This window comes from Phormidium tenue FACHB-1050 (assembly GCF_014696925.1).
GTDB lineage: Bacteria > Cyanobacteriota > Cyanobacteriia > Pseudanabaenales > Pseudanabaenaceae > Pseudanabaena.
Genome location: NZ_JACJQY010000026.1, coordinates 1 through 57,671, shown reverse-complemented (window position 1 = coordinate 57,671; position 57,671 = coordinate 1). Strand labels below are relative to the sequence as shown.

The 57,671-nt window shown below is 43.1% G+C and carries 47 protein-coding genes (1 of these 47 running past the window's edge); 21 read left to right on the top strand and 26 right to left on the bottom strand.

Translation table 11 applies throughout. The features are described 5' to 3' along the window. A protein-coding gene (locus H6G05_RS15655; RefSeq protein WP_190579148.1) for a UbiH/UbiF/VisC/COQ6 family ubiquinone biosynthesis hydroxylase crosses the window boundary here: on the bottom strand, positions 1–774 show its 5' portion. The gene continues 462 nt to the left of window position 1, outside the view; the window shows 774 of its 1,236 coding nt (coding positions 1–774); it begins with the start codon at positions 772–774; its stop codon lies off the left edge, out of view. Between the two features lie 494 nt (positions 775–1,268). Here H6G05_RS15655 and ppc point away from each other — a divergent pair, with 494 nt between their 5' ends. From ppc to H6G05_RS15640, 3 genes are all read left to right on the top strand, one after another. After that, positions 1,269–4,196, top strand: a complete 2,928-nt coding sequence (gene ppc / locus H6G05_RS15650) for a phosphoenolpyruvate carboxylase (protein ID WP_190579146.1) — start codon at positions 1,269–1,271, stop codon at positions 4,194–4,196. Between the two features lie 113 nt (positions 4,197–4,309). Further along, positions 4,310–5,356: a Gfo/Idh/MocA family protein gene (locus H6G05_RS15645; RefSeq protein WP_190579144.1), complete on the top strand. Its 1,047-nt coding sequence runs from the start codon at positions 4,310–4,312 to the stop codon at positions 5,354–5,356. Between the two features lie 593 nt (positions 5,357–5,949). Beyond that, complete coding sequence (locus tag H6G05_RS15640) at positions 5,950–6,450, top strand: outer membrane beta-barrel protein (RefSeq protein ID WP_190579143.1); 501 nt, start codon at positions 5,950–5,952, stop codon at positions 6,448–6,450. 71 nt (positions 6,451–6,521) lie between these two features. Here H6G05_RS15640 and H6G05_RS15635 read toward each other — a convergent pair whose 3' ends face one another. Continuing rightward, positions 6,522–6,872: a DUF6464 family protein gene (locus H6G05_RS15635; RefSeq protein ID WP_190579141.1), complete on the bottom strand. Its 351-nt coding sequence runs from the start codon at positions 6,870–6,872 to the stop codon at positions 6,522–6,524. A gap of 222 nt (positions 6,873–7,094) precedes the next feature. On the opposite strand from H6G05_RS15635, the gene H6G05_RS15630 reads away from it, so the two are divergent. Beyond that, positions 7,095–8,084: a peptidoglycan recognition protein family protein gene (locus H6G05_RS15630; RefSeq protein WP_190579139.1), complete on the top strand. Its 990-nt coding sequence runs from the start codon at positions 7,095–7,097 to the stop codon at positions 8,082–8,084. A gap of 261 nt (positions 8,085–8,345) precedes the next feature. On the opposite strand, the gene H6G05_RS15625 is transcribed toward H6G05_RS15630, so the two are convergent. Both H6G05_RS15625 and ileS read right to left on the bottom strand, forming a co-directional pair. Continuing rightward, positions 8,346–9,764: an ATP-binding protein gene (locus tag H6G05_RS15625; RefSeq protein ID WP_190579137.1), complete on the bottom strand. Its 1,419-nt coding sequence runs from the start codon at positions 9,762–9,764 to the stop codon at positions 8,346–8,348. A gap of 9 nt (positions 9,765–9,773) precedes the next feature. Next, positions 9,774–12,650: an isoleucine--tRNA ligase gene (ileS, locus tag H6G05_RS15620; protein ID WP_190579136.1), complete on the bottom strand. Its 2,877-nt coding sequence runs from the start codon at positions 12,648–12,650 to the stop codon at positions 9,774–9,776. Positions 12,651–12,738: 88 nt separating this feature from the next. On the opposite strand from ileS, the gene H6G05_RS15615 reads away from it, so the two are divergent. Next, positions 12,739–12,888, top strand: coding sequence for a hypothetical protein (locus H6G05_RS15615; protein WP_190579135.1), 150 nt, complete (start codon positions 12,739–12,741; stop codon positions 12,886–12,888). Here the strand turns inward: H6G05_RS15615 and H6G05_RS15610 are convergent. The 3 genes from H6G05_RS15610 to H6G05_RS15600 all read right to left on the bottom strand — a co-directional run bounded on the left by H6G05_RS15610 (position 12,880) and on the right by H6G05_RS15600 (position 16,285). Further along, a complete protein-coding gene (locus H6G05_RS15610) occupies positions 12,880–13,362 on the bottom strand; it encodes a hypothetical protein (protein ID WP_190579134.1) in 483 nt (160 codons plus the stop codon). The two genes, H6G05_RS15615 and H6G05_RS15610, sit on opposite strands and share 9 nt — an antisense overlap. Before the next feature lie 18 nt (positions 13,363–13,380). Beyond that, complete coding sequence (locus H6G05_RS15605) at positions 13,381–13,638, bottom strand: hypothetical protein (protein ID WP_094535063.1); 258 nt, start codon at positions 13,636–13,638, stop codon at positions 13,381–13,383. Positions 13,639–14,005: 367 nt separating this feature from the next. Continuing rightward, the gene (locus H6G05_RS15600; protein WP_190579133.1) at positions 14,006–16,285 is read right to left on the bottom strand and encodes an NACHT domain-containing protein; all 2,280 of its coding nucleotides are present in this window, start codon (positions 16,283–16,285) and stop codon (positions 14,006–14,008) included. Positions 16,286–16,558: 273 nt separating this feature from the next. Between H6G05_RS15600 and H6G05_RS15595 the strand changes: the two genes are divergently transcribed. Next, a complete protein-coding gene (locus tag H6G05_RS15595) occupies positions 16,559–16,777 on the top strand; it encodes a hypothetical protein (RefSeq protein ID WP_190579132.1) in 219 nt (72 codons plus the stop codon). Between the two features lie 116 nt (positions 16,778–16,893). Here H6G05_RS15595 and H6G05_RS15590 read toward each other — a convergent pair whose 3' ends face one another. Further along, complete coding sequence (locus H6G05_RS15590; protein WP_190579131.1) at positions 16,894–17,496, bottom strand: superoxide dismutase; 603 nt, start codon at positions 17,494–17,496, stop codon at positions 16,894–16,896. A gap of 345 nt (positions 17,497–17,841) precedes the next feature. Here H6G05_RS15590 and msrB point away from each other — a divergent pair, with 345 nt between their 5' ends. Then, complete coding sequence (gene msrB / locus H6G05_RS15585; RefSeq protein ID WP_190579130.1) at positions 17,842–18,384, top strand: peptide-methionine (R)-S-oxide reductase MsrB; 543 nt, start codon at positions 17,842–17,844, stop codon at positions 18,382–18,384. Between the two features lie 93 nt (positions 18,385–18,477). On the opposite strand, the gene H6G05_RS15580 is transcribed toward msrB, so the two are convergent. Beyond that, a complete protein-coding gene (locus H6G05_RS15580; protein WP_190579129.1) occupies positions 18,478–20,505 on the bottom strand; it encodes a DUF3769 domain-containing protein in 2,028 nt (675 codons plus the stop codon). Positions 20,506–20,707: 202 nt separating this feature from the next. Next, complete coding sequence (dnaN, locus tag H6G05_RS15575) at positions 20,708–21,862, bottom strand: DNA polymerase III subunit beta (RefSeq protein WP_190579128.1); 1,155 nt, start codon at positions 21,860–21,862, stop codon at positions 20,708–20,710. A 1,002-nt stretch (positions 21,863–22,864) separates the two neighbouring features. On the opposite strand from dnaN, the gene psb32 reads away from it, so the two are divergent. Continuing rightward, positions 22,865–23,569: a photosystem II repair protein Psb32 gene (gene psb32, locus H6G05_RS15570; protein ID WP_322096376.1), complete on the top strand. Its 705-nt coding sequence runs from the start codon at positions 22,865–22,867 to the stop codon at positions 23,567–23,569. 47 nt (positions 23,570–23,616) lie between these two features. Here psb32 and H6G05_RS15565 read toward each other — a convergent pair whose 3' ends face one another. After that, on the bottom strand, positions 23,617–26,127 hold the full coding sequence (locus H6G05_RS15565) for a hypothetical protein (protein ID WP_190579127.1): 2,511 nt from the start codon (positions 26,125–26,127) through the stop codon (positions 23,617–23,619). Between the two features lie 203 nt (positions 26,128–26,330). Next, complete coding sequence (locus tag H6G05_RS15560) at positions 26,331–26,822, bottom strand: DUF4079 domain-containing protein (RefSeq protein WP_190579125.1); 492 nt, start codon at positions 26,820–26,822, stop codon at positions 26,331–26,333. A gap of 389 nt (positions 26,823–27,211) precedes the next feature. Here H6G05_RS15560 and H6G05_RS25865 point away from each other — a divergent pair, with 389 nt between their 5' ends. The 3 genes from H6G05_RS25865 (at position 27,212) to H6G05_RS15545 (ending at position 35,160) form a co-directional block, all read left to right on the top strand. Then, the gene (locus H6G05_RS25865) at positions 27,212–32,215 is read left to right on the top strand and encodes a WD40 domain-containing protein (protein ID WP_190579123.1); all 5,004 of its coding nucleotides are present in this window, start codon (positions 27,212–27,214) and stop codon (positions 32,213–32,215) included. A 345-nt stretch (positions 32,216–32,560) separates the two neighbouring features. Further along, a complete protein-coding gene (locus H6G05_RS15550; protein WP_190579121.1) occupies positions 32,561–34,171 on the top strand; it encodes a flavin-containing monooxygenase in 1,611 nt (536 codons plus the stop codon). A 179-nt stretch (positions 34,172–34,350) separates the two neighbouring features. Next, on the top strand, positions 34,351–35,160 hold the full coding sequence (locus H6G05_RS15545) for a prohibitin family protein (protein ID WP_190579119.1): 810 nt from the start codon (positions 34,351–34,353) through the stop codon (positions 35,158–35,160). Positions 35,161–35,294: 134 nt separating this feature from the next. On the opposite strand, the gene pyrE is transcribed toward H6G05_RS15545, so the two are convergent. Next, positions 35,295–35,855 carry an orotate phosphoribosyltransferase gene (gene pyrE, locus H6G05_RS15540; protein ID WP_190579117.1) on the bottom strand — a complete coding sequence of 187 codons (561 nt, stop codon included), beginning with the start codon at positions 35,853–35,855 and terminating at the stop codon, positions 35,295–35,297. Between the two features lie 245 nt (positions 35,856–36,100). On the opposite strand from pyrE, the gene H6G05_RS15535 reads away from it, so the two are divergent. Next, entirely contained in the window at positions 36,101–36,607 is a 507-nt protein-coding gene (locus H6G05_RS15535) for a hypothetical protein (protein ID WP_190579115.1), read from the top strand. Between the two features lie 112 nt (positions 36,608–36,719). On the opposite strand, the gene H6G05_RS15530 is transcribed toward H6G05_RS15535, so the two are convergent. The 7 genes from H6G05_RS15530 to H6G05_RS15500 all read right to left on the bottom strand — a co-directional run bounded on the left by H6G05_RS15530 (position 36,720) and on the right by H6G05_RS15500 (position 42,063). After that, entirely contained in the window at positions 36,720–36,950 is a 231-nt protein-coding gene (locus H6G05_RS15530; protein WP_190579113.1) for a phycobilisome linker polypeptide, read from the bottom strand. A 176-nt stretch (positions 36,951–37,126) separates the two neighbouring features. After that, entirely contained in the window at positions 37,127–37,993 is an 867-nt protein-coding gene (locus tag H6G05_RS15525; protein ID WP_190579179.1) for a phycobilisome rod-core linker polypeptide, read from the bottom strand. 178 nt (positions 37,994–38,171) lie between these two features. Next, positions 38,172–38,990 carry a phycobilisome linker polypeptide gene (locus H6G05_RS15520; protein ID WP_190579111.1) on the bottom strand — a complete coding sequence of 273 codons (819 nt, stop codon included), beginning with the start codon at positions 38,988–38,990 and terminating at the stop codon, positions 38,172–38,174. 238 nt (positions 38,991–39,228) lie between these two features. Next, a complete protein-coding gene (gene cpcA, locus H6G05_RS15515) occupies positions 39,229–39,717 on the bottom strand; it encodes a phycocyanin subunit alpha (RefSeq protein ID WP_094534526.1) in 489 nt (162 codons plus the stop codon). Positions 39,718–39,816: 99 nt separating this feature from the next. Then, a complete protein-coding gene (locus tag H6G05_RS15510) occupies positions 39,817–40,335 on the bottom strand; it encodes a phycocyanin subunit beta (protein WP_190579109.1) in 519 nt (172 codons plus the stop codon). A gap of 797 nt (positions 40,336–41,132) precedes the next feature. Next, a complete protein-coding gene (locus H6G05_RS15505; RefSeq protein ID WP_190579107.1) occupies positions 41,133–41,642 on the bottom strand; it encodes a YncE family protein in 510 nt (169 codons plus the stop codon). 10 nt (positions 41,643–41,652) lie between these two features. Next, positions 41,653–42,063: a choice-of-anchor I domain-containing protein gene (locus H6G05_RS15500; protein WP_190579105.1), complete on the bottom strand. Its 411-nt coding sequence runs from the start codon at positions 42,061–42,063 to the stop codon at positions 41,653–41,655. A 183-nt stretch (positions 42,064–42,246) separates the two neighbouring features. Here H6G05_RS15500 and H6G05_RS15495 point away from each other — a divergent pair, with 183 nt between their 5' ends. From H6G05_RS15495 to H6G05_RS15470, 6 genes are all read left to right on the top strand, one after another. Continuing rightward, complete coding sequence (locus H6G05_RS15495; protein WP_190579103.1) at positions 42,247–43,599, top strand: efflux RND transporter periplasmic adaptor subunit; 1,353 nt, start codon at positions 42,247–42,249, stop codon at positions 43,597–43,599. Beyond that, entirely contained in the window at positions 43,599–44,804 is a 1,206-nt protein-coding gene (locus H6G05_RS15490) for an ABC transporter permease (protein ID WP_190579101.1), read from the top strand. Before H6G05_RS15495 ends, H6G05_RS15490 begins: the two co-directional genes overlap by 1 nt. A 1-nt stretch (position 44,805) precedes the next feature. Then, on the top strand, positions 44,806–45,519 hold the full coding sequence (locus H6G05_RS15485; protein WP_277874764.1) for an ABC transporter ATP-binding protein: 714 nt from the start codon (positions 44,806–44,808) through the stop codon (positions 45,517–45,519). Between the two features lie 15 nt (positions 45,520–45,534). Then, positions 45,535–46,299 (top strand): CPBP family intramembrane glutamic endopeptidase, encoded by a 765-nt coding sequence (locus tag H6G05_RS15480; protein WP_190579100.1) that lies wholly within the window; start codon positions 45,535–45,537, stop codon positions 46,297–46,299. After that, positions 46,296–47,477 carry a sensor histidine kinase gene (locus H6G05_RS15475; RefSeq protein ID WP_190579098.1) on the top strand — a complete coding sequence of 394 codons (1,182 nt, stop codon included), beginning with the start codon at positions 46,296–46,298 and terminating at the stop codon, positions 47,475–47,477. Before H6G05_RS15480 ends, H6G05_RS15475 begins: the two co-directional genes overlap by 4 nt. 120 nt (positions 47,478–47,597) lie before the next feature. Further along, the gene (locus H6G05_RS15470) at positions 47,598–48,251 is read left to right on the top strand and encodes a response regulator transcription factor (protein ID WP_190579096.1); all 654 of its coding nucleotides are present in this window, start codon (positions 47,598–47,600) and stop codon (positions 48,249–48,251) included. Between the two features lie 240 nt (positions 48,252–48,491). On the opposite strand, the gene H6G05_RS15465 is transcribed toward H6G05_RS15470, so the two are convergent. From H6G05_RS15465 to H6G05_RS15445, 5 genes are all read right to left on the bottom strand, one after another. After that, positions 48,492–49,232: a phycocyanobilin:ferredoxin oxidoreductase gene (locus H6G05_RS15465; RefSeq protein WP_190579094.1), complete on the bottom strand. Its 741-nt coding sequence runs from the start codon at positions 49,230–49,232 to the stop codon at positions 48,492–48,494. 143 nt (positions 49,233–49,375) lie between these two features. Continuing rightward, a complete protein-coding gene (locus H6G05_RS15460; RefSeq protein WP_190579092.1) occupies positions 49,376–50,917 on the bottom strand; it encodes a response regulator in 1,542 nt (513 codons plus the stop codon). Between the two features lie 4 nt (positions 50,918–50,921). Continuing rightward, positions 50,922–51,296 carry a response regulator gene (locus H6G05_RS15455; RefSeq protein ID WP_190579090.1) on the bottom strand — a complete coding sequence of 125 codons (375 nt, stop codon included), beginning with the start codon at positions 51,294–51,296 and terminating at the stop codon, positions 50,922–50,924. Between the two features lie 136 nt (positions 51,297–51,432). Beyond that, on the bottom strand, positions 51,433–53,643 hold the full coding sequence (locus tag H6G05_RS15450; protein ID WP_190579088.1) for a caspase family protein: 2,211 nt from the start codon (positions 53,641–53,643) through the stop codon (positions 51,433–51,435). Positions 53,644–53,794: 151 nt separating this feature from the next. Next, complete coding sequence (locus H6G05_RS15445; RefSeq protein ID WP_190579086.1) at positions 53,795–54,466, bottom strand: Uma2 family endonuclease; 672 nt, start codon at positions 54,464–54,466, stop codon at positions 53,795–53,797. Between the two features lie 186 nt (positions 54,467–54,652). Between H6G05_RS15445 and hemW the strand changes: the two genes are divergently transcribed. Further along, positions 54,653–55,885 carry a radical SAM family heme chaperone HemW gene (hemW, locus tag H6G05_RS15440; protein WP_242025556.1) on the top strand — a complete coding sequence of 411 codons (1,233 nt, stop codon included), beginning with the start codon at positions 54,653–54,655 and terminating at the stop codon, positions 55,883–55,885. Between the two features lie 168 nt (positions 55,886–56,053). Here hemW and H6G05_RS15435 read toward each other — a convergent pair whose 3' ends face one another. Further along, positions 56,054–57,163 (bottom strand): S-(hydroxymethyl)glutathione dehydrogenase/class III alcohol dehydrogenase, encoded by a 1,110-nt coding sequence (locus tag H6G05_RS15435; RefSeq protein WP_190579084.1) that lies wholly within the window; start codon positions 57,161–57,163, stop codon positions 56,054–56,056. Here H6G05_RS15435 and H6G05_RS15430 point away from each other — a divergent pair. Both H6G05_RS15430 and H6G05_RS15425 read left to right on the top strand, forming a co-directional pair. Next, a complete protein-coding gene (locus tag H6G05_RS15430) occupies positions 57,162–57,311 on the top strand; it encodes a hypothetical protein (RefSeq protein ID WP_190579082.1) in 150 nt (49 codons plus the stop codon). The two genes, H6G05_RS15435 and H6G05_RS15430, sit on opposite strands and share 2 nt — an antisense overlap. Then, positions 57,292–57,555 carry a Txe/YoeB family addiction module toxin gene (locus H6G05_RS15425; protein ID WP_190579080.1) on the top strand — a complete coding sequence of 88 codons (264 nt, stop codon included), beginning with the start codon at positions 57,292–57,294 and terminating at the stop codon, positions 57,553–57,555. The genes H6G05_RS15430 and H6G05_RS15425 overlap by 20 nt, the downstream gene beginning before the upstream one ends. Positions 57,556–57,671 lie beyond the last annotated feature (116 nt).

The following is a 57,671-nucleotide window of genomic DNA, read 5'->3' as shown; positions in this document are numbered from 1 at the left end:
CAGGAATGTCGAGTCATCAAGAGCTAGCAAATGGGGTGTTTCCTCAGCAGTGGCAGTCCAAACGATGCAGGAGCGATCGCTACCTAAAGGCAAAATTGCAAAGGGTCCACTGGGCTGAAATCTTTCATGGGCAAAATTGTGATGAGGCTGTTCTGACTGAATCGTAGTGACGATGCAGGTTTGCTCGTAGGGGCGTTGATCGATCGCAATATTGGCTAATTGCCGCACTAGCGATCGCCCACCATCAGCACCCACTAATAATTTGGTTTCGAGATATTGCTCACCAATATCTGAGCTTATTTTTACGCGCATGACATCGCGATCGCTGCCAGATTTAGCATCTAAAAGTTCAATATCTAGAATTTTGGCAGGACAAATTAATTCGAGATTGCTACATTCCCGCGCAAATTCCCAGAGCGAAGCCAAAGTTACCGAATTTTCGACTATATAACCCAAGGCTTCTTGCCCCATATCTTCGCGCCGCAACTGCACCTGATAGGGCAAATCACCCTCGGAGACTTGGATCCTATGCATTGGGGTTACGCCCCTGCTTTGCATTCCGCCCCACACACCGATGTTTCGCCAAATTTGGCTGGAGCCATAGGCGATCGCACTGGCGCGACCATCGGCAGTAAATTCTCCGCGTAAAAAATTACCGTTAGCTTCAATAATTCCAACTTTGAGTGGGCGATCGGCAGGGTAATTTTTATCACCCAGCGCACAGGCTAAACTCGCGCCCACCATTCCCGCACCCACAATCAACACATCAAACATTGGTTAAGCTTTTTAAAATTATTTTTACTATATTTCTCATTATCGTCATTTTGTAAAGAAATATTGCAAAAACAAATATATTTTTAACGTTATAGGTGTCGCCATTCTTATTGGGACATAAAACCCAAATAGTGTGAGGCGGCGCGAAGCGCCGCCTCACACTATTTGGGTTTTGATTTGTCCTGATACAGGTGGCTATAGCTATAGTTTGCGTGAAGCACCCTAAATTATTCTCAAGCCTACCTCTATACCTTAATGAATATTAAGCAAAAGTCATGCAGATTACTAGCAAAAACCGCTACAACTAACAAACTGGTGGGCTGGTATGGTATAGAAAACAATAGAGATTTTACGCTTGATTCCTACATAAGATTTCAAACTCTGTAACTACAAGTGTTTAACACAACAATCGCTAACTGCTAGTTGAGCGACAGAAGAGTAGGTCTTAAGGTAGGAAGATTTTGGACTAAAAAGAAAATTTTGGAGAAAGTTGGATGAGTTCCCCAGCAGCACTGTCAGCATCATTGGTACAGATAGTCAATATAGAGAGCGATCTGCGTGCCGCTAATTCTCGTTTGCGATATCGTCTAAAGCTGGTTGAGGATCTGTGGGAATCAGTCCTATTAAGAGAAAGCGGTCAAGAGTTAGTCGATCTATTGCGCCAACTGCGAGCCATGTGTTCTCCAGAAGGACAAGCTCCTGAGTATCCTGCTCAAGAAGTTTTAAAGGTTGTCGAAAGCCTTGACTTGCATGAGGCAACTACCGCCGCCCGCGCCTTTGCTTTATTTTTTCAGTTGATCAATATTGTGGAGCAAGACCACGAACAGGAACAAACCAGCATATATAGGGTTAGCCCGATTAATAGCGAAACTGAATATCCTGTGGGTACATTTCGTTGGCTCTTTCCTGAACTGAAGAAACTAAATGTGCCACCACGACAAATCCAAAAGATTTTAGATAATCTGGATATTCGCTTGGTATTTACGGCTCACCCCACCGAAATTGTGCGGCATACAATTCGCGAGAAGCAACGCACGATCGCCAAAATGCTCAAGGAGTTAGATCGACTGATCGGCTTTAAGGGGGATGAATTAGCGCCACAGGCGATCGCCTTAAACTGGGAATCCGCCTCACTCCAAGAGCAAATTGCCGAAGAGATTCGCCTCTGGTGGCGCACCGATGAGCTAAACCAAATCAAGCCCACGGTTTTAGATGAAGCTGACTATACACTGCACTATTTTGAAGAGGTCTTATTTGATGCGATCCCCGTACTTTACGATCGCATTGCATCGGCAGTTTCCAGCACTTTCCCCAAATTAAAGCTACCTCGCTACGATTTTTGTAAGTTTGGCTCGTGGGTAGGTAGCGATCGCGATGGCAACCCCTATGTCACCCCCGAAGTCACATGGCAAACCGCCTGCTACCAACGCAATCTCGTCTTAAATAAATACATTAAGTCCGTTGATCGCCTCAGTCGGTTACTGTCACTATCCCAAAGTCTCAGTGATGTTTCTCAAGACTTGCTAGATTCTCTCGGTGATGACCAAATCCATTTGCCAGAGGTTTATGAGAAATATTCGATCAAATTCCGCCAAGAGCCTTATCGCCTCAAATTAGCCTATGTCAAAAAGAGGCTCGAACGTACCCGCGATCGCAACCAAAAACTGCGCCATAGTGGTTGGCAAGCCTCAGAAATGGAGTTATCCACACAGGGGCAAGAACATCAGCTTTATACCCATGTTTCCGAATTCCTTGCCGAGCTAAAGCTCATCCAAGCGAGTTTAATCGAAACTAGGCTCAACCCTAAGCCCCTCGAAAACCTGATTCGCCAAGTTGATGTCTATGGATTTCATTTAGCCCACCTAGATATTCGGCAAGAAAGTACTCAACATAGCAATACGATCGCCGAAATTGCCGAATCACTTCAGCTTTTGGATAAACCCTATGACGACCTTAGTGAACCAGAGAAGGTGCAATGGCTGACACAAGAGCTAAAAACTCGTCGTCCGATGATTCCTGCCAAGCTAAACTTCAGTGCGAAAACCAACGAAATTATTGAGACATTTCGGATGGTGGCTAAAGTTCAACAGGAATTTTCCGTCGATATTTGCAATAACTACGTGATTAGCATGAACCGTAGTGTCAGCGATATTCTGGAAGTATTGTTACTGGCAAAAGAGGCGGGACTTTACGATCCAGCTACGGGTAAAGGTTCGCTTAGCATCGCACCTTTATTTGAGACGGTAGAGGACTTGCAAAGCGCCCCTCCGATCATGTCCGAATTATTTGAGTTACCTCTTTATCGCGCTTATCTAGAAAGCCACGCTCATCTCCAAGAGGTGATGTTGGGTTATTCCGATAGCAATAAAGATTCTGGCTTTTTAAGCAGTAATTGGGAAATTTACAAAGCGCAGCGTGCTTTACAAGACGTTTGCCAAAAATATCAAGTCGATCTCCGCATGTTTCACGGACGTGGCGGCTCGGTTGGTCGTGGTGGTGGTCCAACCTATGAGGCGATTTTGGCGCAACCAGGACGCAGCATTGAGGGACGGATCAAGATTACTGAGCAGGGGGAAGTACTTGCATCCAAATATTCGTTACCCGAAATTGCGCTTTACAATTTAGAGACGATCGCTACGGCAGTAATTCAAGCGGCTTTATTACCTAGCAGTACCGATACGCTCGACTGCTGGCTAGATACGATGGAGGGAATTTCCGTGCGATCGCGCCAAGTGTATCGCCAGTTAATTTACGAGCAACCCAATCTAGTCGAATTTTTTCATCAAGTCACACCGATCGAAGAAATCAGTCAGTTACAAATTAGTTCGCGTCCCGCTAGACGGGCAGGCAAACGCGATCTTGCTAGTCTTCGAGCAATTCCTTGGGTATTTAGTTGGACACAGAGCCGATTTTTATTGCCATCTTGGTATGGTATTGGTGCAGCCCTTGAGGAATTTCTCCAACAAAATCCTGAGGGTCATCTATCACTGTTGCAATATTTTTATAGCAAATGGCCCTTCTTTAAAACTGCGATCTCCCGTGTGGAGATGACTCTCGCCAAAACGGATTTGCAAATCGCACATCACTATATGCGGGAGCTAACCAGAGAAGGCTTTGAAGAAGCTTTTGTGGATGTATTTGCTGAAATTCTTGCCGAGTATCAGCGTACTCGCACAGTAATCCAAGCGATCACTGGTCAAAAACAAATGCTGGATAGCGATCGCGACTTACAGCGCTCAGTACAGCTGCGAAATGGCTCAATTGTGCCGCTCGGTTTTATCCAAGCATCTTTGCTCAAGCGTCTGCGTCAACATCGTCCTGATACTGTCGATCTGCGATCGCGCTATTCTAAAAATGAATTGTTGCGTGGTGCATTACTCACGATCAATGGCATTGCCGCAGGGATGAGAAATACAGGCTAACCATAGAAAGCACCCTAGCCTAGGGGTGCTTTCTATTTAGAACGCAAAGCGTTATACATCCATGTTACGATTTTGGACAAACTGAGCGTGTTTACTGAGCGTGTGTGAGGAGTATGAGCCCCAATCGTAATTTCCACGATCCCATAAGGGTTGGTGTTATAGGTATCGGTAATATGGGGCAGCATCATGCAAGGGTGCTCAGCTTACTCAAAGATGCAGAGCTTGTTGGAGTTTCTGACGTAAGTATAGAGCGTGGACGAGATACTGCTAGCAAGCATCGTGTGCTTTTCTTTGAAGATTACCGAGATCTTTTACCTCTGGTTGATGCCGTCTGTATCGCAGTTCCCACAAGGTTACATTATGATGTCGGCACAACTTGTCTCAAAGCAGGCGTTCATGTCCTGATCGAAAAGCCGATCGCTGCCACCATTGAAGAAGCCGAATCCCTAGTTAAGACTGCCACTGAACAAAATCGCATTCTCCAAGTTGGACATATCGAACGTTTTAATCCTGCGTTTCAAGAGCTGAGCAAAGTTTTAAAACATGAGACAATTTTGGCGATCGAAGCCGATCGCATGAGTCCCTATTCACAAAGAGCAAATGATGTATCGGTCGTATTTGATCTGATGATCCACGATATCGACATTATTTTAGAGTTAGTTCCTTCAACAATTGTGCGTGTTTCGGCTCATGGTAATCGAGTTTCTCCTGAGTCTGAGTACCTTGACTATGTAACTGCCACAATTGGTTTTGAAAATGGTGTGATTGCCACGCTTACTTCTAGCAAGGTGACACACCGCAAAAAACGCAAAATTACTGCTCATTGCACTAACTCGCTCACCGAATCTGATTTCCTAAACAACGAAATTTTGATTTATCGTCAAACTACAGCTAACTGGACAACTGATTATGGTCAAGTCCTTTATCGTCAAGATGGCTTTATCGAAAAAGTTTATACCAGCAATATTGAGCCACTACACGCGGAACTAGAACATTTTGTTGCCTGTGTGCGCGATCAAGCTCAGCCCTCCGTTGGCGGCGATCAAGCTTTAAAGACTTTGCGTCTGGCTAGTTTAATTGAGCAAACGGCTCTCGATGGTCAAGTTTGGCGTAGTTGTGATTTGCAACTACGTGAAATAGCTACTGCTGCAACCTGTTAAAAGTGTAGAGGCAATTCATGAATTGCCTCTACACTTTTATAGCTATAGCCACCTGTATCAGGACATCAAACCCAAACAGTGAGAGGCGGCGCGAAGCGCCGCCTCTCACTGTTTGGGTTTTGTATGATTCCAAAAAAGATAGGAGATATAGCAAAGCAAGTTTTGCTTAGGACATAATACCAAATCACTTAGATAGGGCGACAGATGGGATTTTCACACTCTAAATATTGGTTTGGGTTTACGAGCATTTTTTAATAACCATCTGTCGTCTTTACTTTGTGTTTTGGTATAAAACCCAAGAATCGAGTGGCGGCGCTTCGCGCCGCCGCTCGATTCTTGGGTTTTGGTTTGTACTAGCTAACTCTTTTTTTGCTATACAAAGTATCTCCTATCTTTTTTGGGCGAAGTTTCTTAGATATGGGTCACCCATTAGCATGATTATAGAGAGATAGAATCTCTTCAAAAGAGTAGAAACCCTTACCCTGAAAGGATTTCTACTCTTTTTAGTACTAAGGGAACTATGGGAACAATGCCCATTCTCTCCAGTCAAAAGAGGCATATCAAACAGCAAACCAATGCAGGAACTCAAGCTCATGAAATCTCTTACAAAAATCTCTTTAGGACTTGCGATCGCTACTTCTGTTCTTACCTCTTTTAGTGCGATCGCCTCAGCCGAAGAAGTAAAATCACCTGGTAGCTACTTAGGTGCTGGTATTTCCCTCCAAAGCTTTGCCACAAATCCTTCTGTAGTTGGCGCTAACTTAGCAGGTCGCTACAAATTTGATGGTGTACCAATTTCAGCAAGAAGTTCTGTTCTCTTTGGTAATGGTGGAACTTCTGTTGTACCTACTGTTTCCTACGATTTGCCCGTAGGCGATCGCACTAATGTTTATCTTGGTGCTGGTGCATCATTTAAAGTTGGTGGAGATAGCAGCTTAACAGGCAATCAAACCTCCTTCGCTTTGCAACCTGGGGTAGAAGTCAGCCTTAACAAGCGTGTTCTACTTTATAGCAACGCTGTAATTCCATTTAATGGTCAAAGCAATGGTTCAGCAGGTACTTCCCTCCAAGCGGGTGTAGGCGTTCAATTCTAAATAAAGCAAGTTGCAATTTGCTATAGGCAAATTGCAACTATAAAAAAGGAGTCGCTAAGCGACTCCTTTTTTTATGCTTCCCAAAAACGACAGCCTTGACATGGACCATTGGGATTGACAGCACAACGCATTATCTCTGAGCCAGCGTTATATCGACAGTTGCTATCTCCTAAAACCCAACGCCCATTGATTAAGCTTCTCTCCAAATTTTCTGGCGCAGTCTGTACATAAACTAAAACTCTAAATAAGTTGTATTTACCCCTACGAAACTGATATCGATGGCGACGTTCTAGGACTGTATAGGTTTGACCTTCCAAATCAATGTAGTCACCTGGTTGAGGCATCCAGTCTAGATATATTTTGCCCAAAGTGCTTTCAGGATGGAGAGTGCGAACCTCTGTCGGCACGGTCAATATTTCCATAGAGTTTAGTTGTTTAATTGTAAAAATTGGCGATCGCTTAATTTTGGAGTGTAAAGATATCTATCTCATCATATAGTGATCTCCAGCCTCACACCATTGCTCACAAAAGCAAAAACCAATATTTATGTTGAAAGTGTTGCTTATCAACACTTTCAATATAAATATTGTGGTTTGTTTAATTACCAAATAGATTTATGTTAGACCTAAACTCTAGAACCAACTATGCAATTTAAAAGATTACTGGCGATCGCCTTCTTTTTTCTGACCTTAACGATATTAATTATCTATGCTGAACCAGCTAAGACTAAGGCGATCGCTGATGCGAAGTTTACGGAACCTAACCCAAAAATTACGCAGCGAAATACGCCATCAAAGCTAAAACAAAATTTCCAAAATATTAGGTTTTCACCAGAGATAAATCTATCGTCTCCCGTTTTAGGCTGTGAACTGAAACCACCCGCAAATCCACCCAGTCCCTCATTACCAGCAAAGCTAACTTCCATTCCTATTACTTTGGATAGATTTCGCAAACCTTTACCACCTCCTGAAACTAAACCAAATCCGAGTCCGAGTCCTAATACAAATAAGGCTCCTTCTTCTCTAAAATCTCTAAACTATAGTCCTAGAGAAATTATTGCATTGGCGGCGGCTTCCAACTATGGCGAACGCTATCTCCAAGACCTCTCAGGAAACCCTGCAAATCTGCCACCGATTATTGTCCTCCATGAAACCGTCGGCTCGGCAAATAGTGTCATTAACTTTTTTCAGCAGTTCCATACCGATGAAGATAATCAGGCTAGTTATCACACATTAATTGCGATCGATGGAACGATTATCTATTTTGTACCACCTGATAAACGCGCTTTTGGTGCAGGAAATTCTGTTTTTGTAAGTTCTTCAGGTAAAGAAGCAATCCAGACTAATCCTCGATATTCCAGTTCAGTCAATAACTTCGCCTATCACATTTCTCTAGAAACTCCTGAGGATGGAATGCATAATGGTTATAGCCACAGTGGATATACAGAAGCTCAGTATCAGTCTCTGGCATGGTTAGTTGCTAAAACTGATGTACCGTTAGAACGCATTACTACTCACAAAATTGTCGATCGCTCAGGTTCCCGCATCGATCCTCGCAGTTTCAATTTTAATCTTTTCCAAAAGTTACTCAGTGCCTATCCCAGAGTCAAAGAAATTTCCATTGGCTGTTCATAAACACTTTAGAATCCCAAATTAAAGAGGCGGCGCAAAGCGCCGCCTCTTTAATTTGAGCAACTACTAAAAAGTACCAGCCAATGCACCGAGGCAGCGATCGCTAACATGGGGATGCTCAGCCGACACAATCAACACTAAACCAATAAAGTAATTTCAGCTTTATTTTATCTTTTTTGGGTTTGCATTAAAGCACTTTTTAGTCGATTTCATAAGGGGTTCAGCAAGCAAAGGCTGTTGATTTGGGTTTGCGTTAAAACACTTTCATGCCCAAAAAGGCAGATAGCGTGCATAGCGGGTAGAAGTTGATTCAGAGTCATCGATCTTTATTAAATCAGCTTCTTTCGTAGCTTTTATAATCAGAGAAACAGTAGCTGTTTTTGACTCACTCAAACGAAATCTTTCGCGTAAAGTCTGGTTAGACATCTGTTTGTTACTAACATATAGCAAACAGCAATGCTGATAACAGGCTCGAATGCGATCCGATCTACTCATTTCATCAAAAGTCTGGTAAGCAAATAACACTGTCGTGGTACGAGTTTCTCCTACGCGAAAATCTGGTGCTGGTAGATGATTACCTTCTGCGGCACTTACAACCTTGTCAATTCCACTTCCTTTTTCTTCGCAAATACCAAAACGGCGCATTAGATCGGCGATTTGTTCGTTGCGGGAGCGGTATTCATCAATGAAGCGATCAGTGGAAATAGGTGGAATGCCAGGATTAGCGATCTCAACGCGATCGCTATACATTTCAATCATTACAGAAGCACCTGTTGCTAGAAAATCCTGATGCACCAAGGCATTAGCAATAAGTTCTCTTAGTGCCTGCATCGGAAACATCTTTACTTCTTGGCGTACTGCTTCTTCGATAAAACGATTTTGCGGTGCAGATGAGTAAACGAAACTAATTAATTCTTCAAAGGTTACAGCATATCCTTGGTTCCACGTTTTATCATCACGAGTTTGTAGTTTATTGAAACCTTCATAAATTATGACACGGGGAGCTTTACGAGCTAATGCGAGAGAAAAAGCGTCAAGCTTTTTAGCCAAAACGATCACGGCTAAATTAGTGATTGTCCAGCCTTGAGTTGTTTGTTTGATTAAATCTTGGCTTTGTAATCTCTCTAAAACAGCCTCACGGGTGGTTGGATAAGGAACTTTTAGGAGTTCAAAGTAAGTTTGGGTATCGAGTAAAGCAATTACATCATCTGGACTAGCGTCTAGTCGGGCAGGTTGGGAAAACCAATCTTCCTGATCTTCTGCAAAAATCTGTTTCAGTCGATCAGGAGTCATTGGTTGTAGTTCTTCACCAACTCTCATCAAGTAGGTTCCCTCATATTCCAATGCTTGTCCCACAGGACGAGGAGGCACTGCAAAAACTAGTACTCGCCCGTTCGGATGTTGTAATTCGGTAATGTCTACCCGAAATCTAAGTTTTTGAAGTATATGGGCTTTAATTTTGTTTAGAGCTTCTGCTGTTGACCAAGCTTGAGAACCCACGACTTGGCGAGGTCGTTTATCGGTAACCCCTAAAACGATATAACCACCACCCTCATTTGCCAGCGCAACACAATATTTCAGCAGTTTCGTCGAATCATACTGTTGTGTTGCTTGTTTAAATTCAAGCCGTTCTGTCTCTGTGGGTGCAAGTAACCATTCCTCAAGGGTTTCAAGATTAATCATAGGGCAATACTAAAAAATACCAGCCAATGCACCGACGCAGCGATCGCAGATATGGGGATGCTCAGCCGACTCACCGATATGGGTGGAGTAGTTCCAACAACGAGGACATTTTTCGCCATCGGCTTTAGCGATCGCAATTTGTAAATTGGTAGCCTCTCCCTTGAAGTCAGCATCAGGTAAGCTATCGACAAGCTCCACCTGTGACACGATAAAGAGATAGCGCAAATCTTCTCCTAATGATTCTAGATAAGCTTTCTGAGTTGCATCGGTGGCTACTAGTAAAACTTTCGCTTCTAAGGGTGCGCCGATGAGTTTGCCAGTTCTGGCGGATTCCAAAACTTTGTTTACTTCAGAACGGACATCGCGCAAGTATTCCCATTTGTCTGCCAATTCAGGTTTATGCCATTCAGGATGCACAATAAACCAGCCAGATTGGAAGACAGACTTAGTAGGTGCAGGGTAGGGCAAGTATTGCCAGATATCTTCGGCAGTGTGGGCAAGTACAGGAGCGATCGCCTTGGCAATTGCTTCTAAGCAATACATCAACACTGTTTGGCAACTGCGGCGACGGGGAGCGTTAGGCGCACTGATGTAGAGACGATCCTTGGCGATGTCTAAATAGAAGTTAGATAAATCGACGGTGCAGAAGTTTTGGATGGTTTGGAAGAATCGCGAGAACTGGAATTTCTCGTATGCTTCGGTGATGTCTTTGGTGACTTCGTAAAGGCGATGCAGGATATAGCGATCGCTTTCGGTAAGATCGGCATAGGGAACTAGATGTTCCGCAGGTTGAAAGTCAAAGAGGTTGCTGAGCAAAAATCTAGCGGTATTGCGAATCTTGCGTGATACATCGGACATTTGCGCCAAGATGGTTTTGCCGATGGGAACATCACCGTTGTAATCGACACTCGCCGCCCAGAGACGGATCACATCTGCACCGTATGGCGGCTCTTTCTTCTGATCTTTACCACCATTGATTACCACCATCGGATCGACGATGTTACCGAGGGATTTACTCATCTTCTGTCCCTTTTCATCGAGGACAAAGCCATGGGTTAACACAGTCTTGTAAGGTGCATAGCCATTGGTTGCCACACTAGTTAAAAGCGAAGATTGGAACCAACCGCGATGTTGATCAGAACCTTCCAGATACATATCCGCAGGGTAGTTCATCGCATAGGGAACGGTGCGCGAATTATGACTTTCGCCACCAAGTACCCCAGCCCAAGAGGAGCCAGAGTCAAACCAAACATCCATTGTGTCTGTGCCTTTACGATACTTGCGACCATTATTTTGATAGGCTTCAGGAAGTAATTCTTCCACTTCTCTTTCCCACCACACATCGGAACCATGTTCACGAATGAGTTCTTGAATGTGAGTAATGGTTTCTTCGGTGAGCAAAGGCTCATTGGTTTCTTCGTCATAGAATACAGGAATCGGTACGCCCCAAGTGCGCTGACGGGAAATACACCAGTCCGATCGCTCTTGCACCATTGAAGTAATCCGATTCTCACCGATCGCAGGAATCCAGTTAACTTCTTTGATCGATTTTAAAGCTTCTTCGCGGAAACCGTCAACGGAGGCAAACCATTGCTCCGTAGCTCGAACAATCACAGGCTTCTTAGTACGCCAATCGTAGGGATATTTATGGTTATAGGCTTCTTCTTTAATCAGGGTTCCATTGGCGGTCAAGATTTCCACAACCTTAGCATTACCTTCCTTCAGCACGCTCAAACCTGCTAATTCTTCGCCAGCATCTTCATTGAAAATACCGCGATCGTCCACAAGGGAAATCATGCCCAAATGATATTTTCTGCCCACGATAAAGTCATCTTGACCATGATTAGGCGCAGTATGCACTAAGCCCGTACCTGATTCCGCAGTGACGTGATCGCCTAGCACGATGGGACTAGGGCGATCGCAAATGGGATGCTTAGCGATCGCGCCTTCGAGAACATCACCCTTGAAGGTATATTTTACTTCCAAAGCTTGCTCAAAGGTAGCGGCTAACTTCTCAACCAGTTCCGTTGCCACGATATAGTTCTTGTCACCAGCCGCGACGATGCTATAGCTGAGATGGGGATTAGCGCTAATGCCCAAGTTGGCGGGAATTGTCCAAGGTGTAGTTGTCCAGATTACGGCATGGAGATTGGTTAGATCAGAGATCGCCTTCAACTTATCGCTAGGCTGAGTGACTGGGAAAGCAACATAGATACTGCGCGAAACATGATTTTCGGGGTATTCCAATTCGGCTTCTGCAAGCGCTGTATGGGAACTGGGCGACCAATATACGGGCTTGAGACCACGATAGATATAGCCTTTGAGAGCCATGCGTCCGAATACATTGATTTGTTCGGCTTCGTATTCAGGCTTCAATGTGTAATAGGAATTCTCATAGTCACCCCAAACACCCCAACGTTTGAATCCCGTTGCTTGCTCATTAATCGTTTGCAGTGCAAATTCCTTTGCTTTTTTCCGCAATTGTAAAGGCGTTAAATTAGCGCGTTCCTCTGCCTTCATATTCTGTAAAACTTTAAGCTCGATTGGCAACCCATGACAGTCCCAACCCAGCACGTAGCGTACTTTGTAGCCGCGCAATAACTTATAGCGATTAATGATATCTTTTAAAACTTTGTTTAATGCATGACCCATGTGTAATGTGCCGTTGGCGTAGGGGGGGCCATCATGGAGGGTAAACACATCGCCTTTGTTATTGTGGGAAAGGGCTTCAAAAACACCTTGCTCTTGCCAAAATTTTTGAATCTCAGGTTCACGAATAATTGCATTTGCCCGCATCGAAAAGTCAGTTTGCGGCAAGTTAACGGTGTCTTTGTATTCGGGATTACTGGCTGGATTCTCAGATTTGGCTTTAGGAGCGGATGTCATTGTTCTAAACTGGGTCAAGTTTTGCTAAGGTTTACTCCCCATTATGACGCAATATTAAGCAAACAGCTATATTTTATGATGATCGTATTTGTGGACTGCGATCGCCTATCAGCATATCTACAGTGCGATCGCTTTAGAGCAAAGTATTTTTATCAGTTGTGGTGAAGGCGATCGCAATTTGTCCACTAACTATATGGCAACTTTGAAAACAATTTTAGGTACGAAGCGATTAATGTAAAGCTTTAGCGATCGCTTCTAATTGCCTAACATTACTTGGTTCTGGAGTGAACAGTGCGAGTTTAGCAGATAGAAGTTTGTCTTTAGTGTAGATGCGCCAAACTGAGCTATCGATTAGTTCTAAAACGATTTCGCAAGGTTCATCTAGATCTATGTTTGGTTCTAAAGATGGAATGTTAGATACTTTTTGACAACCAACGATGACGGTATTAATTACTTGATCAAATTTTTGGGCTAATTGAACTAGCATTTTCCAACTCAGGATTAATCCTTGGGGTAAATATTTGATATTTGCTTCTAAATCGAGGATGCCTCTTTCCCAAATCATGCTGATATCGCCGATCGCTTCGAGATCTAAAATTGACCAGATAAGTTGTTGCTGTTTGTTACTTTCGATCAGGTTTAACAGGTCAATTAGTTCGACTGTCGATGTATTTTGGCTATTCTGATATTTGATTTCAATTACATTAGACATTTTTATTTTCCTGAAAAGCTATAGTGGTTCGGCGGACTGTCGCTTTCCTGTAAGTTGATTATAGCGATGTTGATGTGGGTTAGTATGGTCAGCACGGCGATGATTGGTAAAATCAATGTCTCTAATAATTTCGCCATCATAGCCAAATTCTCTGGCTTGGCGATATGTGTCTCCTGTGCGCCGACTGGTTCGTGAACCAATTTGAGTATGAGGATAGGGAGAGTCGGGAATTGGTAGCCCTGTTCTGGGATCGCGGGGTAAAGGTTGGTCAAACAATGGTTAATTTTAAATTATGAGCTTGCAAATTGTGACATAAATGTAGATCTCGTAGGGGCAAAGCATTCCCGCAGAGATTTATGATTTTACAGATTCCCTTCATTTGGGAATGCTTTGCCCTAAACCTCGTAACGCAGGGACAATTTATTTGTGAAAGCGAAGAGGGTTAAGCATTTGCGGAATGATGTCTCTGTGATGGGTTTAAAATTTGTGACGCAAATGCTTAACCCCTACGAGATATTGGTTATATCGGTTAATGTAGTGTCTAAAGATCTCCGACTTTTTGGGCGCTATCAAAAAGGATCTATGAATCCACAAAAAAAGTCGGAGATCTGGGTCTTTACTTTTCCTTTTTCCTTTTGCCTTTCTACTTTTTACTTGGCAAAAGCATCGTTGATTCAATTTCTTCGCGGACTTGTTTGCTGACGTAGCTGCGGTTCATGCACTCGACAAGGAGGAGATTGGCTGCGTAATATTTTTTGAGAAGTTCCACTTGTTCTTTAGTAAACTGCCAATCGTGACCAATATTGCGGTGCTTAATACATACATGACGGAATTTTTGAACCCACTCTCTTCCATTAGTTTGCCACCATTGCAAGTATATTTTGAGATCATTAATTGGTGATGGCAATTCATCTTTAACTGTTTGTACTAATTGCTGTAACTCAGTATCAGCTATATTGGCTTTACAAGATAGCTCAAGGGCAATTTCATGAGCTAGTTTTAGATAGAATTCAATCTCAAAAAAGATTTCCGAAAAAATATTGTTGTTTAAATTGAGAGAGAGTTTAAAGGCGATTTCAAGGACTGATTTAAGATTAGAGTCTATATTGAAAAGGATTTCCAGCGTGTGAATGAGATGGATATCAAGAATAAGTTTGAGGTCAATATCAATATCAATATCAAGATTGAGATCATAAGTGAAATCAATTTCAAGTCCATAGTCAAGTGCATAAGGGAGTTCATACGCACAAACTACAGCATCAGCATAATAAGCTCTAACAGCAACGTGTTTATACCTAGTGTGTACAGAATTCGTTTTTTGCTGTAACCAAAGTAAAAAGCATTGAAACTTCTCGTTCACTGCTAGCATTTCATCTATTTGCTTTTTCATCAATCGTAAAATATCATCCGATTGTCTTAATTCCACAGTTAGTAAAATAACATGTCTCCATCTAGGGTCAGTGATATGTTGCACTAGCATTTCAAATTTTTGTTTCTGTTCAATTTCGCGTGCTGTGAAATATTCTTGGAAAGTAAGATGAGAAAAAGAATAAATATTTTTTGCTCGAGTAACTAATAAACCGTGATGATACTCAATTGCCTCTAAAATCACTTCACTATAATCTGAGTTAGATAGATTAAACATATCTTCAATTTGTTTTTGTAAAGTATCCTTATGCAAGAAATATTCACTATTCTCAAACGCGCTAAAAGCAATTTTTCCTAACATACTCTGTTTGTTTTGGAGGGAAAAGTTTTTATAAATTTCCTCGCCTTTAACCTTACGTTCACTCCCCCATGTTTTCATTAATACTTCTACTCCTTCCTTGTAAAGTTCTGATAGCTTCACAGGTAAGTTTTGACGTTGCCCATACAAATAACATATTAGAGTTAGTAGTAATGGAGTTTTGGCTAATTCTTTTACAGGTTGATTATATTTCAATTGCTCTATTAAAATTTTTGCTTCTGTTTTATTTTTCTTCAAAAACCATTGATTAATGAATGTTTCAATTTGCTCATTATCAAAATCACTAACTTCTACATCTGTAAAGGTCTCAAATTCATTAGCTCTTGCAGGAATTCGACTAGTAATTACAAACCTATTTTTAAGCCAACGTGTTGAGAATTTTTTAATATCTTGCTTCACTTGATAATCGTGCTCATCTTTAATTTCATCTAATCCATCCAATAAGATTAACGCTTTACCATTTTCTAGTAAGCATTGCACCACATCTTGCGATACTTTAAGCTGTTGGAACTCGTTTAAAATGTAATTCTCTAGCGTTGGCTGTCCCCTCTCCTCCGCATAAGCCTTCAGCGTCACAAAGATCGGCACAAGTTCCCCATGGAACCTACCACTGAGACAAGACATAGCCAAATATTTCATAAATGTGGTTTTTCCTGCCCCCGGTTTACCCAATACCACTAGTTTTTGAAATTCTTCAACCGCCTCAAATCCCGCCACCCGTTCTTTAATCGTTCCTACCAAAAAGCGATCAAAATGCTCACGGGTACATACCTCCATCACCTCGTCATAGCCAATCCGCCGCCGCCCGATTACATCCTTAATGATATTCACATCGGTATAAATGCGATCCAGATCGACAGGTTGCGTCATATCCAATACCCGCATCGTCCCACAGCGATCGGTCACATCCGCCGCGATTTTTTGCTTCACCTCTTTGACTAGGAGATCGAGGTCATCACTTACGGCTTCTTCCCCTCGTATCTCTCTGAGTCCAAGATATTCACATATTTCGTTGAAATTGTTTTTGTCAATCGGTTTCCCAGCAAATAAGGCTGTAATAGTAGATCGCGAAATTTTTAGTTGTTCAGCAAGAAGCTGTTGCGTATACTTCTCGCGCCTCATCGCCTTTTTGATATTACTTATATCTTTCTGAGAAGCCCGTAGTGATCGTGCCATTTCTAAAACTCAAGCAACTCAATCCATTTTGACATTTTTTAAGTCACGCAAAAATTTGACGATGAAAATAAAGATTACTCAAGCACAGGCAACCTCTAACAGCGCAGATCTCCGACTTTTTCTATGAACTTGCAGATTCCCTTTGGTAGCACAAAAAAAGTCGGAGATCTTAATCTCTAACCGTAAAAGCACGCAAGTCACGCAAATCATGCAAAGTCAGTCAAGCAGCCATATTTCATAGTGTTGGCATAGTTTAATTCGGAACAAAAAATTATGTCAGTTCAAAAGCCAGTCACAACTCAAGCGATCGCCCAAACTAATAGCTCACCTGCTAACAAACAAACTGCGATCGAATCCATACCTTCAACAACATCCGTTGACGCATCCAATACAATTCCTACCCTAATCAATAGCCCAACTGTCGGCGCAATTCTTGCTCTTGCCGTCCTGATTCGAGTCATCCTCGATCGCCCTTCGTCAGACAAAAAGTAAAAACGCTGATATCGCCTAAATTACGAAACTCCAGACTAGAGATCTCCAAACAAAAAGAGAAGCATTGCTAAGCAATGCTTCTCTTTTTTAAAAATAGCGCTATGCGCTGTTTACAACTAGACAGCCGCGAAGTTAGCAGCAACAAAATCCCAGTTGATGAGTTTTTCGACAAAGTTAGCCATGAAGTTAGGACGGCTATTTTGGAAGTCGAGGTAATAAGCATGTTCCCAAACATCCATTGTCAACAAAGGTACTTGACCTTCATGAACTAGGGGATTTTCAGCATTAGGGGTTTTAGTGATTTTCAACTTACCGCCTTCAGCAACGAGCCATGCCCAGCCGCTACCAAATTGAGTTGCACCAGCATTTTTAAATTCGGTCTTAAAGTTATCCAAGCTACCAAAACTAGCATTGATTGCTTCTAACAAAGCACCAGTAGGAGCACCACCACCAGCAGGCTTAATGCCATTCCAGTAGAAAGTATGATTCCAAACTTGAGCAGCGTTATTAAAGATTCCCGCTTTGCCTTCTTTGTAGCTAATCTTGATGATTTCTTCTAAGGATTTGTCAGCAAGATCAGTATCTTTAATCAGGTTGTTGAGGTTATCAACATAAGCCTTATGGTGCTTACCATAGTGAAATGATAGTGTCTCAGCAGACATACCCGAAGCTGCAAGAGCATCTTGGGCATAGGGTAAAGATGGGAGTTCAAATGCCATTGTTGTTTAACCTTTTAAAGTTTGAAGTGATTTCTCAGCTTTAAGTATTGTTACAATTATAATCTAGATTGTAAATCGTAGTAACTGCTACAGCTTTAACTTTTTTAAGCATATTTTCATAGCGATCGCCATTCACCGATTTCACATCCATACAGCTATCGATCTTCGTAGATTGAATTACAGCTATCACTACGATTTACGCTCAAGCCCAAACCCAGATATTTTTGGAAAGTATTGCTTTGCAACACTTTCTAAAAATATCTAGTGGTTCCTTTACTCAGTAATTGCTGTAAAAAGCACAAAGTTATGAGTAATACCTACTAATACCCAGTTGGAATATCAACAATGACCAAAAGAGATCTATTACTCACTGGAGCAGCCGTCATCGGCAGTTCATGGCTATTTCAACTTTGGCGATCGCGATCCACAGATTCCACATCCACAGATTCCACACCCACAGACTCTGCGATCGCCGTAGACTTAACTAAAGCAACTAAGAAGTATCAAATTATGAAAACTGAAGATGAATGGAAACAAATTCTTACCCCAGAGCAGTTTCGTGTTTTACGCAAACATGGTACTGAGCGCTCATTTAGCAGTCCTCTCGATAAGGAATATAGCAAGGGTACTTATAACTGTGCTGGCTGCGATCAGCCATTATTCACATCTGACACTAAGTTCAATAGCCGCACGGGTTGGCCGAGCTTTTTTCAACCCATTGAAGGTGCGATCGCCACTACAACTGATACCTCTCTATTTATGAAGCGTATTGAAGTTCATTGCAGCCGATGCGGTGGACATTTAGGTCATGTCTTTGATGATGGACCAAAACCCACAGGACAACGTTACTGCATGAATGGAGTTTCTCTTAAATTCATTCCCGCTTAGGGCTTTGCCCTAAAATAAGGAACCGATGTTTGATGGTGCGGCAAAGCCGCACCATCAAATTACCAAACGAGGCGGCGCTTCGCGCCGCCTCGTTTAGTTACGCTGTTCTATGCCATTTTGAACATTTGTCACATTGGAAGGTGGGCGCGTCCAGTTAAAATCACTAATCCGAATCAGAAACTCCCCTAAGCCTTGATTAGGGTTATAACGAACCAATACAGAATAAGTACGCCTTGCATATTCCAAGGAATATACAGAGTCAAAGACAGAACCACTATCCAGATTCCAACTTTGCTGAATGCCAAGTCGAAATGGACCATAAATTTGCTGAATTATCGCGGCTGTAAGCACTTTCACATCGGAAACTTGATCAAAGAAGAATGGCGACTTTCCACTAGAAAATGCTTGGGTATAGCTCATACTTAACGCCGTATAATCAAGGAAGTCTTTAGCAAAATGACCGACTTCCGCCGCTAGTCCCACAGTTCCATATAAAACTGCTTGACTAGCTCCATTGGAATAGAAAGAAGTCACCCCTTGAGCGCTTAAAAAAGCATCTAACTTCGGCACAATTGGTTTTGGAGAAAAGCGCAGTCCTGTTTCTTTTTCGGCTGGCGCTGGCTCACCACGCAATAGAGGAAAGGCTCGACTCAAAACCGCAGCACCTTGGACACGAATTAAGGAACCAATTGTACTTGGTTGCAGATCAGATCTTTGCGCTCCCACAAACTGAACAGAAGCTTGATAGCTAAAGGAAATTTGAGAATCCCCCAGAACATAGTTGGGGGATAACAAAGTTGTTCCTAAAATGTTATTTACATCTTGAAATCCTAGGGAACCATTGAAAACCCGATCGCGAAAAGCGTACTGCGAAAGCAAAGTATGGTTGCCAAACACAGGGATCTGATAGCTGGCATTAGCTCGCAACAGAGAATCAATTCTAGAAAAGTCTAACCCTGAGAAACTAGCCCTTGCCGATAAACTAGATCCATCATCAAAAGCACCACTTAAAGTCGCCACAACCCCAATAATATCGAATCCTGAAAATCCACTCTGGCTGGAAAAAGCACGTTGAAGTAGCAATTGGGGTGATAACTGAAAGTTCAAGTTAGGTTCAGTAACTACATCAAAACTCTGTTGATAAAATACACCACCGCGATCAGTCCGATCAAAGCCCACCAACGCAGGAGCAAAGCGCTGAAAACGATCAAGCGTAATACTATTGACTGGCAATGGCAGTGAGAAGCCTTGATCAAAGACAATGCGGGGCGATTCTAAATCTAGACGGTTTTGGGTTGGCGAAATCGGCGTTAGGGTCGCTTTGCTGGTAGTTAGTTCCAGTTCAGGTGGACTGAAGGGATCGTTAGTCACGCGCAAATTTTCGGCAGTCCAAGTATCCCCATCTAGAATTAAGCGCTCGGCAATAAACCCAAGACGGCGTACTTGCCCATCATTAGAATTCCCAGTCCCGATCGGGGAGAGGGTAATTGAGTTACTGTCAGTTTGTGAAGGCGATCGCGATACTTCAGAACTATTCAAAGTACCCAGATCAACTGCACCTGATGCATTCAGAAGTTCGCCCTTAACATTGCCGTAATTATAAGTAAGCTTGGAACCACGGATCTTCTGATCGCCGCGTGTAAAAAATACATTCCCTTCCGCAACAACTTCTTGCGTTTTGGTATTTAACTGCACGCGATCGGCTTTAAGCTCAGATTTTTTGTAATTAATGACCACATTGCCTTCAGCGACAAATACCTGTGTGTTGATGTCATATTCTTGGCGATCACTGACCACATTTAACTTTTCACCTACACGCGGCGGCAAGGATGGACGCGGTTTATCGTTAGGTTTGGGTTTAGGTAGACTGTTGGGCTTGATTGGGCCAGCTTGAGCCAGCAGCTCAGCTTTGAAGTGCTGAGCGATCGCCTTAGGATCAGGCAATGTTTCTAAAAGGAGTTGTAGCTGCGCTCTGACCTCTATCGGCAATTCAGCAGGTAATTTAGCAACACGGCTAGGCGACGTTGGCGGTGATGCCAACGTTTGACTAGAGCTAGCCTGTCTCACCTCAGCATAGGTGCTAGGTGGCAGTTGAGTTGAAGGCGGTGTTAAGAAATCCATACTTCAACTAAGTTTACAGGATTTTTCTCTGAGATATAGCAGTCATACCAAAACATAAAACGGCTAGGCTGTTTTGTGTTTTTAAAACCTTTACTGGGTTTGGTTTTCAATTTACAAAAGTGTGACGACACTTTTGTAAATTAGGATCGCTACTGAATAGAATAAAAGCGGCGCGATGCGCCGCTTTTATTCTAAGGGTTACCTAGTTGCGAATTTGCACAGGCATAAGAAGATAAGTCATTTTGCTTGCCCCAATCGGTACAAGTACAGCGGGACTAGTGGGGTTATTCATCTGAATTTGAATTTCATTGCTTGGCAACGCCTTTAAGCCATCCAGTAGATATTTAACATTAAAGGCTATTTCCACATCTTCACCCGAAACTTGAGCAGGCAAAGACTCACGTCCTGCGGCTACATCAGGAGCCTCGACCGAGAGAGAAACTTCCTGCCCTGTGGAATCAATCGAAATTTTGACAATGTTGTTTTTTTGGTCAGCCAATACAGCAATGCGCTCTAACGCCGATAAGAACAATTTGCGCTCTAAGGTCACTTGGCGATCAAAGCGACTAGGAATCAATTGACGGTAGTTAGGATAAGTACCATCTAAAAGGCGAGAAATTAAGATTTGGCTAGCACTTTGAAAAATCATGTTAGCCCGATCAAACTTAACCGCGATCGCACCCTCGGTCTGTTGATTGAGCATTCGTTCTAGTTCCCGTAAGGCTCTAGCAGGGATCGTCACCTCCAGATTAGTCGTCACTGTATCCCCTGTCACAGGCGGCTCATCCGCATCCAAAAAGCCTGTCTGCAACACAGACAAGCGATGCCCATCGGTAGCAGCAAACTCCAAGCGATCGGCACTTGCCGTTAGATGCACACCCGTTAGAATTCGCTTCGTTTCATCAGCCGACGTAGCAAACAGGGTTGAGGCAAGCCCACTCAGCATCGACTCAACTGGCAGATAGGTAGTCTCGCCATCTTCGCCAATTTGAGGCAATTCAGGAAACTCTTCTACAGGCAAGCCATGCATTTGGTAGCGCCCTGAACCACAGATAATCGATACCATCGTGTTGTCCTTGTCCACGCTAAGCGTAATGTCTTCGTCGGGCAACCGTGACACAATGTCGTTGAGCAACTTCGCAGGTAGGGTAATCGATCCCGCCTCGACGACTTGAGCAGGAAAGGACACCTGAATTCCCAGATTGAGGTCAAAAGCCGTCATACCAAGGCTTTGATTGGAGCCATCCGCATCTAAACGAATATTTGCCAAGATTGGGTGTGTGGGACGAGAAGCAACTGCACGACCGACAAGGGCAAGATTAGCAGCGAGTTGATTTTGGGGACAGACTAGTCGCATAGTTTGGCAAGAGGATTTCTAAACTGTAGTGAAACTGAGTAGTGAGATTGAACGTGAAGACTAAATTTTAAATAAACTTTTTAAGTTTTTATGAGGATGTAAAAAATTTAGACTTTTGCTGTCTAGGCGGCTTTAATTTTTGAGTTTAAATTTGAGTTTAAGTTTTGAGAATTTTTTAAGGTTTAAAGATTTTTATAAAAATCGGGAAATGTGTTTAAAACTACTTTGCAAGAAAAACGAAAATTTCTAAATAAACTTTTCAATGAAAGTTTTTTACTTTTTATTTTTTTGATTTGTGGAAGCCAATCATACCATCGTTGTAATTTTTTGCACTATCAAAATCAAATTTAAAATTTCGTTGTTTTTTCATTCGATCTAATAATTACTCTTTTAAAGAATAAAAATATTAAATAGTAGTAGTAGGGGCTGTGGAAAATGTGGAAAACTCGGAGAAAACTTTATTTGATAGTACTTTTAGCGTTTTTTACCTGTGGATAAACCTGTGGATAAAGTGGCTAGTTTTCCACAGAGTATAAATACCTAGTAAAAGTTTTCCACATTTATTCAAAAGTTTTCCCCAGATATTAACTACTTTTCCACAGAAAGATAGTAGTTTTCCACAGGTTTTCCACAGGCTAAAAACAAATAACTAGATTTATCAACAGATCAACAACCAAAATGTTTGTAAAAAACTCTTTTGAAATTTATCCGAGAAAACTTAACAATACTTAAATAATCAGAATTTATAAAGATCAAAATTGCTTTTGCTAATTTCCTGATTTAGGGAATTGCCACTTGATTAGTAATTTTGATCTGTTGATCCCGTCTTAATAAACCTAAAATTTTAACTGTATTTTGATCGTGATTGTGGACTTAGCCCCAAGGCGATCGCCAAATTTTCTCTATGATTTCTTTACGCATCCTTGGGGATTGATATAGTGATGAAAAGTTAAATTGCCTGATTAAATTTTAAATATAGGTTTAGAAATTGTGATTAAGATTGTGCTTAAAAATTTGTTGAGTCGCCTATGTTTGGGGGCGATCGCCTTACTATTTAGCTTTAATTTATGTATAGGTACGGCTCTAGCTTTGCAGGTATCAGATATCCCTGACTTAGATGAGATTAAGACTCTGACTGAACAGACTTGGGTAATTGATGACTCTGAGGTACTGAGTGCTTCGACTAAAGGGGCGATCGCTAGCAAAGCGGAAAAACTAGCAGAATTGACAGGAATCGAAGTGCATGTGGTAGCTATTCGCCGCATTGATTTAGGTCAACCTGCATCGGAGTTTACCTCGGAACTATTTGATAAGTGGTTCCCTACGGAGGAAGCAAAGGCGAATCAAGTATTATTATTTATGGCAACAGAAGACCACCGCACGGCGATTCAAACTGGTGCAAAGGTTAAAGAAGTTCTGCCCGATAGCATTGCCAATAGTATTGCTGATGAGACGATGCTCTATCCTGCGCGTAAGGCAAACTATAACCAAGCAGTTAATGAGGGAATTGCTCGTTTAGAAACAGTTTTGAAGGGTAATCCTGACCCTGGTGCGCCTCTGTTGGCGGTGGAAGAAACGGAGACGAGTAATTATGCAACTAAGGAAGAAACAGAGGCTAGTTCATCTAATGTGGTGGTAATTATTTTGCTGATTTTGGCGACACTTTTACCGATGGCGACCTATTACTGGTTGCAAAGTCAACCCTAAACCCCAAAGAGAAAGGCGGTGCTTTGCACCGCCTTTCTCTTTGGGAGTTATTCATCAAAATCTTGAGCTAAATTGGGAGGCGTAACAGCGCGAGTCACTCTCACTTTATGGCTTTCTCGTTGGGTTTGTGCTTCGATCGCGATCGCTTCAAAGGCTACATCAATACTACTGAGTGGAATCGATATATTGGTACGGGTTTCAATAAACTCGGCATTAGGAACCTTACTAAAATCTAATAACCAACGCGGTCCATCGACAATCATGCGAGTTTGCAAATCTTTAATCCAGAACTTCACGAAGAATTTAGGAGCGATCGCAGGTAAGCGCACCGTTATTTGCATCGGTGTTCCTGAAAGCATCTCACCTGCGGGAATAATGATCTCAGGGATGGGAATTGGTTCTTGATCTGATAAAGCCTGTGGTGTAGATTCTTGGATATTGCGGATAGTCTGGGCAGTTTCCGACAAAGTGGATGCGGTGGAATTAGAGCCTGTGACATTGCTAATGGGAAAGCTATTAGGATCAATAGATTCTTCCCAAACATATTCATTTAAAATGAGGTCTGGTTCGGAGGTGAATAATCGATCAAGTTCGACATCAAGTTCAAGATCGAGTTCTGCAAGGCTAGTTGCTTCGGCGATCGTGCGTGGGGTTTGTTCGGGGCTATCTAGATCGATGGATATATTGTTTCCATCATTGGCTCCGTCAGAATCTAGTAATGGATCGCTAGGCGCAAAGGTATCGAGTAAGAGTTCTTCCGTTCGTTGGTTGGCTTTTTGGGCAGCGATCGCTTCCGCCGATAAGGTTTGCAGCTTATTCAGAAAACGATTATTACGATTGCGGGAACGCTGATCGTTAGGAGTCGGCAGTGGATTACTGGTGAATTGTGAAGTTTCTAAACGTGGTTGTTCGAGGAGTTCTTCGTAGTTTTGGGGAAGTTCTTCTTCAAAACTATAAAGTAGCTCTGGTTCTTCTTCTTCGGCTAATGGATTAGGGCGATCAATATCAGCTAAATCACCAATATTTGTCAGTTGAAATTCTGGCTCGGTTTCCTGAATGTCATCTGCCTCTACCTGTGGAAAACTTTGAGAATTAGGAACATCTATGTCTGGATTTACCAGATTCAAAGATTGACTTCCTGCTTTATTTTGTACGGATGGTAAAGGAGGTAATGATAAAGCAGTGGTGGGCTTTTGCTGCTCTAATCCCTTTTCCTGACTGGCTTTAGATCTGTTAGAAGGTATGGGTGGGAGACTAAGCGAATTGGCTGATTTTGTTTTTGGTGATAGATTTTCAGGCTGACTTTCCGTTGGTGAAGACACCTGTGGAAAACCCTGTGGAAATTGTGGGTAACTAGGTGGCTCCACCAATGTTTCTGTAGGTTGAGAATTAGGGAAAGTATTCTCTTGAGTCGAATATTGCTGAGCTTCTTTGATGAGTTCAGGTAGGACTCTTGATGCAGGATAGGAAACAGCGATCGCCTGTTGTGCTACAAATAAATCTATATCTTGCGGAAAGTCTTGACGGGGACGGATTTGCACATCACCAATCAGGACTTGAATCTCTGAAGGCGGCGGCACAATAATTTGATAATTAAATGGTATTGCGCCAGTTGTGGGATGGCGATCGCTAGAGTTGGCGATCGCGAAGCGCTGATTGACCACAACATCAAGGGTTTGAGGATCTTTGAGGCTGACTTCGAGTTCTCCTTGTGTATAGACCTCCCCTGTAAGATTGAAGCTATTATCTTCGTTGAGAATATATTGTGGCTGTTTTAAGCGCAATAAAATACGAGGCTGAAGTAGGGAGTCTATTTCTGTGAAAATGTTTTCACTAGATGTTTCTCCCTGTTCCAATAGATTGGGGTGCTCATTGGACAGTTCTCTTTCTGGAGCGTCGCTATCACTTACTTCATCAATTTCATCTTCGTCATTAAAGAGTGCAAACTCTTCAAACATTGATTGGACAAGTTCCGTTGATCTCTGCTCGGCAATGTCGAGAATTGGCGAACTATAAATTATTGGTGTTGGTTCTGTTTGGATGATTCCCAAGGCATTGGTATGGGCTTCATTGGCAAGCTCGGTGGGATTATCTAAATCTTCTTCAATATCGCTATATTGCCATTCTGAACCTGCTTCTGATGAAATTTGAATAACATCAAACTTGACGGTTTTTTTCCATGCGGGAGCTAAATTGGCAGGAGCTAAATTGTTATTCGCACCAGTATTATCAATAGTATCTGCCGAGTCTTGACCAGATTCCGTGTCTGATTCTGTTGCTAGACAATCGATCTGCCATAGCCCTGGCACAAAATTAGTGTAGGGCATCACGATCAGCAATCCATCATGGCTGATCCGCTTGGCAATTTTTTGTTGAAAAGGCTGATGCCGCACATCGGCAAGGGGGCGATAGGCGATCGCAATTCCAACTAGCGCATTTGCTATAGCAGAGCGTGCAGCAAGTCGGTACTGCCCTTCCAAAATCTCTACGGTTGGAGATTCTAAGGGCAACCAGGACTTGTCACCTTTGCGTTGTAGCAAAAACTCCCAGTTTTCCATATTCGGCGATCGCGGGTTAAGTGTGCTTAGTTATGGCAAATACTAACCGATCTAGGTTTGTATAGCAATTGTGTTTAAAGATGCCAGCAATTCTCATTACAAATATTGGTTTTTTGAAAGCCCGCCGTTGGCGGGCTTTCAAAAAACCGATTTTAGTGTTTCCCGCGCCGCAGGCGCGGGAAACACTAAAATCGGTTTCATAATTAGATAGAAAGACCGAGTTTAAGTCCTAGCAAAGCATGGGCTACCAAAAGCACCACGATCGCACTGCCTAGATAGGCATGGGCATTGCGAAGTAATGGTTGATTACCACCAAATCCAGTGAGCGAAATTGTGCCATTGATGGCTAGCAAGGTCAAAACAACTGAGCCTGTAATGAAATGGGGACTCTCTAGCAACGGTTTACCCTGCATTACTAATGACAGTAAGCCGCCTGTATATCCCGTGGCTAAAAATACGGTCATCAATGGTGCAACTTTGCGATGATCCGCTTTGTTCTTGTTAGCAACTTCAGTATCTGTAGTCGTGCGACTGCGCCATCCTGAAATCGCCACAAATGATCCCATTGCCACAATGACGATCCCCATAAAAAATGGATGACCCCAGTGGGTAATTGGTTCAGGGATATGCAGGGATTGAAATTGATCGGAAATTGGCTGAAGTGACTCAGTGAGTTTAGTGGCAAATGCAGTCATAGATTTGGGAGTAACTAAGATAGAAAATTGTTTGAAAACTGCAAAAAATCTTTACAATTTTTAATGATTGTAGCGGTTTTTGCTGAATTACACCAAAAGATTAAGAGGCAAAGCTTTGCCTCTTAATCTTTTGGTGTCTGTTGGAGTAGTAATGCTCATTATAAAAACCGATTTTTGGAAAGCCAGCTGTTGGCAGGCTTTCCAAAAATCGGTTTTTATTGTTTATAGCGCCTTTGGTGCTATAGCTATAGCCACCTGTATCAGGACACATAAACACCCAAATAGTGTGAGGCGGCGCGAAGCGCCGCCTCACATGATGTCCTAACAAGAATGGCGACAGCTATAGAAACAATAAAAACCAAAATTGCTGATGTTAGGGCTTAATTTAAGTGGCTACAGCTATAGCTGTAGTAGTATGTCTGTGTAGATTACGGTATCGCGATCGCGGTAAAACAAAACAGGTGATTCAGGTCGAACAGTCGTCGATCAAGCCTTTAAAAGATATAGATTCCCAGAATGGGCGATCGCTAGAAATATTAGCTAGAGCGATCAATCTTTTTCAGGGATCTTTTTCGCTGATTATTGTTAATTGTAATTACCGTAGTCTCAGGCAAAAGCTGCTAACTGCTCTAGCCTCACAAACAAAATTGCCATATCGTGAGATCTGGTGGCAATCCCAAGAGACTTTATATGGCAAATTGCAAGGACTTTGGCGTGATGCTCAGATTGAAAATATTTCCGCCTTAATGTGTTTGGGGTTCGAGCAAACTAGTCCTGAAAACTTAGAAGATTTATTTGTAGAAGCTAGTCTATTTCGCGATCGCCTAAAGCAGCAAATTAACTGCCCACTAGTATTGTGGCTGAATGATCGGGAACTGCAACAATTATGGATTAGCAGTCCTGAGATCGCAAATTTGGCAGCACCGCCGATCAAATTTGGATTGACACCTGTGGAATTAAATACAGAAGTTAATCAACAAGTAGATCGATTATTGGATATCACTAGAGATCCTGAAATCCCTCTATTTTGGCAAGATACCAAAATCGATGCTGATCGGGAATCCTTCTCCTACAGTGAGCTAGAGTTGGCAAGGCGAGAGTTGAGAATTGCTCAGTACAACACTAATCAAGAGATTTCCTTAGAATTAGAAGCAAAACTGGATTTTGCATTAGGGCGGCTATTGTGGAGATCGGCTGAGGCAATAGCCAGTGATGTGTATGTAGAATCTCAAGGCGAAGTCCATAGCGTCTCGCAAATATACTATCAATGCAGTCTTGCCTATTGGCAAAGAGTAGACCGACCAATTGAGTGTGGGATCGTTTTATTTTATCTAGGGAATTTATGGTGGCATAATTCCTTTGTGAATGGTCGGCAGGCTCAAGCTTCTTGGCTCAAGGCAAAACAATTTTTTCAAGAAGCGATCGCGGCTTTGAAGGAAGCCAATCAATGGGACTTAATTGCAAAATATAGCCGAGCCTATAGTGGAGTCCTCGAACAACTCAAGCAATGGCAAGAACTAGAAATATGGATTAGAGCATTGTTGCTACTGCATCAACAGATGCCCCTTGAACTGGCTCAAGATTATGGATACTTGGCTAAAATTGCTGTAGAAAGAGGCTTATGGTCGCAAGTTAAGGATTATGCCTGTAAAGCTCTGTCTACATTAGAGCAAGTTCCTGCTTTTTATGAAGAAAGCCTCACCCATAATTGGTTGCGGATGTGTCATATTCAGAGAGGGCAATATCAACTTTTACTCACCCAGAGTTATCTTCAGCTTAAGGAACTAGAACTAGCCTCAAATGTAATTGAAGCTACGCTCTCTAACTTTAATCTTAATTATGAACCAAAACTTTATATTCGATTTCTTGATACTTTTCATGATATTGCCTTTGCCCAAGGTCGCTATCTCCAAGCTTTTCAAACAAGGCAAAGACAGCGATCGCTAGAGCAGCAATATGGGCTGAGAGCCTTTATTGGTGCCGGTACGCTCCAACCGAAACAAACTTCTCCTAATTCCAATATTTCGGAGCTAGATGCCAGTAAGTTTGACATCAATGCTGGTGAAATTGCCGCATCAGGACGCACGCAAGATGTGGAACGCTTAGTGGAAAGGATACTCTCCATTGAGCATCAACTCACGGTAATTCATGGCGAATCAGGAGTTGGTAAAAGTTCATTGGTAAATGCTGGTTTGATTCCTGCGCTATTGCAGCGATCGCTCTCAGGACAAGAGTTACTACCGATCAAGATCCATGTTTATACCAATTGGATTAGTGTTATCTCTGCGGCTATTTATAAGGGCCTCCATCCTCATACCAATGGCTTTCGCAGAGCAGATGTTTTATCGAGCGATCGTGATGCTCAACATTTACTACAAAAATTTCGACAACTAGCGGCTCAAGGCACTCAGATTGTGTTAATCCTTGACCAGTTTGAAGAATTCTTTTCTACTTGTACCCAATCAGGGGAAAGACAAACTTTTATTGATTTTTGGCAAAATTGTCTAAAAATCCCCCTCCTCAAAATCGTAATTTCACTCCGTGAAGATTATCTCTATTTACTCCTAGAATTAGAATCGGCTCATCCAGAAGTCGATATCTTAAGCCGTAATTTTCGTTATGTATTGGGAAATCTCTCCCCATCGGATGCGAAATCTCTAATCGAAAATCTCACCGAACATGCCAATTTTACCCTTGAGCCGATCCTCGTTGATGAGTTGGTGAAGGATCTAGCAGGCGATCGCGGATCAGTTCGCCCGATCGAACTGCAACTAGTTGGCTCCCAAATTCAAGATCGCAATATCACCACACTTGCGGCTTATTTGGCGGCTGGAGGTAAGCAACGCCTTGTCGAACAATCCGTTGAAGAAGTAATTCAAGCCTGTGGTAATGCTTCCTTTATTGCTCAGCAGGTATTGATTTTACTCACCGATGAGCAAGGTAAGCGTCCTATGCTTACTTATAATGAATTGCGAACAGGATTGCTGTCTTACTCTAGCAATACTGTAGATCTTGACTTAGTTTTAGAAATTTTAATTGGCTCGGGTTTAATCTTCCAATTGCCTGAAGTGCCGAGCAACCGCTACCAACTAGTCCATGATTATCTCGTTTCATTTATACGTGCTAACCAAGAAGCGGGTCTATTGAACGAGCTACGCAAAGTCCGATCCTCCGCTCAACGTAGTCAAGCCAATCTCAATCGACTGATTAAGTTTGCTTTGGTAGGAACAGTAGTGGGATTGTTTGTGATGGCAGGTTTAGCCCTTCAAGCAAATCGTCAGCGCCAGCTTGCCGAATTTGGGGAAATTGAAGCATTGATTTCTTCAGCAAACTCTAGCTTTTTGCTCAATCGTCAATTGGAATCTTTGGCAACAATTGTCCAATCTGCAAAGAAATTAAATGATACAGATGAAGGAATTGATAAAACTAGGATTACTCAATCATCCTTTGAAAATCTGCAAACAATTGTCTATAGTATTCGTGAACGCTATCGGTTTCACTCAGCCAAAAGAGATTCTCCATTTTATGCCGCGAAATTTAGTCCCGATGGTAATATGTTCGCCCTTGGGAGCTTTGATGGAAGTGTGTATCTATATCAAAGTAATGGTAAGCTGATCGCGCAGTTAACTGGTATGCAGACGCGAGATATTCGCGGTTTAAGTTTTAGTCCTGATGGTAAAAGAATTGCTTCGACGGGAAAAGGCAAAAGTGTTAGGATTTGGGATGTTGAGTCTGGTAAATTAATTGGGAAGTTTTATGCTCACCAAGATGATATTTTAAGAGTGGATTTTCATCCTGATGGGAGAAAGTTACTGACTGGTAGTAAGGATGGCAGTGTTAAGCTTTGGGATAGTTATCGCGGCGTTGAACTGCTGACTTTAAACCCTAAAAATGTTGGTAATAACTCTCCCAATAAAGAATCTGGCGCGATCCAAGATACAAGTTTTAGCCCCGATGGTAATTTGATTGTGACGGCTAAAAACACCACGATCGCACTCTGGGATTTGCAAGGTAACTTACTCTCCAGTGCGATCGCCCATGATCAAGAACTCTATAGCGTCAAGTTTCATCCCAATGGGAAGCAGTTGTTAACTTCGGGACGAGATGAAATGGTAAAGCTTTGGCAGATTACCGATCAAAATCGTCAAATTCAATTAATGCGGATATTCAAAGGAACCTCAACTGATGTGTTGAGCTTAAACTTCAGTGCTGACGGTGAGAGAATTGCGCTTGGTTCTCAAGATAGTACAATCCAAATCCTCAATTCTGCTGGCATCATAGAAATGAAATTAGGAGGACATACCGATGGTATTTTTGATGTTAACTTCAGTCCTAATGGTCAATATCTTCTATCAGCTAGCAAAGATCGCACAGTCAGGCTCTGGGATCTCAAAGCTACCTTGCTCAATACTCTCTATGGACATACGAGCAGTATTTGGTCAGTGAATTTTAGCCCTGACGGGAAAATGTTAGCCTCAGGTAGTGTTGATAAAACTGTTCGTCTTTGGAATGCCGATGGAACTTTTAGACAAGAACTCAAAGGGCATTTAGATACTGTCTATGGAGTTAGTTTTAGTGCTGATGGCACAAAGCTTGTCACGGCTAGTGATGACCAAACTGTAAAAATCTGGAATAGTGCTACGGGGCAACTATTACATTCACTTAATATTCATGGAGCGAAGCTCATCTATGCCACCTTTAGCCCTGATCAAAAGCTGTTAGCAACTCTTGGTTGGGATAACAAAATTAAAATATGGCAATGGAACAATACTGATAATCCTAAGCTATTGCATGTGCTAGAGGGACATACAGGCACGGTCTGGTCGATCGCCTTTAGTCCTGATAGTCAGTCAATAGCTTCGACTAGCAATGATCAAACCGTGAAAGTTTGGAATGTGAACAGTGGTCAGAATGTGCATACTATGGAAGCCCATGTGAATGGAGGTCTGGCAGTAGCCTATAGCCCCGATGGTAAGCAGATTGGCTCGGTGGGTAAGGATGGCAAATTAAAACTATGGAATGCCCAAACTGGTGTGCTTGAACAAATCATCATTGTGACTCCTGATTCTTGGATTTTTGGGATGGCTTTTAGTCCAGACGGTAAGGCGATCGCTACAGCAAATGCTGATAAAACTGTCAAAATCATGGATCGGGCTAGTGGTAAACTGCTCAAAACCCTATCTGGACATACCGCCGAAGCCTATGCTCTCACCTATAGTCCTGATGGTAAAAAAATTGTTTCCGCTAGTCGCGACAATAGTCTCAAATTATGGAATGCAGAGACTTTGAGCTTTGACGAATTAGTGCGGAGAGGCTGTGTCCTATTAGAGAACTACCTTGAATCATCACCCTCATTGCCTCTAGAACAAAAACAAATGTGTCTTAAGGATTAGACAGATATAGCTATAGCCACTTTAGCTACTCCCTTCCCAGTCTAATAATAGACATTAAAACTCAAGAATTAGTGGTGCGGCACGAAGTGCTGCATCACTAATTCTTGGGTGTGAAAGGAGTATCTTAATGGCTTTTTTTCTCATTCTAAGCTTATTTACTTATTGTCAGACTGAGATGCATCCTAATATGATGAGATCACTAGTATCTAATTGTCATAGATACTTTTTACAAAAAGATTCCCTCATCTGAGTAAGTAGGTGAAGCCATCTCAAGAGGACATCTAAGAATTTATACTTAGAAGACATACTCAGTAACATGAAATCAAGTTTCACCTAAATACCGACATGAGCGAAAAGATTATGGGTAAAAAAATTGCTGTAATAGGAGCAGGACTATCTGGACTCGCTACGATAAAAGAGCTTGTTGAAGAAGGACATGATGTAGTTTGTTTTGAGAAGAATAACGATATTGGTGGAGTGTTTTCTGATCTAGGTACTAACTATGACTCTCTACATCTGACTGCTTCTAACTACTTTATGGCATATTCTGATTTTATGCCGTATCATGAAAAAATTCGCTTTTGGACGAGGCAAGAATATAAAGAGTATCTAGATCAATATTCTATACATTTTGATTTATTGAAGAATATTAAATTCAACTACTTAGTTGAAGAAGTAAAACTTTTAGATAATGGATTATCACTCACCGTAAAAGATATAACTACTGGAGCTTGTGAAACACAGTATTTTGATAGTTTAGCTGTTTGTTCAGGTCAATTTCAAAAACCTAATATACCAGAAATAATAGGGCTTAATAAATTTCCTGGTAAAGTACTACATTCTAGTGAATACAAGAACCCCGAGCAATGCAAAAGTCTTCTAGGAGGGAAAAGAGTTTTATGTTTGGGAATGGGTGAATCTGCAGCAGACATCGTAACTGAGATAGCTGAAATAGCTGGAAATACGACCTTATCATTGAGAAGGTATCATCTTTTTGCTCCAAAATACATTGATAAAGATAAACCTATAGATGTTCTTCAAACTCGATTTTGGCATAGCTTGCCAGCAAATAAAAAATCATCACTTGTTCGTGATAGTTGGAGATATTTCCTTACCTCTCAATATGAACCAGATAAACTATCTGCACAGCATATGCTTGCAGCTCCTGACGAGCCCGGTTCAGTTGTTACAAAAACAGAACGTATTTTTGATGCAGTTGCTAAAGGAATGGAAATAGACATCGGTGGAATCCAAGAGATTTCTGGATCTACTGTTTTATTTAACTCTGGGCGAAAGGAAGAGTTTGATGTTATTGTCTTCTGTACTGGATTTAAATTTCACCTTCCTTTTTTAAATTCAGAACTTTACTTTGAAGATATTAGAGATTGCTATTTGCAAGTCTTTCACCCTAGTTTTCGGGATAAAATAGCTTTTATTGGTTTTATTAGACCTACACAAGGAGGAATTCCGTTAATTTCTGAACTTCAAGCTCGGTATTATGCATTAGTTTTATCTGCTAAAAGATCATTACCAGAAAACTTGGAAATCTTAGCTCAACAAGATAAAGCAAAATGGAAAAATGAGTTTTACGAGACTCCTAATGTTTTTGGGTTAGTGAACGGAGTTCGTTATAACGATGGTATAGCTGAGCTAATTGGATGTAGACCTCCACGTCCTCTTTTTATTAAATCTCCGATCAAATTCTGTGTATATTGGTTTCACCATGTTTGGCCATGTCAGTACAGACTTATTGGACCTAGCTCAAGAGAATCTGCTCATGAAAAATGGACTCTTGCACCGACAAGTCTTTTCAATTCCACGGATCCATTAAAGTTAAAACTGTCAGCATATAAAGGTTCCTTAAAGAATTTATTTCTATTCTGGTTTAAGAGTCAGTTCGCAAAAGATAAAAAGGAACAATGGAGACCTATTTTTAAATCAAAGCCCCGTGCATGAAATTAATAGGACATGAGTTTGAGGTAGTGCTAAACAGGTAAGGATAGGCGACGCTTCGCGCCGCCTATCCTTACCTGTTTAAATCCTTTGAAACTGATGCCTGTAACGGACTTATCTAAAAACTGCAATAGGATGTTGATTGCTATATGATCGAAAGCCGTAAACTATAGGAAAAAGTAATGCAAGACCAAGAAACAAGCTGGCAATCCTTAGTCCTAGTTGCCATATTAGGAATTCTTGCGGTTATCAGTTTTAACTCATTCGTGATTATTAACCCTGGTGAAGCAGGGGTTTTGAGCATATTGGGGAAAGCCAAGGATGGAGTATTGCTAGAAGGAGTGCATTTTAAGCCGCCTGTCATTTCTCAAGTCGATGTCTATGACTTGACTGTGCAGAAGTTTGAAGTGCCAGCCCAAAGTTCTACCAAGGATTTGCAACAGCTCACAGCAAGTTTTGCGATTAACTTTCGCCTTGATCCGATTGAAGTGGTCACGATTCGTCGTACTCAAGGGACTTTGCAAAATATTGTCTCCAAAATTATTGCTCCCCAAACCCAAGAGTCTTTTAAAGTTGCCGCAGCAAGGCGCACTGTGGAAGAGGCGATCACTAAGCGTGATGAACTCAAGCTGGATTTTGATGAGGCTTTGAGTCAACGACTGAGTAAATACGGCATTATTGTTTTGGATACTAGCGTTGTTGATTTGAATTTCTCGACTGAATTCTCTAAGGCGGTAGAAGAGAAGCAAATTGCTGAACAACGCGCTCAGCGAGCTGTATATATTGCTAGAGAAGCAGAGCAAGAAGCTGAAGCAACCATTAACCGTGCTAAGGGGCAAGCCGAAGCACAGCGACTATTGCGTGAAACTCTGACATCAGAGTTGTTGCAGAAACAAGCGATCGAAAAATGGGATGGTAAGTTTCCTCAAGTATTAGGAGGAAATGGTGCGGTTCCCTTTCTTAACCTAGATATTACAAAATCTCAAAAGTAATAAACAAGAGTGCGCTTCGCGCACTCTTGTTTATTTGAACTAAGAGGGTAAATACCCCACCGCTCTGCGGTGTGAGTAAATTCTGCTAAAAAAGAATTTGATACCCCGTCCGCTCGCGGCGGGGTGATTCATTACTAGAGCCCCTTGGCGTAGCTCTGAATTTCATCAATATTAAATACTGCCCCGAACTTTAACCCTTCCTTGGCGTAAAGCTCAGCCCCTCCCTGTTGGCGATCGACTAGCGTTAATACATGGGTTACCGTATAACCTGCATTACGTAACTTTTCGACAGCAAATAATGCTGATTGCCCCGTGGTCACCACATCCTCTAGTACTACCACATTCGTATTTGGTGCAAGCTCTGGTCCCTCGATCCAAGCGGCTGTTCCATGTCCTTTGGGTTGTTTGCGAATAATCAATGCGGGAATTGGTTTGTTTTCATATGCGGAGACGACACTGACTGCGCTCACAATTGGGTCTGCACCTAGGGTCAGTCCTGCAACTGCTCCTGTGCCTGATGGCAACATTTCTAATAGCACTTGTCCAGTCCACAATCCGCCAAAGGGATGCAGTGTAACTAACTTGCCATTGATGTAATAGGTGCTTTTTTTTCCAGAAGATAGCGTAAAGTCACCGCTTTTGTAAGCAAGACGGCAAAATAGATCCAGTAACTTTTCACGATTTGACTGTTCCACAACTTTGATTTCGTTTTTTGAGCTTAATAAATACTTTTTTAGTGTAAAGGCTGCTTATCCCTTTCGATCCAAAACCAGAAAATGAGTGGCGGCGCGAAGCGCCGCCACTCATTTTCTGGTTTTATGTCCTAAGCAAAACTTGCTTTGCTATCTATACAGACAAACCCTAAGATTTTTGTTGAACGTGTTGCAAAGAAATACTTTCAACAAAAATCTTAGGGTTTGCTTCTGAAATCAGTCAATTTATGACTGGATCTGCTACATTAGTCAGCGTCCAAACTGTGAGGATTCATACTTATATGAGTACTAAGTTCTCGTGGCTAGCTTCATCCCTAGTTGCAGCATCAACACTGCTAGCTAGCGGTGCAGCTTTTGCCGATCCCCTACTTACGGATCAAGATCAATATCCTCGAAACTTTCCTGCTACCTACCCTCAGGCTCAGAATAAAGTTTTAGATATGACCTCTGATCCTAATTTACCCAATGCCTATATTCAAACCACATTTAGGGATCAATGGATTGAGCGGCAATCTAACGCTTTTAGAGCCATGAATCGAGAAATGATGGACTTGCAAACTCTTAGTGATGCGACTATTCGCACTCGTGATTTGCCTAGTTCTTACTGCTCGTCTTTGCTAAGTGAAGGATTTAATGCTTGTGCTGCTCCTGAAGAGCCTGCTCCTGCGGTTCCTATGCCTAGGATTGAAGCTCCTGTTATCGTCCCTTCGCGTCCTGTTCCTGCCTTGTGGTAATCATGGGAATTACCCTAAATAAGTTTTTTGTGTTGAGTTTAAAATAAAACCCCAATAATAAAGGCGGCACGTAGCGCCGCCTTTATTATTGGGGTTTAAATATTGCTATGTATTACTCGCTTTCAGGCAAACTTTCATTGAGGGGGCGAATATTTACAATTGTGCCACCCATCCGAGCAATACTACGCATTTGTTCGTTCATGCGGTTGTATGGCACTTGGATAAAGACATTATCCATAGGGCGCATCGTGTAGTTAAAGTTTGTAGGTTGCTTGTACTGATTAAGCCCAGATACTTCATAGACAAAAAAGCGAGTATCTGTGGTGGAAGTAGAAGGTGTCATAAAAATAAATTTTTAGTTGTAAATTGTTTAAGTGGTTTTTACGTTGTCTATGACAACGTAAAAAACCAAAATATTATAACAATCCACAAAAGTGTAACGAAACTTTTGTGGGTTGAAAGCCAAACCCATTAAGGGTTTTAAAACACAAAATGGCTATGCCATTTTGTGTTTTGGTATTACTGAGCGATCGTTACACTGGCAACTTTGCCGCCCATCTTATTGATGCGTTGCAAGGTGCTGTTCAACTGCTCATAGGAAACGATGTATTCTTTATTGACGCGGCGAACTTTTGGATATCTTTGTAAAGTGGCTGCGGCAACTTCGATGCGATAGAGACGATCGCTTGATCCTGTAGAGGAACGACCAAAAGCGCGAGTAGGCATGGAACCTCTGGCTGGACGATAAGCCCATCCTTCAGTACTGCCAGAAGCACCAACGATCGCAGAAGCACTATTTTGAGCAAGCTCAGTTGCTAATCTCGAATTATTGCCTTCGAGTTGAGCGCGATCGCTGTTAGCGTATCCACGATAGAGGCGGAACATTCTAGTAAAGCCAACGGTTCTATCGCCAACTTTATTCTCGAAACCACGATAGTAAGGTACGGTCGCGTCACCAAAATTGGCCTCGTATTCAGCAGAATCAAGGTAGGAATCAATATCAGCATCAAAACCTTCATTTTGATAGCGATCAAGATGCTCAATTACTTCAGCTTCGCTATAGGGAGCGCGTCCCAAAAGATGCTTGAAGTTTAGTTCAATGACGCGGGTGTGAAAATTTGGGTAGAGAAACTTAGTCTTGTATAGCTCTGACTTGGCGAGCCCACGGACAAATTCACGGACGGTGATTTGACCATTGCACAGCAGAGATTCTAATGCTGTTAGGCGCTCTGATGCCATGATGTAGTCATTGCCCAATACATGACGGTAAACAGCCTTAATCACTGCTTGAGCATTCTCTGGAGTCCAGTTAGGACGAAGTTCGGTGGGGCTGGTCTCACTGTAAGCAGAAGTTCCCAAACGGGAAGCAGCATTTGTAATCACTATATTTTTTTCTCCTTTGATGTTTAAGCAAGTTAGGTTTTAAACCTTTTTTTATAGCTTGGCAAAGTCAAGCTATAAAAAAAGGCGAAAACCTGAGAGCGCTTGGCGCTAAATTAGAATCTAAATTATGTTAAAGATATTGCATCAATACATTACATTTAACATAATTTAGGCGATCGCATTAAGCAAGTGCAATTTGGGTAATGCGGCTACCGCGTTGGTTTAGTCTTTGCAATGTAGCCGAGAGTTGATCGTAGGAGACTAAGTACTCACTGACACTGCGACGAATTTGGGTAGTGCGTCCGCGATCAGATTGGACTGCTCTGACGCGATACACTTGTCCGCGATCGTCACCAGTCGAGCCAGCGAGTGCTTGACCAAAATGAGGAGTGCGGATTGGATTAGCAGAATTTTGAGCAAGATCAGCAGTTAGCCATGTCGATTTGTTTTTGCCTTGAGCGCGATCGCTGTTAGCATAGCCACGATAAAGCTGGAACATGCGATTGAAATCTACGTTTCTACTGCCACGTTGAGTTTCAAAGGCACGGTAATAAGGAACGATCGCTTCGCCAAAATTCTCTTGATATTCGATTGAATCAATGTAGGAATTGATTTCTGCTTCATATCCATGATCAATATAGCGATTGACATGCTCTGTAATCTCTGCTTCATCATGGGGAGCGCGTCCCAAAAGATGCTTAAAGTTCAATTCAATAAAACGAACTTGTGGTGTGGAGGAGAAAAACTTAGTCCGATACAACTCAGACTGAGCTAGAGCGCGGACAAACTCACGCACAGAAATATTGCCACTAGCAAGTAGAGATTCAGCACTAGTTAAGCGTTCTGACAACATCAGATGCTCGTTGCCAAATACCTGTCTGTAGGTTGCAGAGATAACTGATTGAACGTCAGAATCACTCCAATTTGTCCGCAATTCTACTGGAGAAGAATTAACGAAAGGCTCAAATCCTAAACGGATTGCTGCTGCAGAACTTGTCATATCGAAGCTCCTTAATAAATTTTTTTAATGATTTTTTAAAATTTTCTTAGCTATATAGGCGGCTTAGACTGCCGACCATTCTAACCAACACGAATCAATCACAGCCTTAATGCAGAAAACGGTAAGCACGTCCCCTCAGGGTGTACTTACCGTCTTCGGGATTTTCTTTATTGAGATGATTTTGGTGTAATGAACTGAGTTGCAAAGCTTCTCAATTCATTACTGGCTCAAGAAAATCTTAGCTGAGGGCATTGATTGCGTAATCAATGTAGGAATTAGCTTCTAAAGCTGCATCTCCGCTCAAGCCATGATTAGCTTTGATGGATTTCAAAGCTTCAACATACCAGCTAGGAGCTAGGTCGAATGCGCGGTTGATTTCGGTCAAACCACTTACTAGATAATCATCCATAGGACCTGTGCTACCAGCAATGAGGCAGTAGGTGATCATGCGGATGTAGTAACCGATGTCACGAACGCACTTAGCTTTACCACGAGGGGTAGAAGCGAAGTTGTTGCCTTGTTGTTGGGTGGTGTAGGGATATTTTTGGTAAACAGCATTTGCTGCACCTTCAGCCAAGCTAGAAGCTTTAGCGCTCAATCCTTTAGCAGCATCAAGGCTAGCTGCGGCTGTGCGTAGACGACCAAATGCGGCTTGCATTTCGGGAACACTGAGATAGCGCCCTTGAGAATCGGCGGTAGCAACTGCTTCGGTTAAAGGAGTTTTCATACTTAATGTACCTCTAGGAATTTATATGAGAAGTTTTGAAATTGCGAGAAAAAGAAAAAAATAAAATATTGCAAAAAGTTAATGCAAAAAATTTAATGATTAACCTACGGATGCTGCGGCTTTGTCGAAGTAGCTAGCTAGTTCTGCGATAAGAGCGCTACAGTCGCCACGGGTTACGCCATTAGGATCGTTAGCAAGTGCGATCGCTGCTGCTTTCATCTTGTCGATGCCAACTGCTACAGATCCACCAGGTACGCCCAATGCGCTGTAGGTTTCACGCAAGCCATTGAGGCAACGATCTTCCAATACGCTAGCGTCGCCAGAGAAGATGGCGTAGGTTACATAGCGAAGGATGATGTCCATGTCGCGCATACAAGCGGCGATACGACGATGGGTGTAAGCGTTTCCACCAGGAGCGATCAATTGAGGCTGATCTTCAAACAAAGCACGAGCTGCATCTGTAACGATCGATGAAGAGCTAGCGGTGATGCGGTTAACGACATCCAAGCGCTTGGTGCCATCTGCAACTACTTGCTTCAAAGCATCAATTTGAGAATCACTTACAAAAGCTCCGCGAGTATCTGCCTGAGCAACTACTTTAGTAAAAGCATCTAGCATTTAAAGAATCTCCTTTTTTTTAAAGATGTATAAAAGCGAACTATTCCTAACCTAGCTATTGTTTTGGATATCAATTTATGCAAATATCCAACACGAATAGAATCCTCGGTCATGCTTGATTAAACGACAATCAATTTATATCAGGCTTACTTAATGGAGCTAAACCAAGGGAACCAAATCTTAATTTCGATAAGTATTTTGGCTTAGCGGCTTTGGAATTAAAAAGATTAAAACAACTAATTTGTGCAGTTTTTGTGCAAATCAAGAAGTGTCGTTTATGGAGTTAATTTAAAATTCGAGGGAGTTCTGCAAGCCTTTATCAGCTAATCGCTCTAGGGATTTCTACTTAATCAGTAATTGTAAAGTATTCGTTTTATTTGATCTTATTTCTTAATATAAAGATTGATAACAAACTAATATTTTTAGCCATTCTCATTTATAGGAATTGTCCGTAATGCCAATTTGCGAGGTGTGACTTCACTTACGGAAATTAAAAATTAAACCGATGTATTGGTAATTGTTAAGAACATTGCGACATAATCTGCTTAACAATTATTTATTGTTGGCTGGTAATTCGTCATCTACCAGTAACTCTCATTATGAAAACTTTGTATTGATCTGGCGGCAACTATTGAGAATAGCCGCAATAAAAATCTTTAAAAAGTATATTCTTAGTGCTAGGCGATGGTTGCGTAAGTATCTGTTCAGCAGAGTCATCCTCGACCAAGAAGCAAAGTATAGATAAAGAAACAGAGAAACTTTCAATGTTTAGATCTACCAGTTCCTCTGTCTATGATTTAACTTAAAGCCCTATATATCTGTGGCTTAATCTTAATGATATCGATTGTACCGTCCCCTTCATTGGCAGTTAAAACCAAATTCCGACTAGGAATCACTACTAATCCTTCTGGATTTTTGCCAGTCGGCACAACCCCTAAAAGAACCGGCATACGAATCGACGAAATGTCATAAGCCAACAAAAAGTTGCCCCGCTCTGAGGTTAGAAAAGCAACCTGTTTGTTGGCTACAACTGAAACTACTGCACTTTCCAATTCAATACCTCTCTTTGAAGAGCGTTTGAGAGGATAAAAACTATTTTTAATAGCGATCGCTTCTACAGAGTTGCCGCTTTCATAAACGACTGCACCTTGTAGATCAAAAATAGTCCAGCCTCGTCCACCAGAGTAGACATTATCACCAAAAGTTTTGCGCTCCGTATCTCCCTCATCGGCTGTAACAAAAAAAAGACCATCAGCAGTAAAAGCAATCCCATCGGGTTCGCGCCGGCTAGTGAATTTCTCAGTCAAGCTAGCTTTGTCATCGTCGCTCAGGTCTGCAAGTTGAGTAACTTGTGCGAGCTGAAAAAATCCGAGTTACGCTGGCTGATTTAATATCAATCAAGGCGATCGCATTATTTTCTTGTAAGGTTACAGCAGCCATTTTGCCATCGGGAGAAATTGCCACGTATTCTGGCTGAGGAGCGTTAGGGAAATTCACCCCAGAAATTCCCTTGAGGTTGATGGCGATGTTTTGAATGGATGACTTGGATAAGTTATTGTAATCGAGGGTAATGATCGCAACTGTTCCCAGTCTTTTACCTGGCAACTTATCGGTATTTTCTTCATCTTCAATCGCAACTACTAATTTTTTCCCATCAGGGGTAATGGCAATACTATCAGGACCAATACCAGGGAGGGTAAGACTAGCTACTTGTTTGCGATCGCTCATGTTAAAGAATAGGAGTTGACCTGGTTTTTCTTTGACAAAAATAGATACGATTTTAGTGAAAGGTTAAGCGAGGTGGCAGGAGCGATCGCATCATGACTAGAGTCATGCTAACCAATGTCTCCAGCTACAAGCCTCCATTTATCTTTCTGACTATATTGATCGTAGTCATATTCTGTAGTGCCTATGCAATCTTTGATGACGATCAAAATTAGCAAGTTTAACTTCTGGAAACTTGGTATCTCAGCGATTGGGCTTGTGGGAACAATCGCGATCGCTTACATAATTTTTCGCCCTCAACCCACACCAGAGATCAATATTGAAACCGATACGGTGCTGGTAAAGTCTCAAGATTTGCAGTTGCAGATTAAGGTCAATGGCTTAGTACAATCGATTCGCAAAATTAACATCAGCCCAAGCACACAGGGGAGAATCATGGAATTGTTTGTGCGGGAGGGAGATCGCATTCAGGCGGGACAAGCGATCGCCCGCATGGACGATGAGCAACTTCAGGCGCAGGTCAGCCAGTATGAAGCCATATTGGATAGATCGCAGGCGCAGTTGGCTGAGAGGTTAGCTGGATCTCGTCAGGAAGAGGTTGCTAAAGCGGAGGCAGATGTAATCAGATCGGAGGCGCGGGTACAAGAGGCGAGATCGCGGCTGCAACTAGCCAAGGAGAAACTCAACCGTCGGCAAATCCTGCAAAAGGAAGGAGCCATTACTCGCGAGGCGCTGAATGAATCGCAAGTAGATGTGCGCAATGCTGAAGATAATCTGACCCAGACCCAAGCTAGCCTTGCGATCTCCCAGCAGGATCTTGCTCGACAGCGCAGCGGCTTTCGGGCAGAAGAAATCGCCCAAACTCGTGCTCAGGTCGCGGAAGCCAACGCTCAACTCCAAAGTTTTCAGATCCAGCTAAACAATACCCTTGTGCGAGCGCCCTTTGGCGGTATCATTACCCGTCGCTTTACTGACGTAGGGGATTTTGTTGCTCCCACCACCTCTGCATCCAGCAGCGACGGTGCCACCTCGGCCTCAATTGCCGAATTATCGAGTGGACTGGAAGTGGAAGCCAAAGTGCCAGAAGCCAACATTGCTGGGATTAAACAAGGGCAATCGGTTGAGGTGCGGAGCGACAGTTACCCCGATCAGGTATTTAAAGGACAGGTGCAGTCGATCGCCCCTAGAGCAGTAAAGGAAAACAGCATCACGTCCTTTCGAGTCAAGGTGAAGTTAGAGACCGGCTTGGAGCAACTGAAAGCTGGAATGAATGTAAAACTGGCATTTATTGCAGAACCTATCCAGAACGCCTTGGTGGTGCCCCTGTCCGCTGTGGTGACGCAAAAAGATGGACAGAGGGGAATATGGCTGCTTGATGCAAACAGAGAGATTCGCTTCCAGCTTATTCGCCTCGGTTCTGAGAACGGTAGCCAGGCGCAAATTCTAGAAGGGCTAAAAGCAGGCGATCGCATTCTCATCAGCCCACCTGCGAATCAAATCATTCCAGGTGTAGACAACACACAAGGAACAGGAATGTAATGCATCTCTTAGAGAACGTCAAAATGGCGGTCAAAACCTTGGCTGCTAACAAACTTCGTAGTACCCTGACCGTGCTGGGAATTGTAATTGGCAATGCATCTGTCATTGCCATGATCGGCATTGGGCAGGGGGCACAAACCTTTACGCAAGAAAGCATCGAATCCTTAGGGTCAAATCTGCTATATGTGTACAGGGATTGGCAGGGGAGCGAAGCAGTAACTGGAGATCCACCCCAGTTACTGCTGTCTGATGCGGAGGCGCTCGCAGATCAGGCTCAGGCGGTGAAGCTTGTCTCACCAATAATTTCCTCTAGTCTGACGGTAAATTATCAAAGTCAAACGACTAGAGCAACGGTGCAGGGTGTCACGCCCAGCTTTCTGCCAGTCAGGAACATGCGAGTTAGGACGGGTCGCTTTTGGGATGAAATGGCTCAACGGCAGGATGCAACTGTCGTGGTGTTGGGTGACGAGCTGTCCCAAAAATTGTTCAATCGCGCCAACCCCATCGGACAAGAGATTCAGATTGGCGATCGCAGTTTTCAGGTGATTGGGGTACTGCAACGCAAAGGAGGGGCTTTGGGGGTAAATCCTGATGTCAACGCCTTTATTCCCATCACGACTATGGCAAACCAATTGGTAGGGCGCAGCGTTCCCGGTGGAGTGTCCATTGATGAGATTGAGTTTTCTGCTAAAGACCGAGCTAGCATTCGAGCGGCGGCGTTTCAAGTCACCAATATTCTGACCCGTTTGCATGGCAAGAAAGACTTTCTAGTTGTGGCGAATAAGTCAGTACAGGATTTGCTGGGTCAGATTACGGGAGCGCTGAGTATTCTGCTGGCGGCGATCGCCGGAATTTCTCTGCTGGTGGGCGGTATCGGTATTATGAACATCATGCTGGTGTCGGTGACAGAGCGCACCGAGGAAATTGGACTGCGAAAGGCGATCGGTGCACCAGAACAATCCATCCTGCAACAGTTTCTGATTGAAGCCGTCATTCTCTCAGTTGCTGGGGGCATTATCGGCATTAGCATTGGCATGGGTAGTACGGTGTTAGTGGGAATGTTTACCCCTCTAAAACCCACTGTACCCCTTAGCGCCATTGTGCTGGCAACGGGTGTTTCTGGTGGCATTGGGCTAATTTTTGGGGTAGTTCCCGCGCGTCAGGCAGCAAAACTCGATCCGATTGTCTCATTGAGGAGGTCTTAATATGGCGAATGTGATGATTCGTTTAGAGGGCATCTCAAAAGTCTACGGCATGGGTGAAACCCTCATTCACGCTCTGGCTGGGGTTGATCTCAGCATTGAACAGGGAGAATACTGCGCCATTATGGGCGCGTCGGGTTCTGGTAAATCCACAATGATGAACCTGATTGGCTGTTTAGATCGCCCGACCAAGGGAGCCTATTATTTGGATGGCGAGAATGTCGCGGAGCTTACCAAGACAGATCTCGCTCGGATCCGCAACCTCAAATTAGGGTTTGTGTTTCAGCAATTCCATCTGTTGCCGCAGTTAACGGCACTAGAAAATGTGATGCTGCCAATGGTGTATGCTAATGTCCCGCCAACCGAGAGACTCAAACGAGCCACCGCTGCACTGGTGCGCGTCGGGCTAGAAAATCGGTTGCAGAACAAGCCGACTCAGCTTTCTGGTGGGCAGCAACAGCGCGTGGCGATCGCTAGGTCAATTGTTAATGAACCTCTGTTGCTACTGGCTGATGAACCGACTGGAGCCTTAGACTCCCATACCACTCAAGAAATTCTGGATATCTTTACTGAACTGAATCGCAGCGGCATGACCGTGGTTATGGTGACCCATGAAGCCGATGTGGCTCTCACCACAAAACGAGTGATTTGGTTCAAAGATGGTCAGGTGATAAACCCAAACTTAGCACCTCAAGACCTTCATCAGTTAGTCAATTAAGCCTTGATACACATTATGGTTTCTAAAAAAATGTTATTTGCCCTTCTCTGGTGTGCTGGCATGATAGGTGTACTCTCCCTCCTTTGGATCAACCTACCCATTCCTGAGGAAGACATTCCCCTGCCAGTGGCTAAGCTGCTGAATCTGATCTCACCTACTTTTCTGTTATCCATTGCAGTGCTCGCTGGAGTTAACCTGGCTCCTCAGGTTGGCTTTTCAGCCCCGTTTGCTGAAGCCGTTGCCAGTGGCAGTTCACAAAAACTAGCGGTCATTCATGCTCAAGTCATTCCTGGTTTGTTGGGTGGAGTGCTGGGAGCTGTTGTCATCTCTGTGTGGTCTCTCCTATGGAAGCCATCCCTGCCCTCAGACTTCCTGACCAAGGCTGAGCAGTTTTCTAAAGGTAGCCCCTTGTTGATGCGCCTGCTGTACGGTGGAATTACAGAAGAGATCATGCTGAGATGGGGACTTTTAACAGTTCTGGTATGGCTATTGTGGCGTTTTCTACAAAAAGCTGAAGGCACTCCTAATGTTCAATACGTTGTGCTTGCCATCACCATTTCTGCGTTGATCTTTGGATTAGGACACTTACCCCTAGCATTCGAGATCAGCCCTCAAGTAACGACTCCATTGACGATTTATATCGTTGTCGGAAACACATTGTTTGGATTGATTGCCGGGTATCTTTACTGGCAAAAAGGACTTGAGTCAGCAATGATTGCTCACATGGTGTTTCACGTTGTCATAGCTACGATTGACTTTCAGAGTCTAGAGAGGCAATGAACTTACTTACCCTCCCCTCCTCATCTCTTCAGCGAACACTGCGGTATGCCGAGTGGGCATTACTGCTGATGATGTTACTGCTCTACGCGATCGATCAGTATTTTTATAAGATTCAGCTCTTGCCCAATCTATTTTTCAGAGCTGCAATCTTTATTGTTATTTTTTTCGTTCTTAGTTTTATCTTTCCCCTTGAGCGTCCTCATTGGCAGCGACGGGTTTATGTTGCGATCGAAATTGTATTAATCTTGGTTGCTCAACTGCTTTGGATTGATTTTGATATCCTACTTTACTTTTTTTTGATTAAAAGCTGCTTTTTGTTGAGTCGCCGGGAAGTTTTTTTCACTGTCATCAGTACTGGGGTTGCTTATTTATTCACCGTTCTCTGGACACTGCCATTGTTGGGTGAACAGTTTGCTGAAACTATCCGTCCCAATCATTGGGAAGAACTGTATAAACCTCAAATCATGGTTGTCAGTAGCCTGATCGAGTATGTTGGCATTAGCTTGTTTGTGATCTTGCTGGGCTTTGTGATTGTGGAAGAACGCCGTAGCCGTCAGCGAGCAGAAGCCCTCAGTCTGGAAATTGAATCCTTGGCAGCGGCACTGGAGCGATCGCGCATTGCTCGAGACATTCATGACTCCCTCGGACATTCTCTAACGACTCTAAACATTCAATTGGAGTTAGCACAGGCAATGGGTCAACGGAATCCTGATCAAGCGAATCAAGCTCTTAACAACTCTCGACAACTGGCGAGTCAATGTTTAGAATCTGTACGGCAAGCTGTCCAGGCGGTGCGGGAAGAGTTTGATTTAACCACGGCGTTGCAAAGGCTGATCGATCAAGTTCGGCAGAACCATACCTTCACCATTCAAGTCGAGGTCATCTTACCTCCTCTGACACTGCAAACGAGTCATCAATTGTATTGCGTTGTCCAAGAGGGTTTTACCAATATCCAGAAACATGCCCATGCCACTAAGGTTCACTTAAGCAGTCAGATGACTTCAGAAGCCATTCTTCTAGAGCTAGAAGATGATGGTCAAGGATTTGATCCAACCTTGACTTACAATGGTTATGGGCTGAAAGGGATGCAGGAGCGGGTACATCTGCTGGGTGGTGAATTGCAGATCATCAGTGCGATCGGAAAAGGCACTCGAATTCGGGTAATGACTCCGCTATAGCAATTCTGAATTGGTTGTGAAGGGTTCCTAGGCATAAGTAAACTAAAAACCTAAAAAGCTGTTCCGCCCGCGTAGCGGGCGGAACAGCTTTTTAGGTTTTAATTATGGTGAGCTACTTATATGATTCGACTGTTACTGGTAGATGATCAAGAGATGTTTCGCGAGGGGTTGGCGGCGTTGCTGAGCTTGGAAGATGACTTGGAGGTCGTCGGTCAGGCGGGTGACGGACAAAGGGCGATCGCCTTGGCAGAAGAATTACAACCTGACATTGTTCTACTGGACGTGCAAATGCCAATATGTGATGGTGTTGTTGCCACTCGCGAAATCCATCAGCGCTTTCCTTGGATTCGCATTCTGGTTCTAACCACATTTGACCAAGATGAATACATCTGGCGATCGCTTCAGGCTGGGGCGTTGGGCTATATTCTCAAGAGTGCTACCTCAAAACAAGTCGCGGCAGCCATTCGTACTTTAAACCAGGGCTATAGCCAGCTAGGCGCGACCATCGCATCCAAACTTTTTGCTCAGCTCAATTCCACTTCTCTAGCTGCTAACGCAGAATATCAGCATCGGTTTAGCGATCGCGAATTGGAGATTCTGCAACTATTGGGGAAAGGAAAAACAAATCAGGAAATGGCTCAAATTCTCCATCTTGCCCATGGCACTGTGAAAAACCATATTAGCCGCATTTTGAACGAGCTAGGAGTGAGCGATCGCACTCAAGCCGCACTCTGGGCACAACAACATCTCAACAAGCCAACTGATGCAAAGTAAATCCTTTGCCTATTCGATATCCAACTCGGTGTGTGCTTTAATCACTGGCTTCAGATTGTAGAGGAGGAAAGGTAGCAAGATCGGGAAGGTGCTATTTGATTTTTCCTGTGGAATCGAGAAAGGGTTGTGATCTCTTAAGGTGGAGCTGGTGCCCATGCGATCGCTTGTTTATTCCTTTGAGATCATGCGGTAGTAATTCGTCATTAAATGCACAGATCCCCGACTTTTTCTAACGAAGCTCTAGGTGGCAAAATCGAAAAGCATTGTTGTCATATAACGCTCAGTCCATTCTGTGCCAAAAGACTTTTCGAGAACACGGCGAGTTTTATCATTCTGCTGTTGCTTCTCGCAGTAATAGCGCTGACCCGCCAAAATCTGATCGATCTCCACAGAAGTCGTTAACGGCTCAGTTGCCACCGCAAGCTGACAATGCAAAGTCAAATAGTCACGCACTCTTTGTAAAAAAGCCGCCTCCTCGCGATCGCCCATTGGACGCACAAACAAACAAAAATCTGAAAAGATATCGCCCCACGCTGGCAACTCACGAGTCTGCTCAAACGCGATCGCAGGCAAGCTCGACAAAGCATTGTGGTAACTGCGAGGTAAAGCGCGTTCAGGATGCACAGGAGAAAGATCAACTATCGCTGCGCTGATACTTCCTCTGCCACCCACTAAGTCAGCTCCAAAAATAGGAATGCCATAGGACGGATTAGGAAACATCACACAATGCAGAATATCTAAGCCACTGCCAACCTTGGCGAGTTCCAAATGTAGCTTCCGAAATTGGGGTGTGCTGTAGCAATGGTTCTCAATGATGAGACGCTCACCTTCTAAAGCGCCTTCCACATAGCCTAGATCTTCTGGAACTTGATAGGGAGACAAATCTAGATTCTCGCGCCATACAGATTCGATACAGTTGGCTAGGTTATGAATGAGGGGATATTGTTGCTCTCGCAACGACGCTTGTATGGCTTGAGTCATGCGATTTATCTCAATGTATATGAATTTTAAAAAAGTATTTATTCTGTGACCATGACTGATTTATTGTGCAAAATATGTGCAATTTATAGCTGTCGCTCCGCGCCGCCTATCAATACAAGTAAAAGGTGCGCTTCGCGCACCTTTTACTTGTATTGATAGGCTCTCACCCGTTGCAGACGATTATGAATCCGATTAGCTAGATCTAGCCCTACGATTGGCTTACATAAATAGTCATCCGCACCCACACTAAAAGCGAGGTTTTGGGTATTCGCATCTGTCATCACACTGAGAAATAATATGGGTAAACGCTGCCATTCCAGATTGTTTCTGAGAGCCTGACAGATTTCCAATCCATTGATTTGAGGCATATTGATATCTAACACCAAGACATCAGGGCTAACCGACTGTAACACCGTCCAAAAATCCTGTGGGTCTGCCAAGGTCGTTACTTTAAAGCCCCAAGGCTTGAGGAGTTTAGGAAGCGATCGCAAACAATCCACATCATCATCGACAATCATCACCTTTGCCTCGATTTGAGCATGATCCAGATGCAATCCTGACGATGATATGGTCGTATTTGTCCCTATGGGAGCGCTTTCGATTACATAGGTATTCTCAATTGACTTTTGCAAGGAAGTTACTAAGGCTTCCAAAACTTCTAACTGTTGTTTTTTGAGTAATGGTTGGCTTTGGAGTAAACTTTCTAGCTGACTCGCTAACTGCATAGAGATCATTAACCCAAACGTTCCTAGAGTTCCCGCTAATTTGTGCGATGTTTGTTGAGCCTGAGCTTGTAATTGCGGATCGAGATCTCCAGATTGCAATTTGCTGACCGCTTCAAATAACACTTCTAACTGCTCCAGACTTTTTGGTTTAGTGTTAATCCAAAGCTGGTTTAAAAATTCTAAGTATTGCTTTTGTTGAGTATCTTGAGAGTTAGAGTTGGGTAACTTCAGCGAATTTGGAATAACAGACTCAATTGGATTTGGTAGATCTATTTCAGCGGCTTTATCTGGTGCTTTGAGGTAATAGCCGCGCCCATGAACAGTCGCAATAAAATCTGATGGAGCGCCCGACTCTACTAACTTATGCCGTAATCGCCGAATATGTGATCGCACCGTTGCTTCGGATGGAAATTCATCGGAAGACCAAAGGCGATCGAGGATTTCATCCGCACTTAATAAATGCTGACTATCACGCAATAAAAGCTCTAACAACTCATATTCTTTATTGGTAAGGGTGAGGGGACGGTTATTGTAAGAAACTTCACAGGTACTTGGATTTAGTAGTAAATCTCCCCAAACTAATAAGGGAAAAGAACTAGAATTACTGCGTCGCAATAAGGCACGAATCCTTGCGATTAATTCGGGTACATCAAAGGGCTTAACGACATAATCATCTGCACCTGCATCTAATCCACTAACCTTTGCCGTACTAGCATTTTGGGCGGTTAGTAACAGAATTGGCATAGTATAACCTTCCGCTCGAAAGCGTTGACATAGACGGATGCCATCTAACTTCGGTAAAACAATATCGAGTACGATCAAGTCATACTCAAAGGTAGAGCCATATGTCCACCCCATCTCGCCATCTTTGACCACATCGACAATGTAGTGATTGTCTTTCAGATTCTTAGTTAAGACCGCAATTAATACGTCATCGTCTTCTATAAGAAGTATCTTCATAACTTTACCAATCCAGCATTTTGACAATCTGATCAGGGAGATCAAGAGAATTAAAAGGTTTGGTAATTACCCCACTGACTCCTAAATCGTTAAATTGCCTTCTTTCAGAAGTTTGAGCTTTAGCTGTCAAAAAGATTACAGGAATCTGGGACGTTTGTGGATCGGACTGAAGCGCTTTAAATGTGGCAATACCATCCATATCTGGCATCATCACATCGAGCAATATGGCATCAGGACTCTCGTCACAAGCGGTTTTAATCCCTTGGGGACCAGAACTGGCAATTAGCACATCCCAATCGGCGACCATCTGAATGCCAAACTGCACAACAGTTTGAATGCTTTCTTCATCGTCAACAATCAAAATTCGTTTGGTTGGCATGGCTTTTTATTAGCTATAAACAGCTATTTTCATTATGAAACTATAGCGTTTTCTATAGCAATGAAAGTTTTGCTTAGGACATAAAACCCAAATCAATAAAGGCGGCGCGAAGCGCCGCCTTTATTGATCTAGCTATTTAAGCAACTTGATAATTGAAACTGAAGGTTGCCCATTGTTGCATATCTAGCATCCATGCATCATTTACATTAGCAGCATTCCCAAAATCTGAAGGCTTACCTGCGCGATCGAGATCCGCTAGTAGAGATTGAGCGACTTGTAAGGGATTGGGAATAGAAATTAATCCATTTAAAGAGGATGCTTGACGTTGTGAAGCTTCAAGGATTTTGGCAACCTGTAAAAGTGGCGATCGGCTAATCACAATGTACACATCGACCATGCCTTTAGGTGCAGAGACTGCCCAATTCATCGGCGCTTTGGGATAGGGAACCGTGAGAGTTTCCGATGCGGGAATGATGCCATCATTGGCGTAGGGAGTGGCGATAAAGTTGGGTGTGAGAATCTTGCTACGTGGATCGAGGCAAAAGATTCGCATATACAGAGGTTGATCGCTAAAGTTTTCGATCTGACATTCGAGGCGATCGCTGATATTAATCGGTTTAGTCCGTACGGTGTTGCTGGCATTATTAGCAGGAATTAGAGAAGCCCTTGCCGCAGATTGACTGGCTAAGGTGACCGATCGCTCATCAACACCGATCATCGCCTTGAGGGTGACCCGTACATCTAGATGGGTTGCGGCTTGATTTTCGGTAGTGCGGATTAGTTTAGCGGCGAGGAGGCTTTCTAGAAAAGGTTGTAAGCGTTTAATGGCTACGCCCACCGACTCGCCCACGGAGCCAAAGGAACCAAGAATCGGTGTATGTCCAACGGTAAATAAGCCGTAGCTTGCTGACTGCACTCCAAATAAACAATCGGCACATTGTTCATTGGCATTTACGCCGAACATATTTGGCAAAGTCGAGAAGGCACTAGTTGCATCAACGCGCTCAATTTTGCTCAAGCCCACATCAAGGGCGATCGCTAATTTGACATTGTGCGGAATGGCGCGCATTACTTCCTGAAGTAATTGCCCTGTTTCTAATTTGGGATTGATGCTGTGTTCGTTTAAAACTTCAACTTTGCCATTAAATCCATTACGGGATTTCAATTGCACTGTAGCTTGTGGGTTTGCGGGAATTGATTTGAGAACAGAATGGGTTTCTGATGCACTAGCTATTTCTGAAGTACTTGCTGCCGTTACATTCAAAATGGCTCCTGCCGCATAATTACTTAAAACAGCGATTGGTAAACCCGCCAGATAGACATCTGCTGTGTGGCGATCGCCAGTGCTATTAATAATCACGCCATCGGAACCAAAGTCAGGAATTGGTAACATCTCGGCAAAAGTAGTCGTGGCGATCACCTTTTGTTTGGTTGCCTCAACTTCCCACATATTCGCAACTTGTTTCTCGATTGTGAGATTGTCATTGTGTAAAGCGCGGCGATCGAGGGTGGTTGCCAAATCACTCATTACCACATGGATCGTGGTCGCAGGAGTGCTTTGCCACAATTGCTGCACTAGGGCGTAGGTGAATGCGCCACTACTAAAGCCAGACCATTGAGCATCGGCACAGAGCATATCGCCTGAGGCGGCGCGTAAAGTTGTGCTGATGGGTTTGGTTTGGGGTTGATTCTCAAGGGATTCTGCTGTTGGTTGCCAGTTTTTTAATCCAACCCTCGATCGCAGACGGAAATTGCCGATCGCCGATACATTCGGATAGTAAAAACCTGCATCGATCACATTCAAAATCCGATCTGTGGCGATCGCTTGCAGCCAACCCTGCCATTCCTGTTCTGTAATGTCCCGTAGATTTTCTAAATTTTGAGGCAAGCCACTATCTACAGGTACGAGTGTATTGTAATTACCCAGTCGCGAACCATGTCCGCTAAAGTGAACGATTACCAAGTCATTGGGCAAGGTCTGGGCTACTAAATGGGTGGAGATCGCATCGGCAATATTACTGCGAGTCGCTTCGCGATCGGTCAGAGTCACAATATCTTGGGGTGCAAACCTAAATCGATGAATTAGTAGTTCCTTTTGTAACTCCACATCGTTAACACAACCATGCAAAGGCAGCCATCCATTGGTTGTTGCAGCAGCATTTTGGGATTCCTCTTTAGCATCATATTGATTAATCCCAATCAATAGCGCTCGTTTACGTTGATTGGATGCAGTCGTTTGACGCACATACTGCTCTGCGGCAAAAGCCACGCGATCGCGGGTGAGAAATTGCCATCCGATCAGACTGGTCAACCCTGCCTGCAAGAATTGTCGCCGTGCAATCCCCATATTTCTGCCGTGAATTCCTTTGTTTTTTTGCGATCGCTCCTTTAATTAAAACCGATTCAAGGCAACTCTTGGCAGTTATTTTATGGGATTTTCAATGAGTAGAATTACTCAAAAATAAATACGGTGCTTTGCGCCCTATTTATTTTTGAGGTTAAAGGTTTTCTGGATCAACACCCATTTCACGGAGTTTAGCCGCAAATTTGGCGATCGTATCTAGCGCCTGTTCTTTAGCAACTCTTTCCGCAGTAGCTTGTTCAGGCTGTTCAAGATAGGTTAAAAACCTTGTCCCATCAGGTTTAAAAATTTTAAGAGTTTCATCGGTAAGTTCAAAACGGATTCCTAAACGGGGGCTTATCCAGTTTTGGATGTCGGCAATTGGTTCTAGGTGATGATCTTCGGGATTTCTTATCCAACCGACTAGATCATTAGCAAGGTGATCATAAACATAATATTCTTCCACGCCATAGGTTTGATAGAACTCAAACTTCCGCGCCATTTCCGAAATCCGATTTCCCCTAGACAAGACCTCAAATACAACTTGAGGTGCAATTCCTGCTTCGAGGTGTTGAATGTAGGAACCTCTTGCGCCCTTTGGTCTGCCAAATACCACCATCGCATCGGGAGCGCGACGAATTTCTGCCTGTCCTTCAATGGGATACCAGAGTAAATCCCCTGCGACAAAGACATTATCGTCATCTTTAAATAGATCTTCTAACCCACCTGCGATCGTCACAATCCATTGATAATGTTCGGTACTCTCAGCCATAGGTTGCCCATCGCTACTAGGATAGATGGTTTCTAATGTGGAGATGGCGTTGGTCATAGTTTTGGATCGGTATTTGGGATTGGTAAATTCGCGATCGCCAAGCAGCTAACATCAAAGCACAAAATAGCGTAGCCATTTTGTGCTTTTAAAACCCTTACTGGGTTTGGTTTTTAATTCACAAAAGTGTCGTTACACTTTTGTGAATTGGTATAAATCTAATTATATAATCTCTTTATCCAATAATTGAAGATTGGCGCGAAGCGCCAATCTTCAATTAATCATCCCATTGCTACCTTGAGCCAAACATTTCCCAAATCGCTATATCTACATATTCCCTTTTGCAAAAGACGCTGTTTCTATTGTGACTTCGCAATTACGACAGGGGGAGAGAATCTCAAACAGCAATATGTCGATGTTCTCTGTCAAGAAATTGCGCTCACCGTCGCTGAGATTCCGCCTGTAGAGACTTTGCAAACTATATTTTTTGGTGGTGGTACGCCATCTTTGCTATCAGTTCCACAGGTTGAGCAAATCCTAGAGGCGATCGCTAAATACTTTGCGATCGCCTCTAATGCGGAAATATCTCTTGAGGCAAATGCAGGCACAGTGAGTTTGGAGAGTTTGCAAGGTTATCGCAGTTTAGGGATCAATCGCATTAGTCTGGGCGCACAGGCTTTTCAGCAAGAACTATTGGATGTCTGTGGACGAGGTCACAGCGTGGAGGAAATATATGAAGCCGTAGATGCGATTAAAAATGCTGGTTTTGAGAACTTCAGTTTGGATTTGATCTCAGGGCTTCCCCATCAATCAATGGCAGATTGGGATTTTTCGCTAAAGGAAGCGATCGCTTTACAACCTACCCATCTATCAATTTATGATCTCACCATTGAAGAGGGAACTGCCTTTGGTAAGCGCTATCAAGCAGGTGATAATCCATTGCCAACGGAATCCCATACGGTCGAGATGTATAGGACTGCCCATGAGTTACTGCCATCTGTCGGTTATGTCCATTATGAAATCTCGAATTATGCTCAATCTGGTTATCAAGCAAAACATAATTTGACCTATTGGCATAATCAACCCTTCTATGGAATGGGTATGGGTGCAACCAGTTATATTAATCGCCAAAGAATTGATCGTCCTCGGAAAATGCGCGAATATCTTGAGGCGATCGCGCTTTGGCAAAGTTCAGGAATTGGTTTTACGGCTCCGATTATTGATGCTGCGGAAGAGTTAATGGATACTCTGATGCAGGGTTTACGAATAGCAGAAGGTTTGAGCTTGAAAGCTTTGCAAGAAACCTATGGTCAAGATCTATGCGATCGCGCTTTGCAGATTCTTGATCGCTATCGTGGGCAGGATTGGGTCAGGTTTGTGGAACAGCCAGAGGATGTTCGCATTATGTTGGTTCCTCCTGATGGTTGGTTATTTTCTAATATCGTCATTGCTGACTTATACGAGAATTTACATGTATAACTGAAGTTAGGAGGAACGATGAGATTGGGGCTTGGAGACCAAGCCCCTACCTTTACAAAAATATGTAGGGATTTGGTCTCCAAATCCTCTTTATAAGATGACAGGGAAACATTGTGGCGATTTATGATGGTGCGGCTTCATCGCGCCATCATATTTATGGCAAAGCCTTTAGAACGTTAGGACTGTGCGAATGGCATCGCCTCTGTGCATCATATCGAAAGCTTCATTAACTTGCTCAATTGGCATCACGTTGGTGATCAAACTATCGATATCGATTTTACCTTCCATATACCAATCAACAATTTTGGGAACATCAGTACGTCCCTTTGCGCCACCAAAGGCTGTGCCTTTCCAGACTCGACCTGTGACTAATTGGAAGGGACGGGTGCTGATTTCTTGACCTGCACCTGCGACACCGACAATTACGCTGACACCCCATCCTTTATGACAGCATTCGAGGGCTTGGCGCATAGTTTGGGTTCTGCCAATACATTCAAAAGTGTAGTCTGCACCGCCTTTAGTCAGGTCAACGAGATAGGGAACGAGATCGCCTTCTACTTCTAAAGGATTCACAAAATGGGTCATGCCCATTTTTTCGGCAAGAGCGCGTTTTTTGGGATTAATGTCTACGCCGACGATCATGTTTGCTCCGACCATCCGACATGCTTGGATCACATTTAAGCCAATGCCACCTAGACCAAAGACAACGACATTGGAACCCACTTCGACTTTGGCGGTGTTAATTACTGCGCCGATGCCTGTCGTGACACCGCAGCCGATATAGCAGACCTTCTCGAAGGGGGCATCATCGCGGATTTTGGCTAAGGCAATTTCAGGGAGAACGGTGTAGTTCGCGAAGGTGGAGGTTCCCATATAGTGATGGATTTTTTCGCCATTGATGGAGAAGCGACTGGTTCCATCGGGCATTAAGCCTTGACCTTGGGTGACGCGGATTGCTTGGCAGAGATTGGTTTTACCACTGAGGCAGTATGAGCAGTTGCGACATTCGGGGGTGTAGAGGGGAATGACGCGATCGCCTGCTTTGAGAGATGTTACACCTGCGCCGACTTCGACGACGACACCTGCGCCTTCATGTCCGAGGATGGCGGGAAATAGTCCTTCGGGGTCATCGCCTGAGAGGGTGAATGCGTCGGTGTGACAGACTCCTGTGGCTTTGATCTCAACGAGGACTTCTCCTGCTCTGGGGTGATCTAGTTGGACTGTCTCGATTTTGAGGGGTTGTCCTGCGGCGAAGGCGACTGCGGCTTTTACGTCCATGAATCTTATGCTGTCCCTGAGTTTATGGCTGACGATGTATTTGAAATTATATCGCGATCGCCTTTTAGCTGCGATCGCCAATGTGGAGCGTGGCGAAAATTTGGTTTCTTTCTCGGCAGAGGAATGGCATGAGAAATATCATATTTGAGCAAAAAGCTTTCCAACAGTTTAATGGCTGGGTGAAGGAATATAAAAAGGTCTATGCCAAAATTGTGGAACTGATTGATGATACGTTACGCAATCCATTTACAGGTATTGGGAAGCCTGAACCACTCAAGTATGAATTGAAGGGTTGTTGGTCAAGGCGGATTACGGATGAACACCGTTTGGTTTATAAGGTGAGTGAGGATGCAGTGATCATTTTGAGTGGCAAATTTCACTATAAAAAATAGAGTGACTTTTTAATTAGGAATGAAAAACAAATAACTTGTGCAAATTAGGATAATCTCAGACAAAGAAAGAAAAGGAATAATTTTGGGTTATTACAGCGAAGAACTTGAGACAGAGA

What these genes read in the sequence shown, in the direction of transcription:
- H6G05_RS15450 (WP_190579088.1), bottom strand. Translation starts at nt 53,643, where the DNA reads ATGGGGATTGCACGGCGACAATTCTTGCAGGCAGGGTTGACCAGTCTG.
- msrB (WP_190579130.1), top strand. Translation starts at nt 17,842, where the DNA reads ATGACCAAAAGAGATCTATTACTCACTGGAGCAGCCGTCATCGGCAGT.
- H6G05_RS15520 (WP_190579111.1), bottom strand. Translation starts at nt 38,990, where the DNA reads ATGACAAGTTCTGCAGCAGCAATCCGTTTAGGATTTGAGCCTTTCGTT.
- H6G05_RS15535 (WP_190579115.1), top strand. Translation starts at nt 36,101, where the DNA reads ATGACTGGATCTGCTACATTAGTCAGCGTCCAAACTGTGAGGATTCAT.
- H6G05_RS15495 (WP_190579103.1), top strand. Translation starts at nt 42,247, where the DNA reads ATGCAATCTTTGATGACGATCAAAATTAGCAAGTTTAACTTCTGGAAA.
- H6G05_RS15600 (WP_190579133.1), bottom strand. Translation starts at nt 16,285, where the DNA reads ATGGCACGATCACTACGGGCTTCTCAGAAAGATATAAGTAATATCAAA.
- H6G05_RS15490 (WP_190579101.1), top strand. Translation starts at nt 43,599, where the DNA reads ATGCATCTCTTAGAGAACGTCAAAATGGCGGTCAAAACCTTGGCTGCT.
- H6G05_RS15590 (WP_190579131.1), bottom strand. Translation starts at nt 17,496, where the DNA reads ATGGCATTTGAACTCCCATCTTTACCCTATGCCCAAGATGCTCTTGCA.
- cpcA (WP_094534526.1), bottom strand. Translation starts at nt 39,717, where the DNA reads ATGAAAACTCCTTTAACCGAAGCAGTTGCTACCGCCGATTCTCAAGGG.
- H6G05_RS15465 (WP_190579094.1), bottom strand. Translation starts at nt 49,232, where the DNA reads ATGACTCAAGCCATACAAGCGTCGTTGCGAGAGCAACAATATCCCCTC.
- H6G05_RS15500 (WP_190579105.1), bottom strand. Translation starts at nt 42,063, where the DNA reads ATGAGCGATCGCAAACAAGTAGCTAGTCTTACCCTCCCTGGTATTGGT.
- dnaN (WP_190579128.1), bottom strand. Translation starts at nt 21,862, where the DNA reads ATGCGACTAGTCTGTCCCCAAAATCAACTCGCTGCTAATCTTGCCCTT.
- H6G05_RS15530 (WP_190579113.1), bottom strand. Translation starts at nt 36,950, where the DNA reads ATGACACCTTCTACTTCCACCACAGATACTCGCTTTTTTGTCTATGAA.
- H6G05_RS15645 (WP_190579144.1), top strand. Translation starts at nt 4,310, where the DNA reads ATGAGCCCCAATCGTAATTTCCACGATCCCATAAGGGTTGGTGTTATA.
- H6G05_RS15640 (WP_190579143.1), top strand. Translation starts at nt 5,950, where the DNA reads ATGAAATCTCTTACAAAAATCTCTTTAGGACTTGCGATCGCTACTTCT.
- H6G05_RS15560 (WP_190579125.1), bottom strand. Translation starts at nt 26,822, where the DNA reads ATGACTGCATTTGCCACTAAACTCACTGAGTCACTTCAGCCAATTTCC.
- H6G05_RS15635 (WP_190579141.1), bottom strand. Translation starts at nt 6,872, where the DNA reads ATGGAAATATTGACCGTGCCGACAGAGGTTCGCACTCTCCATCCTGAA.
- H6G05_RS15625 (WP_190579137.1), bottom strand. Translation starts at nt 9,764, where the DNA reads ATGATTAATCTTGAAACCCTTGAGGAATGGTTACTTGCACCCACAGAG.
- H6G05_RS15445 (WP_190579086.1), bottom strand. Translation starts at nt 54,466, where the DNA reads ATGACCAACGCCATCTCCACATTAGAAACCATCTATCCTAGTAGCGAT.
- H6G05_RS15425 (WP_190579080.1), top strand. Translation starts at nt 57,292, where the DNA reads ATGAGAAATATCATATTTGAGCAAAAAGCTTTCCAACAGTTTAATGGC.
- H6G05_RS15610 (WP_190579134.1), bottom strand. Translation starts at nt 13,362, where the DNA reads ATGTCTAATGTAATTGAAATCAAATATCAGAATAGCCAAAATACATCG.
- H6G05_RS15630 (WP_190579139.1), top strand. Translation starts at nt 7,095, where the DNA reads ATGCAATTTAAAAGATTACTGGCGATCGCCTTCTTTTTTCTGACCTTA.
- H6G05_RS15460 (WP_190579092.1), bottom strand. Translation starts at nt 50,917, where the DNA reads ATGAAGATACTTCTTATAGAAGACGATGACGTATTAATTGCGGTCTTA.
- H6G05_RS15480 (WP_190579100.1), top strand. Translation starts at nt 45,535, where the DNA reads ATGGTTTCTAAAAAAATGTTATTTGCCCTTCTCTGGTGTGCTGGCATG.
- ileS (WP_190579136.1), bottom strand. Translation starts at nt 12,650, where the DNA reads ATGACATCCGCTCCTAAAGCCAAATCTGAGAATCCAGCCAGTAATCCC.
- H6G05_RS15595 (WP_190579132.1), top strand. Translation starts at nt 16,559, where the DNA reads ATGTCAGTTCAAAAGCCAGTCACAACTCAAGCGATCGCCCAAACTAAT.
- H6G05_RS15580 (WP_190579129.1), bottom strand. Translation starts at nt 20,505, where the DNA reads ATGGATTTCTTAACACCGCCTTCAACTCAACTGCCACCTAGCACCTAT.
- H6G05_RS15550 (WP_190579121.1), top strand. Translation starts at nt 32,561, where the DNA reads ATGAGCGAAAAGATTATGGGTAAAAAAATTGCTGTAATAGGAGCAGGA.
- H6G05_RS15565 (WP_190579127.1), bottom strand. Translation starts at nt 26,127, where the DNA reads ATGGAAAACTGGGAGTTTTTGCTACAACGCAAAGGTGACAAGTCCTGG.
- H6G05_RS15435 (WP_190579084.1), bottom strand. Translation starts at nt 57,163, where the DNA reads ATGGACGTAAAAGCCGCAGTCGCCTTCGCCGCAGGACAACCCCTCAAA.
- H6G05_RS15470 (WP_190579096.1), top strand. Translation starts at nt 47,598, where the DNA reads ATGATTCGACTGTTACTGGTAGATGATCAAGAGATGTTTCGCGAGGGG.
- H6G05_RS15510 (WP_190579109.1), bottom strand. Translation starts at nt 40,335, where the DNA reads ATGCTAGATGCTTTTACTAAAGTAGTTGCTCAGGCAGATACTCGCGGA.
- ppc (WP_190579146.1), top strand. Translation starts at nt 1,269, where the DNA reads ATGAGTTCCCCAGCAGCACTGTCAGCATCATTGGTACAGATAGTCAAT.
- H6G05_RS15485 (WP_277874764.1), top strand. Translation starts at nt 44,806, where the DNA reads ATGGCGAATGTGATGATTCGTTTAGAGGGCATCTCAAAAGTCTACGGC.
- H6G05_RS15475 (WP_190579098.1), top strand. Translation starts at nt 46,296, where the DNA reads ATGAACTTACTTACCCTCCCCTCCTCATCTCTTCAGCGAACACTGCGG.
- H6G05_RS15455 (WP_190579090.1), bottom strand. Translation starts at nt 51,296, where the DNA reads ATGCCAACCAAACGAATTTTGATTGTTGACGATGAAGAAAGCATTCAA.
- H6G05_RS15545 (WP_190579119.1), top strand. Translation starts at nt 34,351, where the DNA reads ATGCAAGACCAAGAAACAAGCTGGCAATCCTTAGTCCTAGTTGCCATA.
- H6G05_RS15430 (WP_190579082.1), top strand. Translation starts at nt 57,162, where the DNA reads ATGAATCTTATGCTGTCCCTGAGTTTATGGCTGACGATGTATTTGAAA.